Genomic DNA, 56,696 nt, shown 5'->3' on the forward strand with positions numbered 1-56,696 from the left:
CAATGGTCTCATAGCCCGGAAACGCCTGATGCTGGTCCGGCGCGTCGCACAGCACCAGCGTATGTTTGTCCGCCTCGTGGCGGAAGAAGTAGTAAATCCCCTCCAGCTCCATCAGGCGGCTGATAAACTCCAGGCTGCTCTCCTGATACTGCACGCAGTACTCCCACACCCGGTAGCTGCCCGCCAGGCGCGTCTCCACACTGACCCCGTACTCTTTCAGCAGCGTCTGCACAATCTGCGGCACCGTCTGGCTCTGGAAGATGCGCAGGTTGCGGTCGCGCTTCATCGGCCACAGGTCCGGCTCGACCGTCAGCTCATAGACCGCGTAGCGGGTGCCGCTCAGCTCCTGGCTGCGCACCGCCACCCGGGTGATTTTGCCGTTAAGGTAGCGCGGGCTCAGCGCGTTCATCAGCCCGTCGGTCGGCAGCGTAAACGTCACCGGCTTCCCCAGCAGGGCGTGGCGGTCGATGCGCGCGTCGGTGGCCAGCAGTTCAGCGGTGAGCACAAACGGACGGGACAGCGTCTCGGTGCCCTTAAGCGTATGGAACAGCAGGCCGTCCGCCGGCAGCTGTGCAGTAATGCGTGAGAACATAAGTAATCCCTGACTATTAACTGTGTGGATCGAGCAACCAGACACCTTCTTCACTGATGTTCAGCGTTTGTTCTCGGGTGCCACTCTGGCCGCTGATGGCAAAGGTGTAGTTGCCCGGTGCCAGTTGCAGCGTGGCGAAGCCATTCACCGCCGGCACCAGCGCCTGCGGCTGACCGTTCACCTGAACGCGTTCACCCTGCTGCAGACGGATGTAGACCTGGGCGACCGGCGCGGGCGGTGGTGCCGGTTGTGGATCGGGTTCACGTGCGGCGGTCTGCGCGGGCTCAGACGTCTGAGCCGGAGTGCTGGCAACGGTATCCGGCGGGGCCTCAGTCTGAGTCGGAGGCGCGGCAACCGGCTGGTTAACCGGCGCGACAGCGGCGGAAGGTGCGCTGTTCTGCGCCATCTCATCCGGCGGTGACTGCTCGTTGCCGCGTGACATCAGCAGACCGGCGCCCAGGCCGACCAGCACGCCAGCGGCAACCAGGCCCGGCAGTGCAAAGCGGTGTCCCAGCAGCGTTTTCAGTTTCGAGGCGGGTTTGATCACCTCCTCTTCTTCTTCAATCGGCACCAGCATGGTGCCCGGCCCGCTGATTTTTGCGCTAAGCAGCGGTTCCGGTTCACGTTCCGGTAGCGCCATCAGCGCAGCAAAATCATCAATGCTCTGCGGACGATCTTCCGGTTTCAGCGCCAGCGCACGATCGACGGCGCTGAGTAGTGCCGTCGAGTAGCCCGCAATACGACGCTGCACCAGCGGCTGGTAGTTATCTTCGATGCTGCGCACCACGCTGACCGGCGGTGGCGCACCGGTGATCAGGGTATGCAGCACCGCGCCCAGCGCGTAAATATCGGTCCACGCGCCCTGCTCGCTCTCGTCGTTGTCGCTGTACTGCTCAATCGGCGCATAGCCGGGACGCAGCATGGTCTCGCTCTCATCCGACAGATTGCCGATAGTTTTACGCGCCGACCCGAAGTCCAGCAGGATCGGCTCGCCGCTGCTCTGGATCTGAATGTTATCCAGTGAGATATCGCGGTGCAGATAGCCCGCTTCATGGATGGTTTTGATCGCGCCCAGCAGCGGTGGCAACATGCGACGGATCCAGGCCTCATTTACCGACTGCGGATTTCGTTCGCTGAAGTTCGAGAGCGTGGTGCCGCTGTAGAACACCGTACCCATATAGGCGGTGTCGTTCTGCACCCAGAAACGCAGCACGTGCAGCAGGTTCGGATGGTTAAAGCGTGCCAGCAGACGCGCCTCCTGAATAAAGCTGTTCAGTCCGGCGTGAAAGGTTTTGCTGAACCGTTCGCTGCGCAGCACCAGATTCAGATCATCGCTACGGACCGCCAGTGAGGCGGGCATAAACTCTTTGATGGCGATATCACGTTCCAGCTGGTGATCCCAGGCGCGATAGACGATGCCAAAGCCGCCACCGCCGATGACCTCTTTGATTTCAAACTCATTGAAGCGGTAACCCAGCGGCAGGGCGTTGGGGACATTCAGGGGTTGATCATGTTCCGACATATTCGATTACTCTCTGATAGCCAGGCTTTAAACCGCGAACTGGCAGACAAATTCACCCTGCTCACAACGCACATCGACGCGGCGATAGCGTTCATCACGGGCGTGGGCGCTCAGCAGGATCTGGCTCATCTGTGGCAACAGCGTGTTGGTGAGGATGGCATCCACCATGCGACCGCCCGACTCTACCTCGGTGCAGCGCTGAACGATCTGGCTCACCACCGACTCGTCGATCTGCGCTTCAATGCCGTGGTTATCAGCCAGACGACGCACAATGCGCGCCAGCTGCAGCCGCACAATCTCCGCCAGCATCGCGTCGCTGAGCGGGTAATACGGCACCACCAGCAGACGGCCCAGCAGCGCAGGCGGGAACACCTCCAGCAGCGGCTTACGCAGCGCGGTGCTCAGGGCATCGGGATCGGGCATCAGTTCAGGATCGGCACACATCGCGCTGATTAACTGCGTGCCGACATTGGAGGTCAGAATGATGATGGTGTTGCGGAAATCGATGTGCCGGCCTTCGCCATCCTCCATCCAGCCTTTATCAAACACCTGGAAGAAGAGTTCATGCACATCCGGATGGGCTTTCTCAATCTCATCCAGCAGCACCACACTGTAAGGGCGACGGCGAACGGCTTCGGTCAGCACGCCGCCTTCGCCGTAGCCGACGTAGCCCGGCGGTGCGCCTTTCAGCGTCGAGACGGTGTGCGCCTCCTGAAACTCACTCATGTTGATGGTGATGATGTTCTGCTCGCCGCCGTACAGCGACTCGGCCAGCGCCAGCGCGGTCTCGGTTTTACCGACACCGGAAGGCCCGCACAGCATAAACACGCCCACCGGCTTGTTGGGATTATCAAGGCGCGCGCGCGAGGTGCGTACCCGTCTGGCGATCAGATCCAGACCGTGACGCTGGCCGATGACCCGCTGGTTCAGGGTGTCGGCCAGATTCAGCACCGCGTCGATCTCATTCTTCACCATTCTGCCCAGCGGAATGCCGGTCCAGTCCGACACCACGGCAGCCACCACGCCCGCATCGACGGCGGCAAACAGCAGCGGCGTGTCGCCCTGCAGCGCAGTAAGCTGCTGCTGCGTCGCATCACGCTGTTCACGCAGCGCCGCATCCTCTTCTGTCACACAGCGGGCGCGCAATGCAATCAGCGTCTCGACCAGTTCGCGCTCCTGCAACCAGCGCTGTTGCAGCGCATCCCGCTCGGCTTCCAGCGCAGTGCGCTGCGCTGCAATCGCCTGCTGGCGGGTGGCGTCGCCCAGGCCCACCCGGATTTCACGTTCGATGATCTCCGCTTCAATCTCCAGCGCCGCCAGACGGTGAAGACAATCTTCAAGCGCCGCGGGCTGCGCACCCTGGCTGACCGCTACGCGGGCGCAGGCGGTATCCAGCAGCGCCACCGCTTTGTCAGGCAGCTGGCGCGCCGGAATGTAGCGATGCGACAGTTTCACCGCCGCACTGACCGCATCATCCAGCAGCAGCACCCGATGATGTTTCTCCAGCGCGCTGACGGTGCTGCGCAGCATCAGAGTCGCTCTGGCTTCATCCGGCTCCTGCACCTGCACGGTCTGGAAACGACGGGTCAGCGCCGGATCTTTCTCGATGTACTTTTTGTATTCGGCCCAGGTGGTCGCGCCGATAGTGCGCAGCTGTCCACGTGCCAGCGCCGGTTTCAGCAGGTTGGCGGCATCACCGGTGCCCTGCTGACCGCCTGCCCCGATCAGGGTGTGGATCTCATCAACAAACAGCACAATCGGCGTCGGGCTGGACTGCACCTCATTGATCAGCGCCTGCAGTCGCGCTTCAAACTCCCCTTTCATGCCGGCACCCGCCTGCAGCATGCCGATGTCCAGCAGCCAGAGCTGCACATCGCGCAGCGGCGCAGGCACATCGCCCGCCGCGATACGCAGTGCAAGGCCTTCGACCACCGCGGTTTTCCCGACGCCCGCTTCACCGGTCAGCAGCGGGTTGTTCTGGCGGCGACGCATCAGGATATCGATCATCTGGCGGATTTCGTCGTCACGTCCGGTAACCGGATCGATAAGGCCTTCACGGGCGCGCGCCGTCAGGTCCTGCGCATATTGTGCCAGCGTGCTGCCACTGGCGGCGGGCGGTGCGCCGCCAGCATCCGCCGGTGCGCTCAGCGCCTGCTGCGCTTCTTTGCTGTTACTGAGCAGCGTGTCGAATTCCGCCAGCAGCGCATCGGCGTTGACGCGGCTGAACTGACCGGAGATGCCTTTCAGCACGCTGGCCAGGTTGAAGGTTTTCAGCATGCCGATAAGCAGATGGCCGCCGCGAATGCGGGTCGCGCCATATTTCAGCGAGGCGTAAACCCACGCCCGTTCAACGGCGCTGTCGATATGCTCGGAGAGGTCGGAGACCGCACTGGCACCGCGTGGCAGGCGATCCAGCGCGGCAACGATGTCCTGAGTCAGGGCCTTTTCATCCAGTGAAAAATGTGTGATGACCTGCTGTAAGTCGCCATCCTGCTGCTGCATCAGCTGATGCAGCCAGTGCACCAGCTCAACATAGGGATTGCCGCGCAGTTTGCAAAAGGCGGTGGCGCTTTCCAGCGAGGTAAATAACAGCGTATCCAGTTTGCCGAATAGCACGGCACGGCTGATTTCTGACATAGGGGGCTCTCTTCAATGAAAGACGCAGGCTGTGTAACAGGAAAAGCGGCTGGGCTAGCGCGAAGCAGCCTCAACCTCAAACATAAAATCTTCACGATCTTGCGGCTGCGGCGCATGCCCCAGCCAGCTGGTATAGCCGAGTCGGGCAGTGCCACCCAGCGTCACACCCTGTACCTCGTCAGCGGCCAGGATCAGGCTGAGATCCCACTGCATTTCGATGCCGAGGTAGTGACGCACCCAGTCGCGTACTTCACGCGCGCCGGGGGCATCGGGCAGAAAACGGGCATATTGCGCGGCGCTGAGCGGTCCCAGGTGCAGGCGAAAACGGTGCTGCACGTCGCGCACCGCCACGCCGAGAAACGCAGAAGCGCCCAGCCGGGGCATATGGCGTCCCGCGCCCAGTCGGGCCTGATCGCGGCTGTCCAGCGTCAGCCAGTGCGGCAGGTTCTGCGTCAGCCTGACCGGCACACCAAAGTAGTGGCGCAGAATGCGCACCAGCCCTTCGGCATCGTGGCCGTGGCGGCTGAGATGGCCCACCAGCATCAGCCGGGCATGGAGGCTGAGCGAGCTGGCCTGCTGCTGGGCCGGTAAACCGATTCCCGCCAGGCAGGCGAGATAGTTCAGAAAGCGACTGTCGTCGGGGCGATCCAGCGACACGGTCGGCTGCGCATCGGCCCAGGCACGATAAAAAAGCAGCGTGGCGCGATGGTGAAACAGGTCAGCAAACGCCGACAGGCTGTGATCCTGATGATGCACGATACGTTCATGCACATATTCGGTCAGATGGGTCGGCAGCGGGCCGTTGGGGCCAAACAGCCCGAAGCTGTAGATGGAGAGCTCATGACGTCCCGCCTCGTCACGCGGCGTGGCGCTGGCGACGGTGGCGGGCGCAAACGCCAGTGACGGTGTCTGACCGATACGCACCGATTCGAACTTCGGCAGCGGCGCACGGCCCAGCGGATAGCGCTGACCGCCCTGCGCATCCAGCCGCCGCAGCAGCTGGAACAGATCGTAACGCCACGGCGCGGCCATCACCCGCTGCCAGAAATCATCCGGCAGACGGGTGAGCCGGGGCAGCGAAATCACTTTTTCGCCACTCATATCAGCGCTTTCCGGCCCATGCGCGGCGGCCAGTAGCCCACTTCTCCGCGCTGCTGGCTGTTCAGGGTGAACTCCGTGAAACTGTTGAGCGCCACAAGGCGGCCACAGACCCGCTCCAGCACGCTGCCGAACAGCCACGGGCTGGCCCCCGAAAACGCCTGCTCATCCACTTCCAGCGTGATGCTGACGCCGCGCGCAAACACCACCGGACCCGGCTCCGGCACGCGGCGGTTGACCGCGCTGAGCGTACAGTGGCGGATGCCGTCAATCTGACGTGCGACCGGCGCTTCCGCCAGGTTGGCGTAGAGGCTCAGCAGCTGGCGCAGCGCCGCCGCGCCTTCTCCGTCGCTGCTGTCCATCAGGCTGAGGTAGTTCATCTGCAGATGGCTGATCAGCCGCCACGCGGAAAGTCCCTCGGCCAGCGCCGGACGCGGAGGCGTCGGCCCTTTGCACAGCTTCAGCTCCGATACCGGAATGGAGTCCGGCATCACGAAGTTGCCCTGATCCTGCTGCAGCATCAGCGGCAGATCGCGGCTGGTACACATCACGTCAGCGGAGAGATAGCGCACCTCGTCGTGCCACGGCGCGTGATGCTCATCCACCAGCGACAGAAAGACTTCTGAACCGATATAGCCCGTGCGCGTGCCGTAGCGCTGCGCCTGCTCGGACAGCGTGCGCTGTTCGCGGCGCAGTGAAAAATAGGCACCGTAATCGCCCTGGTCACCGCTGAAGGTGCTCCAGAACGGACGGAAAACCTGCTCTTCCCGCTTGCCCTCTACCGTAGCGAACAGTCGCTGTACCGAGTGCACCTCATAATCCAGCGGACGGATGTTATCTACCACCAGGTGATATTCATGCTGGCTGTCGCTGACCTTCAGGCGCTCGGCGGTTTTCGGAAACAGATTGATGACAGGCGTGCAGTGCAGCGCCAGATGGCTGTGATCGACCACGCTTTCCAGCGCGCTGTCCGCTTTATCGAGCAGAATGATGATGTCGAACGCCATGGCGTTGTCGCAGCGGCGCAGAAACGGGGCCAGCTGGCTCAGACTGATAAACTGGAAGCGCGCCGGAAAGGCGAAATACTCCTGCAACAGACGATAGCCGTCGAAGTTGCGCAGATCGTCCGGCAGCAGCGCCTGCTCCGGCGCAAAGCCCTGCTGCTGTAACGCGTCGTCTGTCAGCACCTGACGCTGCGGACGCTTCTCAACCGACTGCAGCACGATGCCCACCCGGTGCTGCATCAGCAGCTCCAGTAGTTTCAGTGCCTGGATATCCGGGCCGCTGAGAAACAGCATCAGATCGTCCACGCTGAGCTGGCTAAGCGAGGAGATCCCTTCGCAGCTGATGCGGATACGCAGCGCACTGACCGCGCCCAGACCGCCGAGTTTCAGCTCGCCAGATGGCAGATCGCCGGGCACGCCGCCGAGACTGGCTTCACTGATGCGCAGCGGATGCAGTACCACATCGTGTGCGGTGGTGTAGCTGCAGGTCACGCCGGTTTTTTTCAGGTTCTGGCTCTCCATCATGGTGCCGCGCGGCACACGAAAGCCCTGGGTGATGTCGCCTTTGCGGCTGTCCGGCGTCAGCTGGGCGATCGCCATTGACGGCGTTGGCGAGAGATAGGATGGCGCAATCATCTCCAGCAGACGCTGCGAGAAACGCGGAAACTCCGCATCCATCTTCAGCTGCACGCGCGACGTCAGGAAGGCAAAACCTTCCATCAGCCGCTCGACATAAGGGTCCGCCACGTCAATGCCGCGCATGCCAAGACGTCCTGCCACTTTAGGGTAGCGCGCAGCGAACTCGGCCCCCATCTCACGCAGGTAGGCCAGTTCACGGTTGTAATAGTCGAGCAGATTGCTGTCCATGATTACCCTGCATCCTGTAGTTCGAAATGGCCGCTCTCCAGATCAACCTGAGTGCGGAACAGAAACGCCAGCGGATAAGGCACGCACCAGAGCCGCCCTTTGATCTCAATCGACAGCACGTTGTGCAGGCTGAGCGAGCCGAGATCGCTGACGCAGCGCACCTGTAAACCCTGCGGCAGGATGCGCGGCTCGAAGTGCAGAATGGCGTTGGTCATTTTGCGCTGCATATCCTGCCATTCGATATCGGAGACGTTCTGCCCGGCCAGCGGTGCCACACCGAAGTTCCAGACAGAGCGCTGCACCTGATCAAAGCCGCTGAGATCCTGCTGCGCTTCATTGTTGATGGTGTTGAACAGCCACTGCAGATCGCGCAGTACGTGGCGGCGCAGCGTGCTGTGAGTGATCAGCATGCTGTTGTCCGCTTCCTGCTGTTTATCCGGCGCGTTGTCGGTCAGGCGATCCAGCAGCGAGGATTGCAGCTTGTCGCGGGCGGTTAACGCATCACGTTTTTTACGCGCGCGAAAGCCGCCATGCAGCTGGGCATAGCCGTCGTTTTGCGCGCCTGAATCATGGCTCATCGGCGGACTCAACGCTGTCAAACGCGACCTGCTGCAGGCTCAGCAGCGAAAATTCCGCGCTGTCGCTGAGCCACATTTTCTGCCCCTGACCGATGAACTGGTCCGGATCGTCGCCCAGTGGCTGCCATTCGGTGACGCTGGCGCGCAGAAAACGTTCGTCAGATGCCGCCAGCAGTGGATAGCGCGCCGGGATCTGGCACACCTGCTCACTGCCATCAACCAGCTGCACACGCGTGTGACGCCACACCAGATCGGTGACGCTGGCGGGTGCCTGAAACTGCATCTCACGAATGGCGGCAAACGGGATCCAGTAATAGCGGCCCTGACTGATAACTTCACACACTGGCCCGAAACGGCTGTCGCCATCCATCAGCCAGCTGAATGCGGTGGGCTGATCCTGCTGCGTCGCGGTGCCGGGGTTGGCCGCCGCGAGCTCAAGCGCTTCAGCCCGCAGCGTGCTGCCGCGCGCGACATCACCCGCCGTTTCGGCCTGTAAGGCGGCCAGCAGCGTGTTGCACCAGTGCCAGGCGCTGCCCGGCAGCACCGGGTCGGCCTGGCCACGCAGCACCGCGTCACGCTGCAGCTCACCGGCGATCGCCTGTTGCAGCAGATTAACTGTCGGTTGCGCCTGCGGGCTTAACGCCAGCCAGGATTGCAGCTGCGTCTGCGCGCGCGCCCAGTTGCCTGAAAGACAGAGCAGCTGCACAAAGGCGGCCCGCAGGTCAGCATTCGCCGGATTTGCCTGAATCTGGCGGGTCACGTCAGCGAGCGTCTCGCCGAGAGTGGCGCTGGCCAGGCGGTGTTGTAAGGATTCCATGCAAACTCCTTTTGCGTCAGTTAAGGGTGCGGTAGACCGCAGCGGCGGGATCTTTCAGTTCAGGATGCAGTTTTTCCACCAGCTGCACGCTCAGCGCGGCATCGCCGCTGATCCACGGCGACCAGACTTTACGGACTTCCTGCAGACGCGCCTGCAGCGCACTCTGATCGGCCGCTTCGCTGACGGGCATCTGCACTACCACCTGACGCGTTGCCTGCCAGCCGTTAAAGCGGTTGCTGAACGGCAGAATCAGCCAGCTATCCGGGGATTTTTCATTGCTCAGCACCATGCGTTCACTGTTGACCGTGGTGATGTGCAGTTCGGCTGTGGGCGACTGATTGCTCAACCCCATCACCGGAAAACCCTGCAGGAAGGTCACGCCGACTGCCGCAGGAGCGCCGTTACCCTGTTGCGTCAGGCGGCTGTGTCCGCTTAGCCAGCCATCCGAACCACAGATCAGCCCCTGATTTGCCGGAACAAACAGCGCGCTGCCCTGTGCCGGGTGCTGCCACCAGGTGCGGAAATGGCAGCCGTCCAGCAGACTGAATTGCAGCCACGGCGACGTGTCGGCCTGAGCGGCGTTGCGTAGTGCGTCTGCGGGGACCGCTGTAGCCGTCGGCTGGACCGGCTGCGGCGCGGGCGGCGTCACCACGGTTTTCCACTGCTGCGCACGGGCGGCGCTGCCAGTAGCGATTTCACTCCCCTGCGCATCGGTCAGTTGCCAGTGCAACTGTTGCAGCGGTTTACACTGCGACGCCATCAGTCCGGCAACGCGCGGCAGAAAATCTTTCAGCACAGCGGCGTTTTTTTCGCCCAGCGTGACGATGCGCAGGTTAATGGTGCTGTTACACCAGCTCGACAGCTGATTGTTTTTTACGTCATCAATCCAGACATCCAGTTTCTGTGCCGGGGACTGTACGATGCGATAGTTTTCAGCATAAGCCTGCGTGCTGAGCAGCAGCGCAGCCAGACCCAGTAATCCATATTTCATGTTGGCGTTCTCAATCTCGCAGAGGGAAGAACTGCGCCGCTTCAGAGAGCGAGTGCAGCAAGGTGGTGTCCTGAGGTGATCCAATCCAGACGGCCAGCGCGCTGAAATTATCCTGCTGCCCCTGATCCGGCTGATCGTTCCTGATGATTTGCTGCATCAGCGTCAGCCACTCTTCCGGCGTATTCACCATGTGCAGCGACTGCTGCATCTGTTCCAGCGTCACGCCGTGCCAGAAACCATCGGTGCAGAGTAAAAAGGCGTCGCCATCTTCAATCCCGACCACCTCGCTGTAGCTGGCGTCGCGCTGCTCATCGCCCATCCCCAGCGCAAAATAGAGCAGATTGCTGTTGATGCCTTCGGTGCGATGTCCGGCATCTTTCATCTGCTGCACCAGGCTGTGGTCGGTGGTCACGAGATAGAGATAGCCGCGACGGAACAGATAGAGGCGGCTGTCGCCTGCATGGGCCCAGCAGGCCAGATGGTAGTCGCGGTCAATGAACAGGCTGACCAGCGTAGTGCCCATCCGGCTGTGTTCGCTGCTGGCTTTCTGCTGCTGACGGATGGCGTGATTCGCCTGATTGACGTAGTTACGAATCGACTGCGCATTGAGATGCGCATCGCCATCAAACGACTGCAGCAGGCTGCTGCGGGCAATCGATGCCGCGATGTCCCCGCCGGGAAACCCGGCCACACCGTCGCAGACCACAAAGCAGGCCGAGCGCTTACCGATGACATCACCGATCTGATCCTGGTTACTGGCGCGATCGCCCTGATTCGACGTCGAGGCAATAGTGATATTCATGCGTCATCCGTGTGGGTTTGTGAGTCTTTGTACTGATTAACTTCCAGGTCATAGGCGTGCAGGAACGCTTCGCCGAACAGGGTGTGGAAATCGTCTTCGATCTCGCCCGCCGTCTCGCCGTAGCGCTCAACAAAATGCTCCCAGAGCGCCGCTTTACGGCTGCCCGGCAGGCCGATACGTGACACCGATCCCGCCTGACGCGCTTCCTCCTCCAGCTGCTCCGGGTTAAAGGATTGCAGCATTGAGGCGATGATGGCGCGGATACCGGCGATCATGCCCAGCTGGTGCGCCTGCAGATCGATCAGCGCATCACGCACAGCCTGACGCGGCGGCATAAAGCCCGGCATCCGGCTGCCAAACATCTGCATTAAGACGGTTTTGCCCGAAGGCAGTAGCTTGAAGGGATTGTTGGCGTCGTCGAGGATCACCGTCATGTCAGCCTTCACACCGCGCTTGAGGATCGAACGCGATGAGAGCAGCGCCACCGTGCCCTGCGAAAACATGCTCAGCATCTGCCCGAATTGCAGCATTTGCTCACGGTCAAATTGCGGCGTCGGCTGCAGGTCGCGCAGACCCATTCCCTCCAGCAACGCATCCAGTAGTTCGCCTTTGAGGGCATCACCGCTGCTTTCGCTGGGTGTCGTCGGGTGCGCAGCGGCGGCATGATGGCGACCGGAAGCAACGGGATCGATGCGCAACCGCCCTTTCGGCGTCGGGGATGGCGTACGCTGTACCGCCTGCGGCGTGGGCAGCGTAATTCCGCCGTAATCGATCTGTGGATTTACCGCGTCAGACTGGCCGGGCAGTTCCTCGTCAATCAGCGGTGTCTGCTGCTGTGCCTCCGGGTGAGGCTGGCTGTGAGTCTCATGCTGTGATTCGTCGAAGCTGAACAGCGGTGAGTGATCGGTGTCGGTCAGGCTGGCGGGATCCTGCTCCGATGGACGTGCGGCCATCGGCTCATTTTTTGCCACCGGTTGAGGTGGCACATGCAACGTGGCCGGTTTCGGCGTCGTCAGCTCCGGCTGCGCCAGCGGCACCGCGTTGCCCATCATCAGACCCAGCGGATCATCATGGTTGCGCGCATCCGTGCTGCTCTCGCCGTCAAACAGGCTCAGCGGATCAAGTTCAGCGGCAGGCGTTTCAGCCTGCGGTGGCGCCGTGTTTTGCTGAGCAGACAGCGTGCTTGGCGTCCGGTCGTCAAAAATACTCTGCTGCCCGAACAGCGCATCGCCTTCATCAAACAGGCTGCTGTTTTTTGGCTGCTGACCATAATCCAGCGGCGCATCGTTAATCAGCTGAGCCAGCGGATCTTCCGGATTTCGATCAGGACGAGCGGGCGCAGTCAGCGGATGGGCCTCAGGCATCTCTGGTGCAGCTTTGCGTTTAGAGAGATCGTCCGAAATCGAAAACTCCTTCGCCAGGCTGTCCCAGATTTCGCTGGGAATGGCGGCGGTGGTGCTGGCTTTTTCCGCTGCCGGTTCGCGAACGGGTGCTACGGGCTGCACCGGCTCAGGACGCGGAACAGCTCTTTCACTCTGCGGTTGCTGCGCACTGTTGAGATCGCTGACCAGCAATTGGTAATCATCGATGCCCAGTATGTCTCCATCCTGCAGCTCAACCTGACGTCCGCGTTCCAGCGGAATATCGTTGAGTAACACGCGCGTCACATTGCCACGGTTGGTCAGGCGACATTCGCCATTTGCCGTGATGTGCACAATCGCCTGCAGGCGGGAGAGTGTGCGATCGTCATCCGGCAGCACCAGATTATTATCCACACCACGACCAATGGTGCCGCCGGGCGGAAAGAAATCACAATGAGTCTGCGGCGGCTGTTGGCCGGGTTTAGTCGTTATTATCGTAAAGCGCATAACTGATTCCTGCGGTTAGCGGTTCGGCATCTATACCGCGCACCTCTCAAGGAAAGGCGCGGGGTATAGAGAGCGGGGGGATTTAATTTTGGGAGTTGTTTTTTAAATACTCTGCCACTGGATTAATTCAATCCTTTAAACAGAGAAAAATTATATTTATTTAAGAAGATGAAGCTGCGTTAACGGCTTATCTTTAATTAACATACAGGGTAAAAATTAAAATAGTTGCAAAGATGATTGCATTACAATCACCAGAAACCACTCTGCTGAAATATCATTTATACAGAATTATTTACCGGTATTGAAAAAACGGGATTACAGCGTAATGCAGAGAGTGATATTCATAGAGAATGTCGTGCCCAGCCTGTAAACCCTAAGCACGACGACATAATCAGTAAGGCAGTTGCTTCAGAATAGCAGTACGTTCTTTGTCGATGCGGATAACACAGAGGTTGGTGGCAACCGCATTCGCATTGCTGCCTTCTTCAGCGGCAAAAGCTTCCAGCTTGCACTGACCATCACGATACTTCAGCCAGTTACGCTGGGTATCCACCAGCGTGGTGACATAGTCATCAGCCAGTTTTTTCTGCGTTCCGTACATCTGTACAATGCGTTTTTTAGCCGTCTGGTATTCTTTGTTGAGGTCATCTTCCGCCAGCTTCTTCTGCTGAACAGTACACTGAAATAGCGCACCGTCTGAAGGCTGTTTTGCACAGGTATCTTCAGCGAGCGCTGAAGCGCTGATGCCAAGAGACACAGTGATTAAAGCCAATTTATGCAGTCTCTTCATATTTTTCTCAGCAGTCTGCACCATCAATGATAAGGAATTAACTTAAGTTTTTTAATTCTTTGCTCGTTAAGTTCAGAAGTACACATATTAATATTAGCGTTACTTAAATCACTTCCCTTATCTGCAGCATAAGAAGCCAGTTTACAATCATTCTCTCTATACTTCAGCCAGGCTCGTTGAGCTTCAGTCAACGCATCCATATACTGGCTTAACTCTTTGTTGTCACCTTTAAAAAGCGTTTCAACTCTGGTCTTAGCCAGCTTATATTCTTTGTTTAAATCAAGCTCAGTTTCGTTCCTGTTTTTCTGGGTGCAGGTATAAACTTCCTGGTCATTATTGCCGTTTGAACAATCACTGATTGCATAGACGGGGGAAACATAAAAAACTGTGACGCACAGCAACAAAGAAAAATAAGTTCTCATTAAAAATCTCACATGTAATAACACACCTATGTCTGAGAACAAGTGCAGACTCAATATGCAGTAATTTTTATAAACGATGTTATTTAATCACCCCAAGATCCCGAGCAATAACTTTACTTTTAAAGGTTACGATATAATCCCAGAGGCCGTTGCCCTTCTGGCTTGGATAAAAAGAATAATCATACTGTCCGTTGGTAAAGCGATAACCCCGGAAGTCGCAGACGTCAGGACAATTTGAATTTATCGTTTCACCTTTAAGAAATATCGATGAATTGTCTTTTACTCTGGTTGACTTAAGCGAAACATCATCACAGGTGACGTTACCTTCATCACAATCATATTCAATATCCGCTTTGAATATTTTTCCTTCAAAGTGTGAAACTGACTTCGCCAAAACAAATGAAGGTGAAACTAAAAGCACTATCATAATCAAATGACTTACTTTCTTCATCATGTGGCAAGTTCCGTATAAGAGTAATTTACATTATACTGCTCAACTTCAGGTTTAATTATCGGCTTCATTTAACTAAACATATTCTCTTTTGAAAATTCGCTGCTGATGTTTAGCGCTGCATCAACTTTTAATTCCCCTAAAAATAAACGCTATTTCTTATACTTATTGTAGAGCGCCTCGGCATCCTGACTTTGGGAAAGCAACGTGCATTTCATCATATTGAAGTTTCCTGTGACCGAGCCAGTCAGGTTCATCTTCAGATAGGCATTGATTAACTTATCGCCTTCGCTGAAAGCTTCAACAGGGAGATGGCTTACCTCTAACCAGGCTGATGCGCTTTTAAAGGCATCATCGGTAAAAGCCTTGTCAGTGGCAGCTTTACCTGCACAACGGTTCAGAAGCCAGTTGCTGAAAATCTGCGGTTGCCTGAATGAGTCAGGCGCCGGTGGCGATATCGCCAGCGCGGCTGGAGATAACGTCAGGGCAAATAACATCAGGAATTTTTTCATTTTAGTATCCACAGGGAGGCAACATCAGGAACAAAACTACCATTTTCTGCGCCACCCAGGAAGTGACAGGTATCAGAACAGATGTTGCCATTCCAGAGTGTCACGTGTCCGCGGGCATTGCTCCAGCCACTGCCCTGAAAAACAATAATTCCCTGTTTACCGTTAAATGAACCGGGTTTTGGTGACGTCACGTTCAGGTCTGGCTGACCGAAGGCGCCGACTAAAAAGTCCATCATATCGTTGACGCGAAACATATAACGCTTTTTGTCTTTTCCCGTCACGGTTGCATAACGACTGTTGGCGGGTATGGGAACACCAGTGTAATTAAGGACATAGCTCATTCTGATGGGACAGGCATTCTCGAAAATTCCGGAGGAGATATTCGCTTCTACTTTACCACCCAATATTTCCCCAACCTTCTCAACGGGAACATTAACTTCTGAGAAGCGGTTCCAGGCGGCCGAAAATTGAGGTCTTAAATGTACCATCGCAAAACTCCTTTATAGCCTCCCCCTGAGGGGAGGCTGCTGACCAGAATTACGCTTCTTTGTTGCCTTTGATGTCCCAGCCGGCGCTGCTCTCTGCGCCTTTGCCGCCGGAAGAGCTCTGCTCCCAGTACTGCTGCTTCACTTTAGAAGCCTGGAAGGAGTAGGTCATTCCCAGGGTATCGCCGTTGTCGGAACCATTGTAATTTACAGCGGTAACCAGAACATCTTCCAGGGTAATGCGTGCATACTCAACCTGAGAGCCACCCGCTTTACAGATAGAGAGTTCGACTTTAGCGAGATGTTTACCGCTTGCGCAGTTCTTCAGCAACGCCGTGGTCGATTTGTCGATCAGTGCATTAACGTGCAGGTCGTTGAAGTTAACCTTACCCGCACCGCCGCCGCCGCCAACAGACATGTTGCCTGGCTGAGAAGCACCCCATGAGAAAGAGGTGATATCAGTCCAGCCAGTGTGGTTTGAGTCTTTAGACTCGCCGGTGACTCCGTCAACCTTCATAAACATATCAATAGCCATTATCTTTCACTCTTTATTGGTTAAGATTATTGCTTTCAAAAAAGCAAGGATATGGCAAAAAGAAAAGCATGGGGCTGAATAAAACAGTCCATATTTTACCTTTGCCTTGCTTCTGAAATATCGTTATAAACCATATTCCAGACGTCGTATTGCCGGTTATTTAACCGGACAAAAATCGGTATGCATTTTCATGGCGAGAACAACAGCAGATAATCTGATGCCCTGCCATAGACCTCATGCCCAGGCGGTCATTTCATAGACAGCATCCTGGCAGATCGTTTATAGTAAGCAGGCGCTTATAAAGTTCACAGAAGGAATGAATATGAAAAAGATCATCTCACTTTTCCTGATAGTCGTGTTGTCGCTGCTTTCTCTTTACGTCATCGCTGATATTATTGGTTCGATATATCTGGTTGCTCGCTATGAAGAATTTACTCTCTCTTCTTCCGGTCTCATTGCCGGTAAAATTCTCTTTACCGCTGTCTGCCTGGCCTTTGTTTTTATTTTAATTAAAATAGCGCGCAGAAAGCCGGTTAATTAATTTGCTTCAACTTTTCTGCTACGGCATAAAGCGATATTGACGCCATCCATAGAAACATTAACCAGAACTGCGTTAACAATCTTTCCTCGCACTACAATACTCCAGTGAGAAAAGCTAAGAACCTGCACAGGTTATTAAAATAAGAGAAGAAATAAATACCAGAAGATAATGCAGCAGGTGCAGAGCTGACTTTTTAAGCATCCTGTCATCCTCTCTGACATTTATCTCAGCAACCTTTCTGTCAGCCATCAGGCGCAAAAACCTTTCGCGCCTCATAAACCTGTAATTCAGAGGATGAATGATGCCCGGTTATCCCAGGCATCACGCCTCCCTTTCAACCCTTACGCATTATCATTTTTCAGCGACGGCAGCTTAGAGACCAGACGCAGAGAAACCGTCAGCCCTTCCAGCTGGTAGTGCGGACGCAGGAAGAATTTCGCGGAGTAATAGCCAGGATTATCCTCCTGCTCTTCCACATTCACCTCGGCAGCCGCCAGCGGCTTGCGAGACTTGGTTTCCTGCGAGGAGTTAGCCGGATCGCCATCGACATAGTTCATCACCCAGTCGTTCAGCCAGCGTTCCATTTCATCACGCTCACGGAAGGAGCCGATCTTGTCGCGCACGATGCATTTCAGGTAGTGCGCGAAACGGCAGCAGGCGAACAGGTACGGAAGACGCGCGGCCAGACGGGCATTGGCGGTGGCATCGGCGTCGTGATACTCCATCGGCTTCTGCAGTGACTGCGCACCAATAAAGGCAGCGAAGTCAGAGTTTTTACGATGCACCAGCGGCATAAAGCCATTTTTCGCCAGTTCGGCTTCACGACGATCGCTGATGGCGATTTCGGTCGGGCACTTCATATCCACGCCGCCGTCATCGCTCGGGAAGGTGTGGCACGGCAGATTTTCCACTGCCCCGCCCGACTCCACGCCACGGATTGCGGTGCACCAGCCATACTCTTTGAAGGAGCGGTTGATGTTGGCGGCCATCGCGTAAGCCGCATTGCTCCACGTATAGTTGCCATGATCGGAACCATCGGTCTGCTCTTCAAAGTCAAAGCTGTCGACCGGGTTGGTACGGATGCCGTAGGGCAGACGCGCCAGGAAGCGCGGCATCACCAGGCCCAGATAGCGTGCATCTTCCGACTCACGCAGGCTGCGCCAGGCAGCATATTCGGTGTTCTGGAAGATTTTGGTGAGATCGCGTGGATTCGCCAGCTCCTGCCAGGACTCCATCTGCATCACTTCGGGCGCGGTGCCGGTGATAAACGGACAGTGCGCGGCTGAGCCGATACGCGCCATCTCACCCAGCAGCTCAACATCCTGCGGGCTGTGGTCGAAGTAGTAGTCGCCCACCAGGCAGCCAAACGGCTCGCCGCCGAACTGACCATACTCCTGCTCATAAATCTTCTTGAACAGCGGACTCTGATCCCAGCCGGCACCCTTGTAACGCTTCAGAGTACGACCCAGCTCCTGCTTGGAGATGCTCATAAAGCGGATTTTGAGCATCTCGTCAGTTTCAGTGTTGTTCACCAGATAGCTCAGGCCGCGCCAGGCGCTCTCCAGCGACTGAAACTCCGGATGGTGAATAATCTGGTTCACCTGCTGCGACAGCTTTTCGTCGATCTCCGCGATCAGCGCCTGAATGGTGCGATAGGCATCGCTGGAGACGGTAACGGTGTTCTCCAGCGCCTGCTGCGCCAGGGTTTTCACCGCGCTTTCGACCGCAGCACGTGCCTGATCGCTTTTTGGCCGGAACTCTTTATTCAGCAGCGCACTGAACTCATCCTGACTAAAACTGGCTGCGCCCTGCGACTGCGGTTGTTGTGAAGTCTGCGTCATGCCTGCGGCTCCTTACCTTCAGTGGCCTCATCCTGCTTTGGCAGATGGGTCAGGGCCTGCAGCAGCGTAGGATCCTGCAGCACCTTACCAATCAGCTCTTCTGCCCCATTTTTGCCATCCATATAGGTCAGCAGGTTAGCCAGCTGGGTACGCGCTTCCAGCAGTTTGCTCAGCGGCTCCACGTTGCGGGCCACCGCGTCCGGCGAAAAGTCATCCATGCTGTCAAAGGTCAGATCGATGTTCAGCTTGCCTTCGCCATTCAAAGTATTGTCTACCTGGAACGCGGCGCGCGGCTTCAGTGCTTTCATGCGCTCATCGAAGTTGTCGATGTCGATTTCCATGAATTTACGGTCATCAATGCCTGGCTGTGGCTCCAGCGGTTTACCCACCAGATCCGCCAGCACGCCCATTACAAACGGGAGCTGGATTTTGCGTTCCGCGCCATAAATTTCCACGTCATATTCAATCTGAACGCGAGGCGCGCGATTGCGGGCAATGAACTTCTGCCCACTGGATTTGCTTGTTGCCATGGTTTTCTCCATACATGATGCGCGGATAAAGTGTCACAGCAGGCGCGCAGGTCCCGCTGAGTGTGTGTGCGTCACGCCTGCTTAATCGCGACGTCCGAAAATGGTTTCCAGCTGATGTACGCCGTCGGGTGCCAGTTCGCGGATGATCTCCAGAAAGTCGCGCTCGATTAAGCGCTGTACACGGTCGATCATCAGCGGGGCCGGATGACTCGGCTCATGCTGGGTGAAGTAGAGCTTCACTTTCTCCAGCATCAGCTGCGCGTCGGCGCGGGAACTGATCTGCACCGTGCGCCAGTCAGCGGCAGCGCGCGGGCTGGCCGGTGCAGGCGATGCCGCGGTTTCTGCGGGCTGTTCCACGGCGGCTGTGGGGATCAGCGCATTCAGATCGGTGGCCTGGCAACGTTCAGCGATCAGCGCAATCTGTCTGCGCAGCTGTGTGAGTTCCGGCACCGCGGCTTCCCCCAGCCGTTCGGTCACGGTTTCGCAGATGGTCTGCAGCCGCTCATGAATTTGCAGCACCGCCTCAATACCAGGCTGGTCGCCGCGCGCCAGTTCGTCGATCAGACGCGGCAGGCCGCCAGGATAGTCCGCGACTTCGGTTTTACTGCCGTCGCACAGGGCGGCCGCATCGCGCAGCGTGATGCCGTCAGAGGGATAGCGCAGCAGCCAGCACTGACGTACCGCGCCGCTCAGATCAGTTTTGTCACCCAGCAACGCCAGCGCATTAATGCGGTAGAAGGGATCCTGCTCGCCGAACTCCTCCAGCCGGGGCCACAGCGGCTCCCAGTAGAGCAACAACGCCTGTTCAATCAGCTTCAGGCCCTGGGCATAGCCCGGCAGCCCTTTCAGTTCGGTCCAGGCGTGGGTCAGCGCCAGCATTACCCGCAAATCTTTGCTGCGCGCCAGCAGCGCTATCGCCAGCTTCTCGACTCTGTTCCAGTCGGCCGGTTCTGCCGGAATGATGGTATTACCGAACTGCTGCTCCGCTTTACCGGCGCTGGCCTGCTCCATCGCCTGAAAATCGGCGTGGTACTCCAGGTTATCGCCGCCGGGATTGTCCTCGCTGACCGGAGCCAGCAGAGCCTCTGTATTCATCGTCATGCGTGTCGCCTCAGGATTCAAACATCGGGGGATAAAGTCCGTTTCGTCCCGGCTTTGCCCCACCGGCCGGATCAAACAGCAATGAAAAGAGCTGGGCGGTAAAATTACCGCTGTGAACCTGGGTATAAAGCGGGAAACCGTCGCTTTGATTGGTCCACCAGAAACTGGTGTAGAACTGCGGGTCGAAGTTCTCGCCCGGCAGTGTCCAGTTCAGTGTCGAAGGGGTATCGCCATGCCCGATGACGTTGAGAATGTCTGACGTCTCGTCCGACTCCTGCGGCGGCTGCGGCTGAGGAATGCTGATCAGCGCCTGATCCAGCTGCTCCGGTGACCCGCCGCCCTGCACCACCCGCAACAGCGTATTGCCGACCTGCTGATACCACTCGCCGGAGCGCGCCAGCAGGGCTGGCGACCACTCGGCGGGCGTGAAGTGGCGCAGTGCGCAGAGTGGGTAGTTACGGCCCACGCTGTCACGCGCGGCAATCAGGCAGCCCATCTGAATCAGCTGACTGCCCAGCATCGGCGGCACCACAAAATTCCAGACCGGCGCGTTGAGGAACGGGCGCGACGGGGCGTTATCACTCTCCTGACTGCTCTGCCAGTGATGCAGGCCCACCTGAAACCAGCTGGACCATTGGCGATAGAGCACGTCCGGGAAGCGGCGCTTCACAAAGTCACCCGCGCTGGGCACTTTGCCGTACCAGCAGGGTGCAGCGTAATGAGTCATTGTCGGGTCCTGTTTCAGGGGCAGCTAAAGCCGGGAAGCTGGAACGGGTTACGAATGCTGCCAGGGGTGAACGACAGCGTGACCTGATGACCGTCCACGCTGAAACTCGCTTCGCGGGTCAGACCGCCTGCCGCTGTCAGCCGGGCGCGGTCAAAGAAGCGATTGAGCGCCCAGGGACCGCTGGTGACCAGCGTGGAGGTGGTGCCGTTGGTCAGACCCAGCTGCATCCGCACCTGGCTGGTGCCGCCGGGGCCGGGCCAGCTGACCATCTGCACCGCCTGCGGTCCGTGGCTGTAGCGTAAAATCTGCCCATCCACATCCAGCGTCAGGTTAAGGATGTCGTTATCCATTTTTACCGTGCGCAGCGTGACGCGGAAGCCGGGCGTGGTCGCACCGTTGGCAAAGAAGGCATCGCGGATTGACTGCGCCTGCTGGAAAGGCCGCAGCAGGGCTTCGCCTCCCGGCAGGGTTTTACCGTCAATGCCCGGCGTAAAGCGCCACGCCGCGTTGGTGGTGTCGACTTTGCTGGCCAGGTTGTCGCGGAAGAAGCTGTCCATCATGCCGCTGCCGGGTGCGAACATCCGCGCCAGATCGTCTGGTGTGACCTCACTGCGCGCAGAGCGAACCAGCGGATAACGACCGGCGATCGCCTGGCGGCAGAAACTGCCCACTTCCATGGTGATGCGCTTGCGGACGTTATCCATATCGCGGCGCTGTGCGTCGCTGCTGGCACCCACCGCCATGCTGGAAACCATGTTCTGCAATGAACCCGGCAGACGGCCGGCACTGGCCTGCAGACGACTGATGGCATCGCTGGCCGGTGGCGGCATCCCGCTGTTCGCCGCATCCTGCACGGCGGTGAGGTAGCGATAGAGATCGTCAATCTGATGCAGGAAGTCATCCACCGCCAGCACCTTACTGCCCTGCTGCAGCGGCTGGGCCAGCTCCAGAACCGGCGCAAAGTGCAGCGCGACGGCCTGCTCCGGGGATGCCTGGGTAGCGGCCTGTCCGCGCGCGGCACTGGCCTCGGGCGAGGTAAACAGCGCTTCAAGGGTGCGGGTGGCGCTGTTATCCGACGGCTTTGCTGCCTGCGCGGTTTTCTCATCTGGTTGCGCCCGGTTCAGCGTCAGCAGACCACCGAGGTTGATCACCAGCTGGCGCAGCGGCGAATGGTTGCCCGACAGCAAACGGGCGGTGTTGATGCGTTGCGACAGATCGGCGCTGCTGTTGAGCTGAATATCGCTGAGGAACTGCTCCCACTGGCGGATGTAGTCCTGCACGTAGAGCTGGCGCACCGCAAGATCCGTCTGCTCACTTTTCTGCTGCGGCGCCGCGCCGCCCAGCACCCAGAGATCGTCCTGATACAACGCCTGGGTCACCGGGGCAATCTGCTTATCCACGTGCTGCCAGTAGCCATCCGGCGTATAGAGACCCGCCACACCGTCATTGACCGATTTACCGCTTTTGCGGGAAAACACCAGCTCGCTCTGGGGACCACCCAGCGCCGCCAGCGTCACCGGCTGCAGGCTGTCATCGCGTTGCAGCAGGCGCTTCAGCCGTCCATAGACGCGCTGTGACAGCGGCATCTGATTAATCAGCGCCTGCTCGCGCTTTACCAGCGCTTCATCCTTCGCATACGGCGACGAGTGAATCTGCGTCTCCAGCAACTGTTGCAGGTGCCACGCCAGCTGTTTCACCTGCTGCTGAGTGACGTTCTGCGGCAGTTCGCGTGACAGGTTGAGCATCAGCCACGCCTGCAGGAATTTGCCATCATAGTGCTTTGGCTGATAGAGCATCTGATACGCCTTCAGCGCTTCATAGCTGTAGTCAGCATCACTGCCGTTGTCATTACGCAGCCAGCGGGTGATGTTCTGCGCCACCTGCGGTAACAGCAGCTGTTTCAGTGCCTTGTCGTAGAGCGCACGGGTGGCATCGCTGACCTCGGTGCCGCGATAAAGCCCCATGCGGCGCGTCAGCGGCGGTGCTTCCAGCGAGAAGTCGGCGCTCTCCGGCAGGTGCAACAGAGTGTTGAGATAAGGCACCAGCGCAAAGAGATCCCCATTGACCTGCTGCTGAAGCTGATCGCCCAGTTGTTCAACCTGCGGCGCTTTAGCGGCCATCTCCTGCAGATAGGCTTTGTTTTTACTGTAGCTGGTGAGCCACAGCGCCCCGGCCACCAGCAATACCAGCAGCAGCGCCAGATAACCCGACCAGAGTCCGGCGCGGTTGCGCAGCTCCCACCACCGGTTGCTGCCCGCCAGACCGGACTCCTGGAAAATCACATTTTCCAGCACCCCTTTCAGGAAGAAGCTCTGCCCTTTGTTCTGCGGGATGGGCGACTCTTTATCGACCTTATCCCAGCTTCCTGACTCGCCAGCCTGCTGCCCCGGCAGATTCAGTGCGCGGTTCAGCTCGCCCATCACCCGGTCAAACGGCAGTCCCTCCTGGGTGCCGCTGGCAAAGTAGATACCGCGCGGCGCGAACTGGGTTTCAAAATCGGAGCGGGCAAACAGCGTATCCAGCGCGTCTGCCAGCAACGGCCGCAGCGCCGCAAACTCCTGCGGGAAGAGATAGCTCTCTGCCCGCGCCTGCGCGTCGCTTTCCGTCAGCAGCCGATCGGCCAGTCCGGCATCCAGACGCTGTTGCAGCAGGGAATACTCCTGCTGGAACTGGTTATTAAGTTCGAAATCGGCGGCGGACGCTTTCGCCCAGGGAAAGGTGAATCCCCAGATTTGTTCACGCTGCGCTTTATCCAGCGAGGCAAAGTAGCTACGGAACCCTTTGAGCAAGTCCGCTTTGGTGACCAGCACATAGACCGGGAAACGGATGCCGAGGCGATCGTGCAACTCCATCAGCCGCTGACGCAGTGCCAGCGCCTGATTACGCAGCGCCTCGGGCGACTGCGACAGCAGGTCGGAAACGCTCAGCGTGACGATCACGCCGTTGATCGGCTGACGTCCGCGATATTTACGCAGCAGGTCGAGAAAATGATGCCATTCGCTGGCATCACGCTCCTGCTGACTCTCCTGGGTACTGTAGCGCCCGGCGGTATCGAGCAGCACCGCGTCATTGGTGAACCACCAGTCGCAGTTGCGGGTGCCGCCAATGCCGCGCAGCGCCGACTTGCCGAATTTATCTGCCAGCGGAAACTGCAGCCCCGAGTTGACCAGCGCGGTAGTTTTACCGGCACCGGGCGCGCCAATGATCATGTACCACGGCAGCTGATAGAGATACTGACGGCCAAAGCGCTGTGCCCAGAACGGCGTGCCCTTGCTGCTGTGGCGCTGGAAGTGCGCCTTTTTCAGCATGTCAGTGGCTTCGGAGAAACGCCCTGCCAGCACCTGCTCTTCACTGGTCAGGCGCTGACGATCGGCTTCCGGCGCATCGCTTTTGCCGGTTTCAAGGCTCGACATCAGCTTGCGATTGAGCCAGATGTTATAGAGCCGCGGAATCGCCTGGCCTAAGCCCCACACCAGATAGAGCAGCGCGATACTGATAATGCGGTTCTGCTCCGGCTCAAGCGGGCGCGAATCGACGATTGAGAACACCGGGCCAATCACCCAGATGATAAAAGAGAGCGCGGTAATGCCGACAAAGCCCCACGCGAGGCGGCTGGTCAGCACCGCAAACAGAATATTCAGCATGGATCAGTTCCCTCTCGCCAGGCCGTTGAGTTCGGCATGCGTCGCATCCGGCGCCACCAGCAGGGTAATTTCAACACGACGGTTACGTGCGCGATTTTCTGCGCTGGTATTAGGCACCAGCGGATTGCTTTCACCGCGCCCTTCCGCTTTCACCCGTGACGGCTGCGCCAGCTGCTGTTGCAACAGGGTCTGTACTGACCGGGCACGCGCCAGCGAAAGCTCAAAGTTGGAGGCGAAGCGGGCACTGCGGATCGGCACGTTATCGCTGTAGCCAATCACCTGAATCTGGCCGCTGACATTGTTCATGGCAGCAGCGATGCGCTGGATTACGTCGGTGTAACGTCCACGTACTTCGGTGGCCGCCGAGGCAAACAGTCCGTCCCCTTTCAGCGTCACCACGCTGCGGTCCGCTTCGTCACGCACCGCTACCAGCCCGGCATCAATTTCCGGTTTCAGGAAAGCGCGCAGATTCAGCGTGGCGGGTGGTGGTGGCGCAGGGTTGCCGATCTTCACTTCCGGCAGCGCCGTCTGATAGATACGGGCCAGTACCGGCGAGGTGTAATCGCCGAGACGCCAGTTGAGCACGATATAGAACAGGCAGGCCGCCAGCCCCGCCACCGCCGCACAGGCCCACAGCGGGATCATTGGCCGCCACAATTTGCGCAGGACCGGCTGATCGGTGGGATGCGGAGACAGCGCTGCTGCATAATTGCCACGCACGCTTTTGATCATCTGCAGCAGGCGCTGTTTGATGGTCTCCAGCTGCGAGCGACCGTTGTCCAGCACCCGGTAGCGTCCTTCGAACCCCAGCAGCAGGCAGAAGTAGATCAACTCCAGCATCAGAATGTGGCGTCTTGGGTTCTGCGACAGCTTAGCCAGCAGCTGAAAAAACTTTTCGCCGCCCCAGGTTTCATTGTGAAAGGTGACCAGCAGACCATTGCTGGTCCAGACGCCGCGGCTGCCCCACGGCGTCAGCGCCGCCGCCTCATCCAGCGCGGTACAGAGACAGTATCGCGCACCGATGATCACTTCATAGCCCAGGCCTGACTGCTGGCAGCTCAGCTCGAAGCGCCGAATCTGATCGATCAGCTGCTGACGCAGCTGCGCCGGGTCTTCATGTGATACAGAGTGACGGATCTGAGGAATGGCGTTAATCAGGGGGTTGGCCGCCGCGACCAGCACATTCTGATGGCTGGCCTCCGGCGCAAGATCGCTGTGTGATTTTTGTTGTTCCTGCATCATGCTGCGTGCTCAGTTTATGATTCTGACTGACTACGAATGGCCCAGAACTCCATGTTCAGACCTGGAAACTCACCGGCAAGATGCAGCGCAAAAGCGCCCGAGCGCTCCATCTCTTTCCATAGCTCGCTGTTCTTATCCAGTTCGAAATAGCTGTATCCGGCATGCCACGGGATCTGCGGCGGCGCGCCGGGCATCGCCCGAAGTGCCAGACCGGGCAATTGCAACTGCACCAGATCGCGAATTTTGCTGACCGGGGCGACTTTCATCTGCGCCGGGAAGTGGGTTTTGAGGGTGTCGGCTGGCACGCTGGCTTTCACCGCCAGCACAAAGCCAAACTCATGCACCATACTGCTCTCCGGCACGGTCGCGACGTTAAGACCGTGCGAACGCTGAATCAGCGGCAGCTGAATCGCGCTCTCTTCCATCACCTGGGACAGCCCCTGACGCAGCAGTAGTGACAGGCGGCTAAAACAGCTGTGCAGATCGTCATGATCATAGAGCGGCAGGCCATCGGGCGCGCGGGCTGGCGTCCAGGTACTGAGCTCCGCCGCCAGTTGCAGCCAGTGGCTGTAGAGCGTTTCAGGATGCAGCAGCGGCAGATGTTGCAGATGAGTGTGCAGGCCAAGCTGACGATTGAGCAGCGCCAGCAGCATAAAATCGACCATATCCGCGCTGTTAAAACGACCGGTGCCCGGCGCGCGCTGACTCAGCTGCTGGCTGCGTTGCTGGATCAGCCCGTGCAGATCGTTGAACATGTTTTGCAGCGGACGGCTGCTGTTAAGCGTCAGCATCGGCGGGATGTAGTCGCTGTCGAGCCGGATGTGGTTGTCGCTGCGTTTTTCAATCACCTGAGCCACGCCCATGGCGGTCCACTCGGCGGTCAGATCCTGTTCCAGCATCAGCCGCAGACGCAGTTTGCCGAACTGCACCGTGGCGCTGCCCACGGCCTGGGCATTGTCATCTTCCACTTCCGCTTCCCAGGCGAGGTAGCGCGCCAGAGAATCCTGCGACTCCTGAAAGGCCACCGCTTCGCGGCCATTGCGGCGTGCCGGAATGGCCAGCACCACTTTGCTGCGGTCAACGGAGGCAGGCAGATCAAGCGGGGCCGGACCGTGCTGTGGCTGGCTGAAGGCAAAAAACGTGCCGTCAGGCAGACAACCGCTGGCGGCGCTCAGCGCCAGTTTCCCCTGGCGCAGCAGCGCTTCATCGAACTCCAGATCGTAAAAACCCCAGGTATAGGCGCGCTGCGACTGGCCCCACTCACGCAGGGTGCTGAGAAGATAATTTTCTGACTGCTGGAAATGGTGAGGACGCAGAAACATCCCCTCGGTCCAGACCACCTTTTCGGCTCTGTTCATAGACATCACTGTTTTTCCACGCGAAGGCCGTTAATCCCCGCCACGATGCGCGCATTCAGCTCACCATCGTCACGCTTCCAGAACGCCCAGAATGAGGGTGATTCGCCTTCGGGAACCGGCAGCGACAGTCGCCAGACCTTGCCATCCAGCGCCTGATATTCCGCCATGATGCCGATGAAGCGCGCCTCGGGCAGACTCTTAATCCGCAGCGTTTTATGGGGCTGAGTGGAAGTCAGGAAGAACTGTTGCGTATTGAGTTGCGCATTACCCAGCGCGGTAGCGGACTGGTTTTGCAGGGAGTAGAAGTCAGCCGACATAAACTCCGCATCGGAGGTCAGTAATACCACCCGGACTTTCAGCGGCGCACCGCCGTTAACCTGGTTTTGCGCCTGAACGTCCAGGTTGTACCAGGCAACGGGCTGTGGAGTACTGCTGCACGCGGTCATCAGCCACGTCAGCAGCACTATCAGCGCCCCACGCCATTGCGTTGTTGTCATCATCCCGCCCTCCCTGCTTAGTGCGATTAGTTAATAATCCAGGTTCCGTTAGTGCTGTTCTGGCAGGCGGTGCTGTCACCGTTTACCGCAACACAGGTTTTCTTCTTGCTGCTGCGCACCCGGCGCTTCGGCTGGTCAGCCTTGATCGTCTGATCGTAAAGCTCGCTTTTCACCACGGCGCGAAATGGCACATAGCCGGTCAGCTGAACGGTTGCCTGCGGCGCTGCGGAGGGCGCTGACTCTTTAACGGCACTGCTGGCTTTACCCGGTTCAGGTTCTGCTGACGGCTGAGCGGGTTCACCCAGCGCCAGCCAGTTGTTCTCTACCTGACCAATCACGGTGTAGCTTTCGCCGGTTTTCAGCGTCTCCACCACCTTGCCGCCAAAACTCGGATGGCTCATCACCGAAGCGGGATAGAGCGCACGGTAGGTTTCATTGACCGGGCTGAACTGCGCAGGCGGTTTAACCGCATAACGGTGACTGATCACCACGCCATCCACGGTGCTGGTGACCAGCGTGTCATCCGTCATTTTTGGCGGCGTTTTACAACCCGCGACAGAAAAAACAAACATCAGGCCTAACGCAATACGGAGCTTCACCATTTTTTTCATGTTGTGTTCCATTCATATCCTGGAGAGTGGCCAGAGGCCGGTTGTCAGTAATGAAAATCGGGGATGTGGTGCTGATAGAGCGCCACTTAGTGCCAGCCTAAAAGAAAAACCTTAAGCAAATAGCGTTAAAGTGCCATGGCGAGGCACGTTAAAAGATCAACTAACGTTAACTATTAAAAAGCAACTATGGCGACCGGGACGGGTGCAGCGAGAAATCTGAGCTGGCAAGAAATGATCATAAACATGATCTATTTTTTTCCGTCAGATTGGATGAGGCAGGCAAAACCCAAGCTTTACTTATGCCATCCCTGGCCGAAAAACTGACATATTGACTCAGATTTACACTTGTGACGCTATTCGCTAACAAAAGAAAAAAGCGCAGCGCATAGACTTATTTTCCTGTTTTTACGATCACATTCAGTAAGTTACAAGATGTGTATAAGCTCATAGCTACCGCACGAGCCAGGTATATCCTGCCCGTAGGTATGAAATCACAATTCCTTTGTAAACATAAGCTGCGAGTTTACAGAAGATTGACAAAATTTCAACGGGCCACTTTCATAAGATTTTACTTAAGTAAAGTTTAAGTAATTTACTTAGTGCAAATATGTGTTACTTTTAATCACTCGCTTAGGATTATTCTTAACAATATGAGCAACTATGAAGTATTCTTACACAGAAACCAGACACCCCTGTAGTCAGCATTAAAAAAACTCATGTAAAAAATGGCGCTGTTTCACCAGGCCGTAATGAAGGTTAACGGCGAGGTGACCGTAATACGTGGCAGTTTTTAGCGTAAAAAACAGTGAGATAATGGTTACAAATCAGCAAGTTGATTCAATATGGGACGGTTCAGAAAGGGCTGAGGATAAGGTGGTCGTGAAGCGAGATAAGCGAAGCGCAAAACGGCCCGGCGTCGCTTTAAGAAAGGACTGATTAATTGTTCTTTATCGGCATTGCAGCCATCGCCATGCTTCTCAGCGCGCCCGGCTACGTGGAGCAAAAAAAACCACGCCATAGCGTGGTTCTGGGAGAAGAGTGCAGAGTTAACCTGGCAGGTTGCGGGCCAGAACTAGAAGAAGCCCAGCGGCTCGATACTGTAGCTGACCAGCAGGTTTTTAGTCTGCTGATAGTGATCCAGCATCATTTTGTGAGTCTCACGCCCGATACCCGACTTCTTATAACCGCCAAAGGCGGCGTGCGCCGGATAGAGGTGATAACAGTTGGTCCAGACGCGCCCGGCTTTAATCGCCCTGCCCACACGGTAAGCACGGTTGATATCGCGGGTCCAGACGCCAGCACCTAACCCATAGATGGAGTCGTTGGCGATACTGATTGCTTCTGCCTCATCTTTAAAGGTGGTGATGCCAATGACCGGGCCAAAGATCTCCTCCTGGAAAACGCGCATGCTGTTGTTGCCTTTCAGCAGTGTCGGCTGAATGTAGTAGCCGCTGTTAAGTGAGTCATCCAGCTTCTCTACGCCACCGCCCACCAGCACTTCAGCGCCCTCCTGTCGGGCAACCTCAAAATAAGAGAGAATTTTATCGAACTGCTGCTGCGACGCCTGCGCGCCCACCATGGTTTCGGTATCCAGCGGATCGCCACGTTTGATGGTTTTTACCCGCTTCATCACGGCCGCCATAAAGGGTTCGTAGATCGACTCCTGTACCAGCGCCCGCGACGGACAGGTACAGACTTCGCCCTGATTCAGGAAGCCCAGCACCACGCCTTCGGCGGCTTTCTCTATAAAGCTCTCCTCCGCCTGCATGATGTCTTCAAAGAAGATGTTAGGTGATTTACCGCCCAGCTCGACGGTCGAGGGGATCAGGCTTTTTGCTGCCAGCTCCAGAATATGACCGCCGGTTGCGGTAGAGCCGGTGAAGGCTACCTTGGCGATGCCGGAATGGGAGGCGAGCGCTTCACCCGCCTCTTTGCCGAACCCATGCACCACGTTCAGCACGCCCGGCGGCAGCAGATCTTTAATCAGATCGACAAAAACGGTGATCGACAGCGGGGTCTGCTCAGCCGGTTTCAGCACCACACAGTTACCCGCGCCCAGTGCCGGAGCCAGTTTCCACGCCGCCATTAATAGCGGAAAGTTCCATGGAATGATCTGCGCTACCACGCCCAGCGGCTCATGGAAATGATAGGCGGCGGTGAACTCATCAATCTCGGCGGCACTGCCCTCCTGCGCCCGGACACAACCGGCAAAGTAACGGAAGTGATCGACGGCCAGCGGCATATCGGCCGCCAGGGTTTCGCGAACCGGTTTACCGTTATCCCAGGTTTCATAGACCGCCATCGTCTCCAGATGCTGTTCCAGCCGATCGGCGATTTTCAGTAACAGCAGCGAGCGTTGTTGCGGCGAGGTCTTGCCCCAGGCTTCCGCCGCCGCTGCCGCAGCAGCCACAGCGTTATCAACATCGGCAACGTCTGAGCGCGGAAACTCACCGGCCGCAGAGCCGTTCACCGGGGAGGTATTGGTGAAGTAGTTGCCGTTCACCGGCGCGACGAATTCACCATTAATGAAGTTGCCATAATTCTTTTGTAGGGTAATCAGAGAACCCTGTTCTCCGGGGGCGGCATAACGCATGATCATTCTCCTGACAGGTGACTGATGTAACAATGATGAAACTTATTATTAACATGAAGCATCATCAAGAGCCTGTCAGTTCTGTTAACCGGAAACTGTGACCGCCCCGAAGGAATGGGTGTTTACGCTTCGTCTTTAGATAATTCCGACTTTTACCCAAAAGGCTGGTCAGAGAGAAACTTGTGCGGCACAAAGGGGTCAACGTGAGGATGAATTCATTCTGGAGATGAGCATGCTGGCTTCAGCTTTTACCCTGATGCGCGCTAAAGCCAATTTCGTGCATCAGTTTATCCGCAACCCGCGCAAGATGGGCAGCATTACGCCCTCGTCAGAGGCGCTGTGCCGCACCATGATTACGTCGGTGGAATGGCCTGAAAAGTTACGTATTGCCGAACTCGGCGCGGGCGACGGTGTACTGACGCGGCAGATACTGGCGCAGATGTCACCCGATGCCACGCTGGATGCCTTTGAGATCAGCAGCACGCTGGCCGATAAGCTTAATGCGCTGAACGATCCGCGCATGACGGTGCGCACCTGTTCAGCGGAATACCTGAGCGGAGAATATGACGTGATCTTCTCTGGCCTGCCGCTGCTCTCATTACCCACTGAATTGCGTGAGGCGATTCTGCGTGCGGTGTATAACGCCCTCGGGCCCAACGGCGTCTTTGTACAGTTCCAGTATACCTCGCTGACTCAGCCAGACCTGTCGCGCTACTTCACCTGGGAGCGCCAGCGGGTGATGAAAAACGTGCCACCCGCCTGGGTCTATCGCTGCACGCGTCACTACGCACCCTGAGCTTGCGCCATTGCAGGGCGCGTTTGTTGCCAGAACGCCACCAGCAACTCACGCGCCCAGTCTTTCCCCTCCATCTCGTTTGCCCCATCTTCTGTACAGCCTTTGGGCATACAAACGTTCATGATGTGCCGTGAAAATTCAGGATGAAACTGCACCGATAGCGCCTGCGGCGAATAACGGACAATCTGACAGCCATCGCGCGCAGAGGCGGCCAGCACCTGCGCCTGTTGTGGCGCGCTGATCACCGACTGGCGATGTGACAGCCAGACGCTGAAGTCCTGTGGCAATTTCTTTAGTAACGGATCGCGCTGCGCCTCCGGCATACAGTTGATTGGTAACAGCCCGCGTTCCCATCCATTGGGATTGTCCGCCACCTCGCCACCCAGCGCATAGGCCATCAGCTGGTGACCGTAGCAGACCCCCAGCAACGGCAAGCCGTGATCCATCGCTGCGCGAATCCATACGGCGCTGCGTTCGCTCCATTCAGCGTGATCGGTGACCATCGCCCAGGAACCGCTGAGGATCGCCCCGGAAATCTGGTCGAAAGCGGGTAGCGCCTCGCCCAGATGGGGCCGTACAATCAGGTATTCATCGGGTTGCAGGTTTAACGCGTCGATGAACCAGCGCGGCTGTTCACCAATCTCTGAGACAACGTTTGCAGGTGGGACTTCAAGCTGAATTAACGCAAGGGGTAAGGCGGACGTGTAGGTCATACCGAATCAGTTCCTTTAAGAAGTCGTTTCAAATCAGTCTGCCAGCAACGCGCCCGAAAGTCTCATCAGGCTGCGCCGCAATCGCAGAAAATTTCTCCCTGCGATTGGCTGCAATGCCGCAGTTCGTGCCATCATTAGCGGGCTAAGCAAAAAAACATCGAAAGGATATTATCGTGGCTGTGCGGCATTTTTTTCTGATTCTGATGGTGGTTTCAATCTGGGCCTTCAACAACGTTGCGGTGAAATGGGGCCTGCTGGAGCTTCCGCCACTTTTCCTGACGTTTATGCGCTTTGTGGTCGTCGCCATCGTACTGGTACCGTTTTGCCGGATTAACCGTCAGCAGCTACCCTGGCTGTTGCTACTGGCTTTCACGTTCGGTTTTATGCACTTCTCGCTGCTGTTTGTCGGCCTGCGCTATACCGATGCCGGCACCGGCGCGATTGTGGTTCAGCTCGGTACACCCATTGCCATGCTGCTGGCGATGGTGGTGCTGAAAGAGAAGCTGAAGCTGGTGCAGCTGATGGGCATTATGATCTCGCTGAGCGGCGTCGTCGTGCTCTCCGGCAGCCCGACGATTCCGTCGTGGTGGGTGCTTTGTCTGTTGTTGTGCAGCGCCACCGGCTGGGCTGTCAGCAACCTGATTGTGAAAAAGTCACCGCCGATTAAACCGCTCACCATGACCGGCTGGATTGCGTTTCTGGCCATTCCTGTCGTCGGCGCATCCAGTCTGTTGATGGAATCACATCAGCTCTACGCCCTGCAAAATGCGGGCTGGCACGGCTGGTTTGCCATTCTTTACAGCGCTATCGCCTCGTCAATTGTCGCCTATACACTGTGGTATATGCTGCTGAAGAAATATAACGTCAACCTGATCATGCCCTACTCACTGCTGACGCCGGTATTATCCGTGCTGATGGGCATTGTGGTGCTGGGCGACAGCCTCAACAGCTTCAAGATTATCGGTGCGTCGCTGGTAATCCTTGGTACCGCTATTGCCGTAATCAACCTGCGTAGCCTGCGGATGCATGCCCGCTTCCCGCGCCTGCGGCGGCGTTAATCCCGCGTGCTATGCTTGAGAAATCACCTCTCTCAGGAAGCACAACATGGACTCACCGCTTGCCGCCTCTCTCTGGCAGCAGATGCAGCAGGGATTGCGAAGTCGCGACGCCGCCTGGCCTCTCCCCGCCTTCGTTGATCGCGCCACCTTCTCTTCTGCCTTTGCCGTCAGTGAACTGGCGGCCACCAGCATCGGTCTGGCAACGCAGGCTGCTGCTGCGCTTATCGCCACATCCCGCCCTGAATTCGCCTCTCCGCCCGTCACCGTTAACGTCCGGCTGGCGTCACGCTGGTTTCAGCAGAGCTTTCATCCGCTGAATCGCGCGGCACCCGCGATGTGGGATGCGTTTGCCGGTGACTATCGCAGCCGGGATGGCTGGATCCGTCTGCACACCAACGCCGTGCATCACCGGCTGGCGATGGAGCGGGTGCTGGGCGCACACGCCGATCGCGCAGCACTGGCGCAGCAGGTGCAACAGTGGCAGGCCAGCGAACTGGAGCAGGCCGTTATTGATGCGGGTGGCTGTGCCGCAGAGATGCGCAGCGCCGCCGCCTGGCAGCAGCATCCGCAGGGCCTGGCCGTGCAGCGCGAACCGCTATTTAGCTGGCAGACCACACAACAGGCAGCGGCGCCGGAATGGCCGCTGGCCGAAGCCCGTCCTTTAATGGGCATTAAAGTACTGGATCTGACGCGGATTATTGCCGGGCCGGTCGCTACCCGTTTTCTTGCCAGCCTGGGAGCCAGCGTGCTGCGCATCGATCCGCCCGGCTGGCAGGAGCCGACGCTGGATGAAGAGATGAGTTGCGGCAAGCGACGAGCGGTGCTGGATCTGACTCAGCCCGCCGATCGCGAGCAGTTTATCCACCTGCTGCGTGAAGCGGACGTGCTGGTGCATGGCTATCGGGCGGATGCGCTGGATTCGCTCGGGTTTGACGCGGAGACCCTTCAGTCACTCTCACCCGGTCTGGTTGATGCCGGCCTGAATGCCTGGGGCTGGCAGGGTCCGTGGCGCAATCGCCGGGGTTTTGACAGTCTGGTGCAGATGGGATGCGGCATTGCTGAAAGAGGCATGCAGTGGCAGCAGAGCGACAAACCGGTTCCGCTGCCGGTGCAGGCGCTGGATCATGCCAGCGGCTATCTGCTGGCGGCGGCGGTGCTGGAGGGATTACGGCGACGCATTACTGAGGGCCACGGCAGCCAGGTCCGGCTGTCGCTGGCGCGCACCGCGTGGCTGTTGCAGCAGCATCCCACCGATCAGCGCACAGGCTCCGGCATTGCGCCGCAGGTTAAGGATAACCTGCCCTGTTACGAATTAACGCCGTGGGGGTTTGGAGTGAGGCTGCGAGCGGCCGCCTGGCTGCCCGGCACCCCACAGCTCTGTGCGACGCCAGGCTGTGCGCCGGGTACGCACCCGGCGACGTGGTGAAGCGAAACATTAGATAATTAGAAAAATAATGTTGATGGCATTAGATTGCTATCTTATTATTTACACATGGCTCAGGGACGAAGTTCATTGAAACGGGGTGCAGAATGGTCAGGGTAGACTGGTCCAGGCGGGCATTGAAGCACCTTATGAAGATCGACAAACGTTACCAGAAAATCATTTACCAGAAGGTGGGTGAGTTAGTCTGTTTCCCGGTCGTCACACTGGACATTAAAAAATTGCAGGGCAGCGATAATCACTACCGGCTGCGGGTTGGCAACTACCGGGTCCTTTTTACGTTAACCGGGGGCGAACCGGTGATTCTGGAAATTACAGAGGTAGCAAGAAGAACATCCGTCACTTACTAAAGCTTTTTGGATACCGGCATAGCCTTACGCACTCACGACCTCTGCTGCGACACACAATTACCCGGATAAACTATGTCAAAACAGTACATCTATGATGAAGCAGGCAAACCCCAGTTTGTGGTCTTGCCGGTGGCGGAATATGAAAGGCTGCTCTCGGCCAGCGATGGCGAATGGGAGACTATTCCTGTGGAGGCTGACGAGCACGACGATGAGACGATCCCGCACGACGTTGCAGGGATCATGATTGAGCAGGAAGTGAGTCTTCAGGCGGCCTGGCGCATCTGGCGGGGGCTCAGCCAGCATGATGTGGCTCAGCAGTTGGGAACCACGCAAAGTGCGATCTCTCAACTGGAGCGTATTGAAAGTAAGCCGCAGAAAAAGACGCGTGAACGTCTCGCAAAACTGTATGGCTGCCGACCCGGGCAGTTAATCCTGTAAGCCGATTAAGAGGGTTCAGGTGCCCGAAAAAAAGCACGCCGTATCCAGAGAATCCCCCCAGAACCCATTGAGAAAGACGATTCAGCACTGTGCGCCGGGTACGCACCCGGCGACGTGGTGAATCAGGCGTCAGGCGTCTCTTCGCTGCTATCCAGCAGTTCGTTGTACATCGCCTGGATCGCTTCGCGGCTCAGCATGGCAAGAGTACGATAAAAAGCGGTGGTCGCGTGCGCTTCCACTTTACCCAGGAAAGCACCGCACCACGGCAGCAGATACTCTTCAAACAGCGCCATCTGCGCCGCGCTCTCATCTTCCGCTGACTGATCTTCCAGCCATGACGCAGCCAGCATCAGCACACCAAAATGATCAGCAGGCGCATCGCTCAGCGGCATTCCGCGTGACGTTAAAAACGCACGCACTTCTGGCTCCGTTTTGCCTTCCGGCCACTGTGAGGCGTACGGCGGCACGTTGCAATCGCTGCCAACAAACAGCGCGTTGTAATCGGCGGCCAGCGCCTGGGGATCGCTGTTCTGTTGCAGACGGGTCAGCAGCTCATCCTGCTCCAGCGGCCACTGCGACTGCAGTTTGCCTTCACGCAGCAGCGTAAACAGCGGCACCAGCAGCGGGTCCTGCGGCTGACGATTAAACAGTGAGCCGATCACGCGGCACAGAATGGAAAACTCATTCATGAGTCAGATTTCCTTGAGGCAAGTAAATTAAAAGTCAGCCAGTTCAGCAATATGTTTGCCGCTGCGATGCTCCAGAAAGTCGAGCAGGCGACGCGGCGTGACATTTAACACCCGATCCTCAGGAAAATCCACCTCGCGGGCGATGCGCAGGCAGTGATCGAAGTGACCCAGCGTAAACGCGGTGTGGGAATCGGAGCCAAATGCCAGCCGTCCACCGGCATCGCGCACCGCGGCAGCGATAGCCCGGCAGTTCGGTTCACTGCCCGGACGCGAATGGGTAAAGGAGGAGTTGTTCAGCTCCAGCGCCACATCGTAGTGCGCGGCTGCCTCGGCGATAGCCGTGATATCGACCGGGAATTTCGGGTTGCCTGGATGACTGATTATATGGACCAGCCCGCCCGCCATCGCGGCGATCATCGCATCCGTGTGATGTTTCCGGTCGCGCGGCGCATAAACCGGCTCGTGAAAACCGGCGACGATCAAATCCAGCGCATCGAGCATCGGGCCGGAACAGTCGATTTCACCCTGCTGATTTTTAATATTGGCTTCGATACCGCGCAGAATACCCACGCCATCGATCACGCGCGGCCAGACGCGCATATTAATGAAGTGCCAGTAGTGCGGCGCGTCGGCCATGTCGGGGCCGTGATCGGTAATGGCAAACAGTTTCATGCCGGTTTGCTTCGCCTGAGTCACGTAGTCGTGCAGCGTGCTATAAGCATGCGTGCTGGCGATGGTGTGCATATGCAGATCTACCGGATACATCCTCTTCTCCTGCTGATTGCCCCTGACGGGGCCGGTTCATTAATAGCCGCGCTGACGATCCACCTTGCCCTGCGGCGGCTCGCCTGCCTGGTCCTGGGTGATGGCGCGGGCGATGTAGTCGATAGCTTCGTCGATCAAGGTTACCGCCGCATTATGGGGCGTGATCGTGACGCGCGGATGTGACCAGAGCGGATGCGCTTCCGGCAGCGGTTCAACCTGAAAGACATCCAGCGCCGCCGCTTTCAGCTGCCCGCTATTGAGCGCGGCCAGCAGATCTTCTTCCACCACCTGCGCGCCACGCGCGATGTTGAGGAAGAAAGCGCCGTGCGGCAGCTGCTGTAAAAAGTGGTGGTCGATAAGATTAATGGTCTCGTGCGTGCTCGGCAGCAGGTTGATCACCACCCGCGTCTCCTGCAGAAAGGCAGGCAATGCATCGCGACCGGCAAAGCTGGTCACGCCATCAATTTCTTTGGGTGAGCGGCTCCAGACGCGTAACGGGAATCCCCAGGGTTTAAGGCTTTCCGCCACACTCTGCCCCAGCACGCCCGCCCCCAGGATGCCGATAGTAAAGTTTTCACGCGTGTAAGCGGGGAGCGGCTGCCAGCACTGTTGCTGCTGCTGGAGACGGTAGTCGTCAAAACGACGGAACCAGCTCAGTACGCTGTGAACCGCATACTCCTGCATCTGCCGCGCCATGCCGGTATCTTCCAGCCGGTACAGTGGCACGCTGTCGGGCAGCATCTCAGGGTTCTGCTGCAGCTGTTTCAGAATCTCGTCCACGCCTGCCCCCAGCGCAAAGACGCCGCGCAGGGTGGCGCGTCCCTGTAGCATTTCTGTGGGGGGCGAACGGACCAGCGCGTAATCAGCCGGACCATTATCGCCTGGCTGCCAGGCACGCACCCGCGCCTGGGGCAGCCGCTGTTGTAAACCGTTAATCCAGGCCGCTGCAGACTGCGACGGGTGATACCAGATGATCTCCATCCTGCTCTCCTTTTTTTCTTTCAGCGTCAGGGAAAAGTAGGGTGAGAGCAAGAAAAAACCAGCGTAATAAAGCGGTTTTTTCCATAAAAATAATTCCCGTGGCTTCACATTTCCGGCTCGCTTCAGGGTGAAGTGGTCAGATAAGGTCTAAAGTTGGTCCTGTGGTCAATGCGTTACGCGCGGCCGCGTTTCGGACAAGGAGAAAAACCGATGACAAAAATTGAGGTAAACGCCGCTCCACGGCGTCAGCGTTATGCGCCCTTTCTGCTCACGTTGCTGCTGAGCGTACCCGCCTTCACTGCCCAGGCCGACGACAACAGTCGCATGCTGAATAATCAGCCGCAGCCGCCTGACGTTCGTTTAGGACCGCTGTTTAATGCCGTGCAACAGGCGAAGTTCTATCCCGATCAAAAGACCTTTGCGGATGCGGTGCCGAAATTCGATCCCGCCTCAATTCTTGCCGACTGGCAGATGCAGAAGAAACAGCGCAATTTCGATCTTAAGCGCTTTGTGGATGCCAACTTTACCCTGCCCGCGGCTGGTGACAAATATGTGCCACCAGCCGGACAAAACCTGCGTGACCACATTGATGGCCTGTGGCCGGTGCTGACGCGTACCACCAGCAGCGCCGGTCAGTATGACTCGCTGCTGCCGTTGCCCAAACCCTATGTGGTGCCAGGCGGGCGCTTCCGTGAAGTCTATTACTGGGACAGCTACTTCACCATGCTGGGGCTGGCCGAGAGCGGACACTGGGATAAAGTGCAGGATATGGTGGATAACTTCGCCTCGCTGCTCGACCGCTATGGCCACATTCCCAACGGCAACCGCAGCTACTATCTGAGCCGGTCACAGCCGCCGTTCTTCAGCCTGATGGTCGATCTGCTGGCGACGCACGATAACGGCAAAGCCTATACCCGTTATCTGCCGCAGCTGCAGAAAGAGTATGACTACTGGATGGCAGACAGCGATAAAGTCGCGGCGGGCGCAGCCAGCAAGCGCGTGATTAAGCTGGCGGACGGCAGCCTGCTCAACCGCTACTGGGATGCGCGCGACGTGCCACGTACAGAATCCTGGATGGATGACATTGCCACCGCCCAGAAAGCGCCGCAGAGGAATAAAGCCGAACTCTACCGTGAGCTGCGTTCCGGTGCGGCGTCGGGCTGGGATTTCAGTTCGCGCTGGTTTACCGATGCGCATAACCTGTCGACAATTCGTACCACGCAGCTGGCCCCGGTTGACCTCAACAGCCTGCTGTTCCATCTGGAGCAGACCCTGTCGAAAGGCTATCAGATGAACAAGCAGAGCGATCTGGCGAAGCAGTTTGCCGATCGCGCGGAGAAGCGCCAGGCGGCGATCAACCGCTATCTGTGGGACAGCAAACAGAACTGGTACGCCGATTATGACTGGCAGAAAAAGCAGGTCCATCCTCAGCTGACTGCTGCCGCGCTGTTCCCGCTCTATCTGCAGGTCGCCAGCGATAAGCAGGCTGAAAGCACCGCCAGCGCAGTGGAAAAACAGCTGCTGAAACCTGGTGGTCTGGTGACCACCACCGTGAACAACGGTCAGCAGTGGGATGCACCCAATGGCTGGGCACCGCTGCAGTGGGTCGCTGTGGAAGGTCTGGAGCACTACAACCAGCCAAAACTGGCGAAAGAGGTGGGATTACGCTTCCTGCAAAACGTCCAGAACACCTATGACCGTGAGCATAAGCTGGTGGAGAAATATGTCGTTGATGGCAAAAATCTCGGCGGCGGCGGTGGCGGTGAATATCCGCTGCAGGATGGCTTCGGCTGGACTAACGGCGTCACGCTGAAACTGCTGGATAAGTACTGCCCGAAAGATAAAACCTGTAACAGCGCCCACGATATTCCGCAGGCGTCTGCCTCACAACCTTAATCCTCTCTGGATACCTCTGGCCTTGCCGGGGGTATCCCCACTTCATTTCCGCGAATTTTACTTGACCTTCTTTCATCAACAGGCAAAATTGCAGCCAATTTACAAAAGGTAATAATTCTCATTATGATAATGAGATTGCCTATCAAAGCTTTTATTCACCTGCCTGAACCTTTGCCAAGAAAGGAATTTTGATGAAACTGTCATTGTCGCTGAAAGGTTATGTTCCCCTATGCACCCTGGCGCTGACCGCGCCTGCTCTGAGTTATGCTGCCGATATGGTGGTAACCGCGCAACCGCAGGAAGATTCGACCTCGCCGACCCAGGGCTATCTGGCGACGACCAGCCAGGGCGCAACCAAAAGCGACCGTCCGCTCATCACCACGCCGCAATCGATTTCCGTGGTTACCCGCCAGCAGATGCAGGATCAGGGCGCGCTGACCCTGAACCAGGCGCTGGGCTATAGTTCCGGCGTCTTCACCAACTTCGGCGGTGCCGCGACCCGTTACGACACCATTGCCCTGCGTGGCTTCCATGGCGGCGATGTCGATAACACCTTCCTCGACGGCATGCGGCTGATGAGCGACGGCGGCAGTTTCAACGGCCTGCAGGTGGATAACGCCTTCCTTGAACGCATCGACGTGATCAAAGGCCCCTCTTCTGCGCTCTATGGTCAGACGGTGCCGGGCGGACTGGTGAACATGGTCACCAAGCGTCCTCAGTTCAGCGAAGAGGGTCACATCCAGTTGCAGGCGGGCAGCAACGCCACTACCGGCACGATGTTTGATTACACCAATGCCATCAACGATCAGTGGGCGTTTCGCCTGACCGGCGTAACCCGCAACAGCGATACCCAGTACGATCACACCCGCGAAGAGAAATATGCGCTGATGCCGCAGCTGATGTGGCAGCCGGATGAAGATACGCATCTGATCCTGAAAGCCTATCTGCAGAAGGATCCGTCGGGCGGCTATCACGGTTCGGTACCGGGTGACGGCAGCCTCACCGAACACAACGGCTACAAGCTGAGCAACGGCTTTTATGAGGGCAACAGCGATCTCGATCAGTTCAAGCGTCGCGAGCAGATCTACAGCTTCGATTTCGCCCATCGCTTTAACGACGTCTGGTCATTCTCCTCGACCGGCAGCTACAGCCACTCGAATGTCGATCTCGATCAGGTCTATCAGATTGGCTGGGACAGCGTGAATCCCGATCTGCTGAACCGATATTACTCTGGCGAGCGCTCTTCGCTCTCGGCCTGGTCCACCGATAACCGCTTACAGGCAGAATTCGGCACCGGAGAACTGGAGCACCGCGTCACCCTGGGTGCTGAGTATCATCGTTATAAAAATGAGATCACTGCCGCTGGCGGCTCGGCCAACCAGCTTAATGCACGGACTGGTGAACAGGTTGGCGACATGCCTGATTACACCTGGGCCGATAAAACCCGTCGCTACTATCAGACTGGCCTCTATCTGCAGGATGAGATGAAGCTGGATCGCTGGCATCTGGATCTCTCCGGTCGTTATGACCGCATTGTCGCCAATAACAGCGGCAGCGACCGCCGTCAGGATGATCACATCAGCGGCCGTGCAGCACTGCTCTATGCCTTCGACAACGGTATCTCGCCTTACGTCAGCTGGAGCCAGGCGATTACCCCGACCGCGCTCACCGATCCCAACAACAACCTGCTGAAGCCGACTACCGCCGAGCAGTATGAAGCCGGGGTGAAATATCAGCCAGTCGGCACCCGCGATCTCTATAGCGTGGCGGTCTATGACCTGACGCAGAAAGATGTGGCGAACCGCGACGTGCTGACGGCGACTTATACGCCATCAGGCAAAGTGCATTCACAGGGCATCGAGCTGGAAGCGCGTAATCAGTTAACCCCGCGTCTGAGCACCGTGGCGAGCTATACGCTGAATCATCTGCGCTTTAAAGAGTCGGTAGATGGCAACGACGGACATACGCCATATGTCACACCCAACAGCATGGCTGCACTCTGGGGTCACTATCAGTTTGATTACGGTCTGAGTGCGGGTGCGGGCGTGCGTTACATCGGCAAACAGTGGGCGGACAATGAAAACACCACGCGCGTGCCGTCGGTGACGCTGTTTGATGCGTCAGTGCGGGCCGATCTCGGCGTCTGGAACAGCAGCCTGAAAGGTGCCTGGGTACAGGTCAATGCCAATAACCTGACCGATCGTACCTATGTAGCGGGCTGTTACGGCACGGGCTATTGCTACTGGGGCGCAGAGCGCAGTGTAATGGCGACAGTCGGTTACGACTTCTGATTGCAAAATAAGAGATAAAAAAAGGGGACGAATCGCTTCGTCCCCTTTTTCGTTTAAACCTTTACGGTCAACTGCGTACTTTGCGGTAGATAAACAGCACCACGATGGCACCGATAACAGCGACCACAAAACTTCCGAAGTTAAACCCATCGACGCGGCCGAAGCCAAACAGCGTACTGATCCAGCCACCCACTACTGCACCGATAATACCCAGAACGATAGTCAGAATGAAACCGCCACCGTCTTTACCCGGCATAATCCACTTCGCCAGAATACCTGCGATTAAGCCAAAGACGACCCAGGAAATAATACCCATCTGTTGCTCCTTCCTTTTTTGATTAAATCGTGAACGCCTGATTAATCAAGCGGTTTACCGCGATAAGTATAACCAGCTTTTCAAAAAATGCCTGCCTGCTCACAGTTATTATTGATGAATAGCATGCTAAAGCTTTTTTTAGCCGCGCCGATAACCGAGACGAGGCAAAAAAACCGCATCAATAAAGTAACCCCCCTTGTGGAGCAGGACGTGAAAGAAGCCGACCAGGAACAATATCTAAAACGTGGCACGCTGGCGGTTCTTGGCGTTATGAAAGATCTGCTGCGATTGCAGACGCCATTACTGGTGCGCTTTCCGCGTGGGCAGTTTATCAGCCGGATGCTGGCTGCCGATGAAGATCGCCTGCTGTTTGACCTCGGCAGTAATAATCTGGATAACGATTATGCCCTGACCAGCGACGATCTCAGTATCACTGCGGAAACCTACGGCGCTAAGGTGGAATTCAGCCTCGCCGCGCTGGAAATCGTGGAGTTTGAAGGGTTACCCGCTTTCAGCGCGCCGCTGCCAGACCTGCTGTGGCAGATCCAGCGACGTGAGTTTTTTCGGGTCTGCGCCCCGCTGGAGCCGCAGTTCTGGTGTCATACCGTGTGGCCCGATGGCAGGAAAACGCGCCTGCGTCTGCAGGATCTGTCGCTGGGCGGTATCGGCGTGCTGGTGGATGAAGCGCTGCCGGACGGGTTGCAGGACGGTGACAGCTTCAACCCGTTCCGGGTCGAGCTGGGCGAGTATGGCCATTTTGACGTGCCGGTAAAGCTGCTGAGCATTGGCGAGCGCAGCGTGGTGACCGGCAAAAATGAAACCCGCATCACACCGCGACTGAGCTTTCGTTTTGCCACGCTGAACCCGGCGCAGGAGCGGCAGCTTCAGCAGATTATTTTTGCCCTTGAGCGCCTGGCGCGCGATAAATCGACCCGATTCCAGTAACCGCTTTACGGATGCGCCACACAGGTGGGCCGCATCCAGGCTATGCTTCTTGCTTGTTTTCTTTTAAACCGGAACCCAGCAAGGAGACCCTCCCCAATGGAAAACTGGCTCTCTTCACGTCGTTTTCATTCCCTCTTTTTTAATCAGGAACTCTGGCTAAACAGCGCCATCGTGGTGGTGTCCACGCTGGTGATTTACTGGATATTACGTACTCTGATTCGCTTTATCTCCAACCGGATTGCCCTTTACAGCGAACATCGTCATGTTCGCGCCACTGCGATTCTGGTGGAGATATTGCGCAGTACCAGCCAGACCCTGCTGCTGATCTTTTCGCTGCTGATTGCCCTGAAGTTTGTCGATCTGCCCGAGTCGTGGAGTGTAACCATCGCGCACGGCTGGTTCCTGGCGCTGATTGTGCAGCTCGCTCTGTGGCTCGACTGTGGCATCCGGCTATGGCTGAAGAGCCTGCTGCGTGACCCGCTGCACGTACGCAACCCGGTCACTACGGTGATCCTGGGGATTCTGCTGCGGGTGGTGGTCTGGATCATGATGTTCCTGGCCATTCTGTCGAACATGGGCATCAACATTACCGCACTGGTCGCCAGCCTTGGGGTTGGTGGTATCGCGATTGCGCTGGCGATTCAGACCGTACTGAGCGATGTGTTTGCTTCGCTGGCGATAGGCTTTGATAAGCCGTTTGAGCATGGCGATTTTATTGTCTTTGGTGACATTGCCGGTTCCATTGAGCATATCGGCCTGAAAACCACCCGACTGCGCAGCCTGAGCGGCGAGCAGATTGTCTGCTCAAATACCATTCTGTTGCAGCAGACGATTCACAACTATAAGCGCATGCAGCAGCGCCGCATCGTCTTTAAGTTTGGTATCAGCTACGCCACGCCGTCAGAGCAGGTTCGGGAGATCAGCCCGCTGGTGAAAGAGATTATCCAGGGCGTTGAGACCACCCGTTTTGACCGCGCCCACTTCCTGGCCTTTGAGGATTCAAAACTGACCTTCGAAGTGGTCTATTTTGTGCTGGATGCGGATTACAACAAGTACATGGATATTCAGCAGGAGATTAACCTGCAACTGATGGCAGCACTGGAAGAGCGAAATATCCGCTTCGCCTTCCCGATTCGTCAGGTGGAGTTCAGCGGCGGCAATCTGCCACCGGTGGATCTGGTTGCGGTACAGAATGACGATGACGAGGTGCGCAGAATGGCGCGCTAAATCAGTGCCCGCCTTCCTTTTCATGAGTGGCGGGCATACAAGCCGGTGCGGGCGGAATCGTGACCGCACCGGCTGCTTCATCCCTTGCATTCAGCCGTTCCGCCTTACCGCTTACTGATGCCGATAGCAGCTCACGCCGAGATACTCACTGAACGCTTCCTGCAGCACACCAGCCGTGGCAGAGTGATTCATTGCCACATGATGCTCAAAGCCGTTACGGCAGATCCACGCCAGCAGTGTCTCCAGCTGCGGCACCTGGATCACCGCACGGCAACCTACCGTGTCCAGCGGATCGGTGACCGACATTCCCTCTCCCACATAGGCTTTGATTTCGCCGCTGAAGTCGTCGGTAGAGAGGCGGAAATAGGTCAGATCGCCCTGCTTCATGCGGCCATGCACTGCGCCACAGGTGTTCTCTTTGCCCACGGTGGTGCCGATGATATCCGCCGTGCCCATGGTCGCTGACTCCAGGCTGGCGCTGGCGAAATTACCGCAGTGAAACAGCACACATTTGTCCCGCTCGTCGCCAAAGTTGTTGTTCCAGTCTGCCAGCGAGGCGGGGTTCAGCGAGCAACTGGCGAGCGCATACATCGACAGCGCCCCCATCACATCCACTTCGCAGGCGCTGGGCATCAGCTGGCCCGACATCACGCTCATGATTGAGCAGACGTTAATGCCCAGGTTCTCCTGCAACGATGTCCAGCACTGAATGGCGGTGGTATCGATATCGTTGTCGCTGATCCACTCGCTGATCACCACAAACAGTTTGGCCATGGTCACCAGTTTTTCACCCGGAATCCCCCGCGCATCGGCGTTGGCCTCCAGGATTTCACGCTTCTCTGCCACGCGGATATCGTCATCGCGCAGACGGTTTGTGCGGGTAAAGATCTCCGATAAATCCAGGGTCTCCACCGCGATGCCCATCTTCTCCAGCAGCTTTTCGCTGTAGCGCACGGTGTTGAATCCGGCGGGCCGGGCACCAATTGCCCCGACGCGTACCCGGCGCATGGCATTCACCACCCGACAGAGCTGGCTGAACCGCTGCAGATCCTGCATAAACACGTCGCCGCTCAGTGCGCAGACGTGCTGGCGGGTCAGCGTAAACGGGATGCCATATTGCCGCAGGTTGTTGCAGAGTGAAATTTTGCCGCAGAAGCTGTCGCGGCGGGTCGCCAGTCCCATTTTATCCAGATTGTCCTCTTCGGCCTGCACCAGCACCGGCACATTCAGCCCGGCGAGACGCAGCGCTTCCGCGATGGCTTTTTCATCACCAAAGTTAGGCAGCAACACCACAATGCCGTGAATCGCTTCGCGGTGCTGACGAAACAGCGCGGCACAGGTTTTCGCCTCCTGACGCGTCTCGACGCCGCCCAGGTTGGTCTGGTTCTCATCCAGCATCACCGTATTAATGTTCATCTTTTCAAACAGCGCGACCGCCTGCTGGCGCGCCTCGCCCACCAGATAGCTGGGAAAAAAACCCCGGTTGCCAATAATGACGCCGAAGGTTAACTGCTGAGGAAGTGTTGACATGGCTCTGCTCCGGATAAGGATTAATGTGGCTGATAACGACAGCGTGCAACGGCGTCAATCCAGCCTTTATAGTTTTCCTGCATACGCTGCGCGTGCTCTTCACGCGGCATGATGACGCTGCCGCCCTGCAGCGCCTGCATATCACTGCCCTGCTGCCACCATCCCAGCACTTTGCCTGCCAGCAGTGCCGCGCCCAGCGCGGAGACCTCGGCGGTAGGCACCCGCTGCAACGGCCGCTGTAACACATCCGCCTGTAACTGCATCAGCCAGCTATTTTCGGTGGCGCTGCCATCCACACAGAGCGCCGGAAGCTGCTGGCCGCTGGCCTGCTCCATGGCAAAAAAGACGTCGGCGATTTGCCAGACGATCGACTCCAGCGCCACCCGCGCCAGCACGGCGGGTGTGGCGGCATCCGTCAGTCCGCACACCATGCCGCGCGCCTGCAGATCCCACCAGGGCGCGCCCAGGCCAGAGAGCGCCGGGACAAAATAGATGCCCTGATTATCGTCGCAGCGCTGCGCCATCGCGGTGAGCTCGCGCGGCTCCTGCACGCCGAGCATTCTGCCCAGCCAGGCGGCACCGGAACCGGTGTGGGTAATGTTGCCTTCAAAGGCATAACGCAGCGTGCCGTCGTGCCAGGCTACGGTGGTGCTGAGGCCATTTTCCGTCAGCAGCGGCGTCGCCATGGACATCATCAGTGAAGATCCGGTGCCGTAGGTGGCTTTCACCACTTCAGACTCGCCGCGCCGCTGCGCCTGTAAGGCGGCATGAGAGTCGCCGATGCGCGCCAGAATCGGCGTGCCTGGCGCTAAGCCGGGAATATCACTCACCGCGACCACGCCCTGTTCACTGGCTGAGGCGGTGATGCGCGGCAGCGCGGCGCGCGGCAGTTGAAACAGCGTCAGCAGCTCGTCGTCCCAGTCATTAAGATGCAGGCTGTAGAGTTGAGTACGTGAGGCGTTAGCATGATCGGTAATAAATACCTCGCCGGCGCTGAGCTGCCAGCTGAGCCAGCTGTCGACCGTGCCGATACAGAGCTCACCCGCCGCCGCCCGCGCCGCGCCGTCAGGAATGGCGGCCAGCATCCCGGTCAGCTTGGCGGCCGGAAACATCGGGTCAACGGCCAGGCCGGTCAAACCGGTGATGCGAGGTGCTTTGCCCGCCTGATGCAGGTCGCGACAGAGTGACTCGGATCGTCGATCCTGCCAGCTCACCAGCGGCGTCAGCGGCTTGCCGTCACGCCGCTGCCAGATCAGCACCGACTCGCGCTGATTACTGATCGCCACTGCCGCGACAGGCGCGCCACCACAGGCTGCCAGGCAATGGGTAATGGCCTCTTTTACCGCCTGCCAGATCGCCACAGGGTCCTGCTCAGCCAGTCCCGGTAGCGGATGTTGCAGGGTTAAGCTCTGGCTGCCGCGTGCCACCACACGGCCATCGCGATCAACCGCAATCGCTTTAGCATTGGTAGTGCCTTCGTCGATCGCCAGAATCAGGGGTCCCACCATGTTTATGCTCCTGCGCAGATGCGCGCTGCACTGTTCACCACGCTACTGGCATCAATGCCATGATGGGCACGGGTAGAGGCGCGATCGCCGGCAATTGCATATTCCCCATCTGCAATGCCGAGCCGCAACAGCGGGATGCCGCAGCCGCCTTCCGCCAGCACTTCGGCCACCAGGCTGCCGACACCGCCATTAACGTTATGCTCCTCTACGGTAATCACCGCTGGGTAGTGATTTAACAGGTTGCGCAGCTGTTGGGTATCACAAGGTCGAATCGATGGAACCGCGATCACACCGGCTGAAATGCCCTGCTCAGCCAGTTGCTCAGCAGCGTGAACCACCTCGTGAACCGTTGAGCCCATCGCCACCAGTGCGATGTCGCTGCCTTCACGCAACAGGTCGATCGCGCCCGGCCTGAACTGGTAGCTTTCTTCGTGCAGCTGCGGCAGATCTTTGCCATCCAGACGGATATAGACCGGCCCGACATGCTCAAGGGCGTAATCGATGATCTGACGGCACTCCAGCGGACAGGAAGGCGCATAGATCTCGATGTTGCCGAAACCGCGCATCACCGCAATGTCATCAATGCTGTGATGGGTACTGGCTAACGGGCCATAGCTGGTCCCGGCATTCAGCCCGAACAGTTTGACGTTGGTGTTGTTGTAGCAGACGTCGACTTTTACCTGCTCATTGGCGCGTGACACCAGAAACGGCGCGGCGTTACAGGTCACTGCGACCTTGCCGCCCAGCGCCAGACCGGCCGCCGTGCCCACCAGCGTCTGCTCAGCGATGCCGACGTTAATCAGCCGGTCGGGAAACGCCTTGATAAAGGGGGCGATTTTGGCCGTCGACGTGGAGTCGGCTACTACCGGCACCAGATCCACACCGCGATTCACTGCGTCGATAAAGGCCGTGACCATGACGCTTGCTAAATGTTGTGCATTACTCATCTTTCAGTTCCTCCAGTGCCAGTGCGATCTCTTCGCCTTTCGGCACCCGGTGATGCCATTCCGCCTTGCTCTGGATAAAGGAGACGCCAAATCCCTTCTCGGTATGCGCCACAATCACCTGCGGTTTGCCGTTCTTCGGCAGGTTTTCAATGGTGTCGACCACCGCCGCCATATCATTGCCGTTGCATTCGGTGACCTCCAGCCCGAAGGCGCGCCATTTTTCCGGCAGCGGATCGGTGTTCATGATGTCGCGGGTCGCGCCCGCCAGTTGCAGCTTGTTTTTGTCATTGATGATGATCAGGTTGTCGAGGCCGTAATGCGCCGCCACCAGCGCCGCCTCCCAGTTGCTGCCTTCAGCTAGCTCACCATCGCCGGTCACCACAAAGATGCGGCGCGGGCTGTTATCTTTTTTCGCCGCGATAGCGATGCCCACCGCCACCGGCAGGCCGTGACCCAGCGCACCAGTATTCAGCTCAACGCCCGGCGTTTTCTGCCGTACCGGATGGCCGGGCAGATGCGAGTCGGCATGCTGATAGGTCGCCAGCCAGTCGGTCGGGAAGTAGCCCGCTTCCGCCAGCACGCAGTAATAACCCCCCACCGCATGCCCTTTGGACTGGATATAGATGTCACGCTGATCGTCGTCTGTACGATCCGGTGCGCAGTTCAGAATGCGGAAGTAGAGCGCGGTGAGGATCTCTACCTGTGACAGGTCAGCGCCGGTATGACCGCCTGCCGGGCTGCCCGCGTTAAGCTGGATGATGCGGCGGCGGATTGCCCGCGCCCGGCGCTCAAGGTCATCGACCGGAAGATTGAAAGGATTCATACACTACCTCTGAATTTTAAATCGGTTATGAATATATATTCACGTCGGTTAAAAAATTTTGTGCCTGAAAAAAGGGGCTAATAAACTGAACCGCCCTTTGTTCGCTATTCTGCCCGTTAAACCGGGCAGGCCGTCCGCTGCCAGGAATCACTCAGCGGCACCTCCTTTCAGGTTTCACGCACTTCCCCGTCAGGGTTTTGCCGGTGTCCCCTCCTCGATTAACGCTTTCTGAGCCACCACGGCCGCCTTCTGCTGCATCCGGCTCTGGGTCTGGTCGATGATCACCGCGATGATAATCACGATGCCTTTGATCACCATCTGCCAGAATTCACTGACACCCATCATGATCAGGCCATCCGCCAGAAAGCCGATGACGAAGGCACCAATCAGCGTGCCGAGGATGGTGCCGCGTCCGCCCGCCAGCGACGTGCCACCCAGCACCACGGCGGCAATGGCATTCATCTCAAACGCGGTGCCGTTAGCCGGATGGCTGGCGACCAGTTGCGATGAGACCACGATGCCAGCAATCGCCGCGCAGAATCCTGACAGGGTGTAGACCAGAATTTTTACCTGCCGGGTTTTCACACCCGACAGTTCAGCGGCACGTTCATTGTCTCCGATGGCATAGACCTGACGGCCAAACGGCAGGCGACGGGCGATGTAGGCGATCACCAGCGCCAGCAGCACCATCATCCAGATGGCGTAAGGCAGCCCCAGAAAGGTTCCGGCACCAATCCGATCGAAACCGGTATTGCCCAGCAGCGGATTCCCCTGCAGACCAGGAAAGGTCTCGCCGCCGGAGGTGAGCATCGCCGCGCCGCGCAGGATATACATGGTGCCGAGGGTGCAGATAAAGGGTGCCACGTTGTAGCGGGTAATGATCCAGCCGTTGCCCGCGCCAATCAGCGCGCCGATCAGCAGCACCACCGGCACAATCACCCAGACGCTGGGAAAAATAGCGATGCCAAACATCGGCAGCACAATGCCTTTGGTAATCAGCCAGCCGGCGATCATGCCGCACAGTCCCAGCGTCGCCCCAATCGACAGGTCAATTCCCGCGGTGATAATGACAAAGGTGATGCCCAGCGCCAGAAAGGCGTTGATGGCGATATGTTTCACCATGATCACCAGGCTGCCGGTGGCGAGAAAGTCCGGCACGGTGATGGCGAAGAAGCCGACGATCAGAATCAGCGCAATAAAAGTGCGCAGCTTCAGAAGCAGCAGCAGAATGCTTTCACGTGAACTGAACGCCTTAGCCGGAAGTGTGGTCAGCGCGACGCTGTCATTGCTTTTCATGCTCAGAACCCCTGCGCACTTGCTTTCACCAGCGCTGCCTCTTCCGCCTGGTCGCGGGGAAGATCAGCCGTAAGTTTGCCGCCCGACATCACCAGGATGCGATCGGCTACCGCCATAATCTCTTTCAGGTCCGAAGTGGAGAACAGCACCGCAATGCCCTGCTGCGACAGCGCCACCATCATGCGAAACACCTCTGCTTTTGCACCGACATCAATGCCGCGACTCGGCTCATCCAGCAGCAGCAGGCGCGGATTGGTCAGCAGCGCGCGGCCAATCACCACTTTCTGCTGGTTGCCACCACTCAGCGCGCTAATGGCCACGTCCGGCGAGGAGATTTTGATCGCCAGGTTGCCCACCGTCTGGCTTACCGCCTGCTGCTCCGCCTGATGGGCAATGGCAAAGCGATGTGACAGACGCCGCCACAGGCTGGCGATGGTGAGATTACTGGCGACCGATGAGACCGGGAAAATCCCGGCGCGTTTGCGATCTTCCGGCACCAGACTCATGCCCATGCGGATACGGTCGGCGGTGGGCAGACGGGTCGGCAGCGGTTTGCTGTCGAGCCACAGCTTGCCCAGATAGTGACGCTGACTGCCAAGCAGACACTCAAACAGCTCGGTGCGGCCTGCGCCCATCAGCCCGTAAATCCCGACAATTTCCCCGGCCCGCACCTGAAAACTGACATCATCCACCAGGGTATTGCCGTTGGGGCTGACGCAGGTAATGTGCTGCGCCTCCAGCACCGGCACGCCAAACTCACGCGCTTCCGGCAGGAAGGTGGTGACCGGTTCACTGCCCAGCATCTCACGCACGATCCACGGTACATCGATGCTGCTGACCAGCGCTTCGGCCTGAAAGCGCCCGTCGCGCAGAATGGTGATCACGTCGCCAATTGCCATCAGCTCTTCCAGCCGGTGGGAGATGTAAATCACGGTAACGCCCTGCTGTGTCAGGTCGCGGATCACCCGGAACAGGATCTCCACTTCGGTTTTGCTCAGCGCCGAGGTCGGCTCGTCGAGGATCAGGATGTCCGCATCTTCCGCCAGCGCTTTGGCAATCTCGACCAGCTGCTGCTGACCCACTTTGAGATTACCGACCCGCTCATGGGGTGAAATCGGCTGATCCAGGCGCGCCATCAGCGCGGCGGTGCGGCGAGCCTGCTCTGCCTCGTTGATCGGGGCCAGGCCGCGCTGGATCTCCCGGCCCAGAAACAGGTTTTCAGCCACCGTCAGGTTCTCAAACAGATTCAGCTCCTGGTGCACCATGCCGATGCCGTGCCGGGCGGCGTCACGGGTGCTGCTCAGCGTCAGCGGCTCGCCATTCAGGAACAGCGAACCGGCCGTGGGCTGCTGTACCCCGGCCAGAATTTTCATCAGGGTCGATTTTCCCGCCCCATTCTCACCGATGATGACGTTAACTTTGCCGCGCCAGACCCGATAGTCGACGCGATCCAGCGCCAGCGTGCCGGGAAACAGCATCGATATCTGTTCGGCCCGCAGAATGATCTCATCGTCCATCAGGGCGTCCCCCGCTTCAGCTCAACCGCTACCACATCTTCAACGCTGTTCTGCCCGATGGTTACGGCCAGCAGCGCCTGCACCGGCTGGTTGACCCAGCTGGCATCCAGCGGTGGCAGTTGCTTCACCGCGTGACGGTTCAGCGCCCGCGTCAGCTGGGCGTACTGCACCTGATTGGTAAACTCTTCGAAACGGAAACCGGCGGCATCCCGGATAGCGTTACTGCGCAGCACCGGCCCGACACTGACCGCCACCGGCTTGCCGTTAATCATCAGCGTCAGCGTGCGTTCACGCGGGTTACTCTCATCAAAGGCGCTGGCTGTCCCCCCGGCTCGCACGAAGACGCTTTCGCGCCCGCCGGGTTTGACCGTCTGACTTTTCGCCTCCATGTCGGCCCAGCTCAGCGCATGGCTGTTCGCGGTGGTCATCACGCGCGGCTGCCAGGTCTCTTCCGCAATCTGCTGCGGTGTCTGGGTGGTATAGCTGGGTTTCGCGTGCGGATCCTTCGGCAGGATCGGCTTACCGTCCGCATCCAGATCCACCACGGTGCAGGCGCTGAGTAGCGCCATACCGGTCAATACCGCCAGCATCCGTTTCATGGTTATTTCGCCAGGTTGAAGTTTTTCAACTTAGCGGCGTTGCTGTCGTCAATCAGCACGCAGTCCATCAGCTGCTTCTCCTGTTTCTGCGCTTTGCCGTTCTTCAGGTAGTAATCCGCCTGCGTGACCGCCATCTGCGCCTGATCCCAGCCCGGCTGCAGCACCGTCGCTTTAATATTGCCTTTGTTGAGGATCGAATCCCGGGTGTAGTCGCTGCCATCAAAGCCCACCACGATCACCGATGTTTTCCCGGCGGCTTTCAGCGCGGCTTCGGCACCCAGCGCCATGGTGTCGTTACCGGAGATGACGCCCACGATGTTGGGGTGTTTCTGCAGCAGGGTTTCCATGCGGCTGAAGGCTTCGGTCTGGCTCCAGTTGGCGCTCTGCTGAGCCACCATTTTCATGTCGCTGTAGTCATCCAGCACATCGTGATAGCCCTGCGACCGCACGCCCGCGTTGGTGTCAGACTCTTTGCCCAGCAGTTCAACATAGTCCCCTTTGCCGCCCAGCAATTTCGCAAATTTCTCCGCGCCCAGCTGCGCCCCCTGATAGTTGTTAGAGACGATCTGCGCTACCGCGATGCCGGTTTTGTTGATCTCCCGGTCAATCAGGAAGGTCGGGATCCCGGCATCTTTGGCTTTCTGCACCGGCCCGACGGTGGCGTCGGCACCAGCGTTATCAAGAATGATCGCTTTGGCTTTGCGCGCAATCGCGGTCTCAATCAGCTGGTTTTGCTTGTTTACGTCATCATCGTGCGACGCCACCAGCGTGGCGTAACCCAGCTCTTTGGCTTTCGCTAAGGCCCCTTCCGCCTCGGCTTTAAAGAACGGGTTGTCATGGGATGGGGTGATAATCGCCAGCAGGCCTTGCTCTGCCGCCAGCGCGGTCGCTGAAAAGGCGAGCATCGATGCGAGCAGGGTCAATTTGATCAGAGGACGAGTCATTATTTTTCTCCGCTTGAATATATATTCACACGCGATTTTATATGCATAATGACTATGCGCCCGCGCTGACGTGCCGTCCAATGCGCGATCGTCAAAAAGCGAAAACGATCACAAATTAGCCTGCGTTGTGATTTTGATCATCCTGGTTAACAATACCGGGCAGAATCAGAGAGGGAAAAACCGATGGCAAAACAGGATGAACAGCGACTGATGGTGAAGATTGCCACCCTTTACTATGTCGAAGGGTTGAAGCAGTCAGAGATTGCGCAGTCGCTGACCTTATCGCAGTCGTTTGTCTCACGCATTCTTAATCGCAGCGTGAAAGAAGGTGTGGTCAAGATCAGCGTGGTGCCACCAGCCAACATCTACCCTGAGCTGGAAAAGGCCATTGAGCAGACCTATAACCTGCCGCAGGCGATTGTGGTGGATGTGCCGGACCAGGCGTCGTCGCTGCAGATTAAGCAGGCGATTGGATCGGCGGCCGCTCACTATCTGGAGACCCGACTGCGAAACGATGAGCTGATTGGTATTTCGTCATGGAGCGGCACGATCCGGGCGATGGTTGATGCGCTGCATCCGCTCAACAGCGCCTGCAAAGGGGTGATCCAGCTGCTGGGTGGCGTCGGGGCTAACGGCAATGTGCAGGCCACGATTCTGACGCAAAATCTGGCGGCGCTGCTGAACTGCCCCGCCTGGCTGCTGCCGTCGCAGTCGATTGAGCATTCGGTCAGCGATCGCCAGCGGCTCTCTGCCAACGCGGAGGTCGCTGAGGTGCTGAGTAAATTTGAGCAGGTCGACCTGGCGATTGTCGGCATTGGCGATCTGGAGCCGTCGGCGCTGTTACGTAATTCGGGCAACTACTACGATGGCAGGATGCTGCAAACGCTGGCGGCGCGCGGTGCGGTAGGCGATATCTGTCTGCACTATTTCGACGCCTGCGGACAGCCGGTGCTGAAAGCAGAAGAAGATCCGGTGATTGGTATGGAGCTGGCACAGGTAAAACAGTGTCCACAGGTGGTCGGGCTGGCAGGCGGAAGAGAGAAAGCCCAGGCGATTCGCGGTGCGCTGCTGGGCGGCTACATCAAGGTGCTGATCATCGACTATCCCACGGCGCGGCTACTGCTCACGCCGCAGGATTCATCACAACCGGTCAGATAGTGCGGTAAGCCGTGGTGACTTTCCACAGATAGCGCGGGGCCTGCGCCGCCGGATGCTTGTTCTGCACATGCTGATAGAACTCATCCGGTGACATCGCATTGATCATCGCAATGGCCCGATCGCGATCGCTGGAGAAAGTCCGCAGTAACGCCCCTGCGCCGTTGGCATAAGAGACGATGGTGGCATAGCGCAGGGTCAGCGGATCGCGGATGCCCGACAGCGCGGAGTTCTGCAGAATGCGGATATAGGCGGTGCCGATATCAATATTTTTGGCCGGATCGCGCAACTCGGCATTCGACGGCTGACCACGACGGCCCAGCGTGCGATAGACTTCGCGCCCGGCGGTCGAAGCTTTAATCTGCATCAGCCCCACCGCATTTGAACGGCTCACCACGCCCGGATTTCCACCCGACTCGACACTGATAATGGCGCTGATCAACTTCTCATCAACGCCATAATGACTGGCGGCATCTTCGGTAAACATCGCCCAGGTGCCATTGACGCTGGACGGCGGTGCCTGAGTTAATGGCGTGTTGCGCTGCTTAACGGCATGGTGCGGTGGCTCGCTGGCACAGCCGGTCAGGAGTAACGCTGAGAGTATAAGGTGTCGGATTTTCAGCAATTTTTCATCTCGTAGCTGTTGTGGCGAATGCTATCATACCCAGGCAGCCTGAGAGCAAAATTACCGTTTATCCTAAATGCATGAAAATGCGGCGCGTACCGTGACTTCAGCGGCGCTTTTCGCCATCATCGCCGTCAGTCAGGCGCTAACAGCAGGAAAGTATGATGATTTCACGTTCAGTTCGTCTTATCTCCCCCTCCGGTTACTGTCACAATCAGTCTGCGGCGCTGCAGGGCATTGCACGACTGCGTGCGGCCGGCCATCAGGTAGAGAACGAGCAGGTGATCACCCGCCGTTTTCAGCGCTTCGCCGGTACGGACGCGGAGCGCCTGGCGGATATCAACCAGCTTGCCAGTCTCAGCACGCTGCCCGATGTGGTGCTGGCGGTGCGAGGCGGTTATGGTGCCAGCCGGTTACTGGATTCCATCGACTACATCGGCCTGCAACGCCGTCTGCTGAATCAGCCGCTGGCGCTGTGCGGCCACAGCGACTTCACCGCGATTCAGCTGGCGCTGCTGTCGCAGGTCGGCCTGATTACCTTCAGCGCACCGATGCTGGCCGGTAACTTCGGCGCCGCGACCTTATCTGAATTTACCCTTCACCACTTCTGGCAGGCACTGACTTCACCTACAGTAGAGGTGACATGGCAAAGCGAAACGCCTGACGAGGGTGAATGGCAGGGTACGCTGTGGGGCGGGAATCTGGCGATGATCTGCTCACTGATTGGCACGCCGTGGATGCCGCAGTTTGAGAACGGCATTCTGGTGATTGAGGATGTGAATGAGCATCCGTTCCGCATTGAACGCATGCTGATTCAGCTGCAGCAGAGCGGCATTCTGGCGCGACAGCGGGCGATCGTTACCGGCAGCTTCACCAGTACAGCCCTGACAGAATATGACAACGGGTTTGACTTCAGTACCGTCTGGCAGCGACTGCGTGACACCACCGGTCTGCCGCTGATTTGTGGATTAGATTTTGGTCATGCCGCTGACACCGTAACACTGCCTTTGGGTGCCAGCGCACGATTAGCGGTCAGCCAGGGCCACGCCCGTTTGCAGGCGACCGGGCATCCCGTCCTGCGGGAATAGCGTTTGTTTCAGGAGATCGACATTGAAGCCGTTGTATGACGATTTGTGGATCTCAACCCCGGAATTTCCGGTGGAAGATGCCGTTAATGACCTGATGATGCA

Annotated in this window: 53 protein-coding genes (1 of these 53 running past the window's edge); 13 read left to right on the plus strand and 40 right to left on the minus strand. The window is 57.8% G+C overall.

Annotation, left to right across the window (positions count from 1 at the left end):
- The 16 genes from ACO6VX_RS06655 to ACO6VX_RS06730 form a co-directional block, all read right to left on the minus strand.
- Positions 1-592 (minus strand): type VI secretion system Vgr family protein (locus ACO6VX_RS06655; protein WP_422457980.1); only part of this gene is annotated, 592 nt, incomplete at its 3' end.
- A gap of 16 nt (positions 593-608) precedes the next feature.
- A complete protein-coding gene (locus tag ACO6VX_RS06660) occupies positions 609-2,114 on the minus strand; it encodes a serine/threonine protein kinase (RefSeq protein WP_060680004.1) in 1,506 nt (501 codons plus the stop codon).
- A gap of 27 nt (positions 2,115-2,141) precedes the next feature.
- Positions 2,142-4,751: a type VI secretion system ATPase TssH gene (tssH, locus tag ACO6VX_RS06665; RefSeq protein ID WP_236351801.1), complete on the minus strand. Its 2,610-nt coding sequence runs from the start codon at positions 4,749-4,751 to the stop codon at positions 2,142-2,144.
- Between the two features lie 54 nt (positions 4,752-4,805).
- A complete protein-coding gene (gene tssG, locus ACO6VX_RS06670; protein WP_033757372.1) occupies positions 4,806-5,852 on the minus strand; it encodes a type VI secretion system baseplate subunit TssG in 1,047 nt (348 codons plus the stop codon).
- Positions 5,849-7,720, minus strand: coding sequence for a type VI secretion system baseplate subunit TssF (gene tssF / locus ACO6VX_RS06675; protein WP_010669908.1), 1,872 nt, complete (start codon positions 7,718-7,720; stop codon positions 5,849-5,851). The genes tssG and tssF overlap by 4 nt, the downstream gene beginning before the upstream one ends.
- Before the next feature lie 2 nt (positions 7,721-7,722).
- On the minus strand, positions 7,723-8,298 hold the full coding sequence (gene tssE, locus ACO6VX_RS06680; RefSeq protein WP_010246069.1) for a type VI secretion system baseplate subunit TssE: 576 nt from the start codon (positions 8,296-8,298) through the stop codon (positions 7,723-7,725).
- Positions 8,288-9,115, minus strand: a complete 828-nt coding sequence (locus ACO6VX_RS06685; RefSeq protein WP_033767006.1) for a type VI secretion system accessory protein TagJ — start codon at positions 9,113-9,115, stop codon at positions 8,288-8,290. Before ACO6VX_RS06685 ends, tssE begins: the two co-directional genes overlap by 11 nt.
- A gap of 16 nt (positions 9,116-9,131) precedes the next feature.
- Complete coding sequence (locus ACO6VX_RS06690; protein ID WP_192072609.1) at positions 9,132-10,106, minus strand: hypothetical protein; 975 nt, start codon at positions 10,104-10,106, stop codon at positions 9,132-9,134.
- A gap of 10 nt (positions 10,107-10,116) precedes the next feature.
- Positions 10,117-10,908, minus strand: a complete 792-nt coding sequence (locus tag ACO6VX_RS06695) for a PP2C family protein-serine/threonine phosphatase (protein ID WP_010246078.1) — start codon at positions 10,906-10,908, stop codon at positions 10,117-10,119.
- Complete coding sequence (gene tagH, locus ACO6VX_RS06700; protein WP_236351802.1) at positions 10,905-12,776, minus strand: type VI secretion system-associated FHA domain protein TagH; 1,872 nt, start codon at positions 12,774-12,776, stop codon at positions 10,905-10,907. The genes ACO6VX_RS06695 and tagH overlap by 4 nt, the downstream gene beginning before the upstream one ends.
- Before the next feature lie 391 nt (positions 12,777-13,167).
- Positions 13,168-13,548, minus strand: a complete 381-nt coding sequence (locus ACO6VX_RS06705; protein WP_236351803.1) for a lysozyme inhibitor LprI family protein — start codon at positions 13,546-13,548, stop codon at positions 13,168-13,170.
- Between the two features lie 41 nt (positions 13,549-13,589).
- Positions 13,590-13,988 (minus strand): lysozyme inhibitor LprI family protein, encoded by a 399-nt coding sequence (locus ACO6VX_RS06710; protein WP_236351804.1) that lies wholly within the window; start codon positions 13,986-13,988, stop codon positions 13,590-13,592.
- 79 nt (positions 13,989-14,067) lie between these two features.
- Positions 14,068-14,442, minus strand: coding sequence for a hypothetical protein (locus tag ACO6VX_RS06715; protein ID WP_022625815.1), 375 nt, complete (start codon positions 14,440-14,442; stop codon positions 14,068-14,070).
- A 149-nt stretch (positions 14,443-14,591) separates the two neighbouring features.
- The gene (locus tag ACO6VX_RS06720; protein ID WP_010246094.1) at positions 14,592-14,951 is read right to left on the minus strand and encodes a T6SS amidase immunity protein Tai4 family protein; all 360 of its coding nucleotides are present in this window, start codon (positions 14,949-14,951) and stop codon (positions 14,592-14,594) included.
- Positions 14,948-15,439, minus strand: coding sequence for a type VI secretion system amidase effector protein Tae4 (locus ACO6VX_RS06725; protein WP_010246097.1), 492 nt, complete (start codon positions 15,437-15,439; stop codon positions 14,948-14,950). Before ACO6VX_RS06725 ends, ACO6VX_RS06720 begins: the two co-directional genes overlap by 4 nt.
- A 49-nt stretch (positions 15,440-15,488) precedes the next feature.
- On the minus strand, positions 15,489-15,971 hold the full coding sequence (locus ACO6VX_RS06730) for an Hcp family type VI secretion system effector (protein ID WP_010246100.1): 483 nt from the start codon (positions 15,969-15,971) through the stop codon (positions 15,489-15,491).
- Positions 15,972-16,293: 322 nt separating this feature from the next.
- On the opposite strand from ACO6VX_RS06730, the gene ACO6VX_RS06735 reads away from it, so the two are divergent.
- Positions 16,294-16,512, plus strand: a complete 219-nt coding sequence (locus tag ACO6VX_RS06735; RefSeq protein WP_033786069.1) for a hypothetical protein — start codon at positions 16,294-16,296, stop codon at positions 16,510-16,512.
- Positions 16,513-16,853: 341 nt separating this feature from the next.
- Here ACO6VX_RS06735 and tssC read toward each other — a convergent pair whose 3' ends face one another.
- From tssC to ACO6VX_RS06785, 10 genes are all read right to left on the minus strand, one after another.
- Complete coding sequence (tssC, locus tag ACO6VX_RS06740; protein ID WP_010246111.1) at positions 16,854-18,353, minus strand: type VI secretion system contractile sheath large subunit; 1,500 nt, start codon at positions 18,351-18,353, stop codon at positions 16,854-16,856.
- Positions 18,350-18,883 carry a type VI secretion system contractile sheath small subunit gene (gene tssB / locus ACO6VX_RS06745; protein WP_010246114.1) on the minus strand — a complete coding sequence of 178 codons (534 nt, stop codon included), beginning with the start codon at positions 18,881-18,883 and terminating at the stop codon, positions 18,350-18,352. Before tssB ends, tssC begins: the two co-directional genes overlap by 4 nt.
- Positions 18,884-18,964: 81 nt before the next feature.
- Positions 18,965-19,978 carry a type VI secretion system protein TssA gene (tssA, locus tag ACO6VX_RS06750; RefSeq protein WP_031292999.1) on the minus strand — a complete coding sequence of 338 codons (1,014 nt, stop codon included), beginning with the start codon at positions 19,976-19,978 and terminating at the stop codon, positions 18,965-18,967.
- A 16-nt stretch (positions 19,979-19,994) separates the two neighbouring features.
- Positions 19,995-20,711 (minus strand): type VI secretion system-associated protein TagF, encoded by a 717-nt coding sequence (gene tagF, locus ACO6VX_RS06755; RefSeq protein ID WP_010246121.1) that lies wholly within the window; start codon positions 20,709-20,711, stop codon positions 19,995-19,997.
- 14 nt (positions 20,712-20,725) lie between these two features.
- The gene (gene tssM, locus ACO6VX_RS06760) at positions 20,726-24,355 is read right to left on the minus strand and encodes a type VI secretion system membrane subunit TssM (protein ID WP_187507264.1); all 3,630 of its coding nucleotides are present in this window, start codon (positions 24,353-24,355) and stop codon (positions 20,726-20,728) included.
- A 3-nt stretch (positions 24,356-24,358) separates the two neighbouring features.
- A complete protein-coding gene (locus tag ACO6VX_RS06765; protein ID WP_422457987.1) occupies positions 24,359-25,597 on the minus strand; it encodes a DotU family type VI secretion system protein in 1,239 nt (412 codons plus the stop codon).
- 14 nt (positions 25,598-25,611) lie between these two features.
- Positions 25,612-26,955: a type VI secretion system baseplate subunit TssK gene (gene tssK / locus ACO6VX_RS06770; RefSeq protein WP_010246132.1), complete on the minus strand. Its 1,344-nt coding sequence runs from the start codon at positions 26,953-26,955 to the stop codon at positions 25,612-25,614.
- A gap of 5 nt (positions 26,956-26,960) precedes the next feature.
- Positions 26,961-27,455: a type VI secretion system lipoprotein TssJ gene (gene tssJ, locus ACO6VX_RS06775; RefSeq protein ID WP_033779377.1), complete on the minus strand. Its 495-nt coding sequence runs from the start codon at positions 27,453-27,455 to the stop codon at positions 26,961-26,963.
- Between the two features lie 23 nt (positions 27,456-27,478).
- The gene (locus ACO6VX_RS06780) at positions 27,479-28,075 is read right to left on the minus strand and encodes a hypothetical protein (protein WP_061704060.1); all 597 of its coding nucleotides are present in this window, start codon (positions 28,073-28,075) and stop codon (positions 27,479-27,481) included.
- 1,060 nt (positions 28,076-29,135) lie between these two features.
- Positions 29,136-30,656 (minus strand): aldehyde dehydrogenase family protein, encoded by a 1,521-nt coding sequence (locus tag ACO6VX_RS06785; protein WP_422457989.1) that lies wholly within the window; start codon positions 30,654-30,656, stop codon positions 29,136-29,138.
- Between the two features lie 232 nt (positions 30,657-30,888).
- Here ACO6VX_RS06785 and ACO6VX_RS06790 point away from each other — a divergent pair, with 232 nt between their 5' ends.
- On the plus strand, positions 30,889-31,452 hold the full coding sequence (locus ACO6VX_RS06790; RefSeq protein ID WP_033766984.1) for a class I SAM-dependent methyltransferase: 564 nt from the start codon (positions 30,889-30,891) through the stop codon (positions 31,450-31,452).
- On the opposite strand, the gene ACO6VX_RS06795 is transcribed toward ACO6VX_RS06790, so the two are convergent.
- The gene (locus tag ACO6VX_RS06795; RefSeq protein ID WP_033757357.1) at positions 31,440-32,165 is read right to left on the minus strand and encodes a glutamine amidotransferase; all 726 of its coding nucleotides are present in this window, start codon (positions 32,163-32,165) and stop codon (positions 31,440-31,442) included. The two genes, ACO6VX_RS06790 and ACO6VX_RS06795, sit on opposite strands and share 13 nt — an antisense overlap.
- Before the next feature lie 173 nt (positions 32,166-32,338).
- Here ACO6VX_RS06795 and ACO6VX_RS06800 point away from each other — a divergent pair, with 173 nt between their 5' ends.
- The 4 genes from ACO6VX_RS06800 to ACO6VX_RS06815 all read left to right on the plus strand — a co-directional run bounded on the left by ACO6VX_RS06800 (position 32,339) and on the right by ACO6VX_RS06815 (position 35,452).
- A complete protein-coding gene (locus ACO6VX_RS06800) occupies positions 32,339-33,223 on the plus strand; it encodes a DMT family transporter (protein WP_010669895.1) in 885 nt (294 codons plus the stop codon).
- A gap of 46 nt (positions 33,224-33,269) precedes the next feature.
- Positions 33,270-34,649, plus strand: coding sequence for a CoA transferase (locus ACO6VX_RS06805; protein ID WP_422457990.1), 1,380 nt, complete (start codon positions 33,270-33,272; stop codon positions 34,647-34,649).
- A 104-nt stretch (positions 34,650-34,753) separates the two neighbouring features.
- On the plus strand, positions 34,754-35,014 hold the full coding sequence (locus ACO6VX_RS06810; protein WP_010246155.1) for a type II toxin-antitoxin system RelE family toxin: 261 nt from the start codon (positions 34,754-34,756) through the stop codon (positions 35,012-35,014).
- Between the two features lie 72 nt (positions 35,015-35,086).
- Positions 35,087-35,452 carry a helix-turn-helix domain-containing protein gene (locus tag ACO6VX_RS06815; protein ID WP_010246157.1) on the plus strand — a complete coding sequence of 122 codons (366 nt, stop codon included), beginning with the start codon at positions 35,087-35,089 and terminating at the stop codon, positions 35,450-35,452.
- Positions 35,453-35,574: 122 nt separating this feature from the next.
- Here ACO6VX_RS06815 and ACO6VX_RS06820 read toward each other — a convergent pair whose 3' ends face one another.
- From ACO6VX_RS06820 to ghrA, 3 genes are read right to left on the minus strand one after another with little or no spacing between them, the layout of a single operon-like run.
- Positions 35,575-36,141, minus strand: a complete 567-nt coding sequence (locus tag ACO6VX_RS06820) for a TorD/DmsD family molecular chaperone (protein WP_010246159.1) — start codon at positions 36,139-36,141, stop codon at positions 35,575-35,577.
- A 27-nt stretch (positions 36,142-36,168) separates the two neighbouring features.
- On the minus strand, positions 36,169-36,906 hold the full coding sequence (locus ACO6VX_RS06825) for a phosphatase (RefSeq protein WP_422457991.1): 738 nt from the start codon (positions 36,904-36,906) through the stop codon (positions 36,169-36,171).
- A 39-nt stretch (positions 36,907-36,945) separates the two neighbouring features.
- Positions 36,946-37,887 (minus strand): glyoxylate/hydroxypyruvate reductase GhrA, encoded by a 942-nt coding sequence (gene ghrA / locus ACO6VX_RS06830; protein ID WP_187515604.1) that lies wholly within the window; start codon positions 37,885-37,887, stop codon positions 36,946-36,948.
- 210 nt (positions 37,888-38,097) lie between these two features.
- Here ghrA and treA point away from each other — a divergent pair, with 210 nt between their 5' ends.
- Together treA and ACO6VX_RS06840 are read left to right on the plus strand one after the other, a co-directional pair.
- Positions 38,098-39,783 carry an alpha,alpha-trehalase TreA gene (gene treA, locus ACO6VX_RS06835; RefSeq protein WP_010669886.1) on the plus strand — a complete coding sequence of 562 codons (1,686 nt, stop codon included), beginning with the start codon at positions 38,098-38,100 and terminating at the stop codon, positions 39,781-39,783.
- Between the two features lie 191 nt (positions 39,784-39,974).
- On the plus strand, positions 39,975-42,074 hold the full coding sequence (locus ACO6VX_RS06840) for a TonB-dependent siderophore receptor (RefSeq protein ID WP_010669885.1): 2,100 nt from the start codon (positions 39,975-39,977) through the stop codon (positions 42,072-42,074).
- A 67-nt stretch (positions 42,075-42,141) separates the two neighbouring features.
- Here ACO6VX_RS06840 and ACO6VX_RS06845 read toward each other — a convergent pair whose 3' ends face one another.
- Positions 42,142-42,390, minus strand: coding sequence for a GlsB/YeaQ/YmgE family stress response membrane protein (locus ACO6VX_RS06845; RefSeq protein WP_010246168.1), 249 nt, complete (start codon positions 42,388-42,390; stop codon positions 42,142-42,144).
- 210 nt (positions 42,391-42,600) lie between these two features.
- On the opposite strand from ACO6VX_RS06845, the gene ACO6VX_RS06850 reads away from it, so the two are divergent.
- Both ACO6VX_RS06850 and ACO6VX_RS06855 read left to right on the plus strand, forming a co-directional pair.
- Positions 42,601-43,335 carry a flagellar brake protein gene (locus tag ACO6VX_RS06850; protein WP_031592913.1) on the plus strand — a complete coding sequence of 245 codons (735 nt, stop codon included), beginning with the start codon at positions 42,601-42,603 and terminating at the stop codon, positions 43,333-43,335.
- Positions 43,336-43,431: 96 nt separating this feature from the next.
- Positions 43,432-44,562, plus strand: a complete 1,131-nt coding sequence (locus ACO6VX_RS06855) for a mechanosensitive ion channel family protein (RefSeq protein WP_236351816.1) — start codon at positions 43,432-43,434, stop codon at positions 44,560-44,562.
- Between the two features lie 111 nt (positions 44,563-44,673).
- On the opposite strand, the gene ACO6VX_RS06860 is transcribed toward ACO6VX_RS06855, so the two are convergent.
- From ACO6VX_RS06860 to ACO6VX_RS06895, 8 genes are all read right to left on the minus strand, one after another.
- The gene (locus ACO6VX_RS06860) at positions 44,674-46,092 is read right to left on the minus strand and encodes an L-fucose/L-arabinose isomerase family protein (RefSeq protein ID WP_061901553.1); all 1,419 of its coding nucleotides are present in this window, start codon (positions 46,090-46,092) and stop codon (positions 44,674-44,676) included.
- A 20-nt stretch (positions 46,093-46,112) separates the two neighbouring features.
- The gene (locus tag ACO6VX_RS06865) at positions 46,113-47,600 is read right to left on the minus strand and encodes an FGGY family carbohydrate kinase (protein ID WP_187513584.1); all 1,488 of its coding nucleotides are present in this window, start codon (positions 47,598-47,600) and stop codon (positions 46,113-46,115) included.
- 2 nt (positions 47,601-47,602) lie between these two features.
- Positions 47,603-48,547 carry a transketolase family protein gene (locus ACO6VX_RS06870; protein WP_010669881.1) on the minus strand — a complete coding sequence of 315 codons (945 nt, stop codon included), beginning with the start codon at positions 48,545-48,547 and terminating at the stop codon, positions 47,603-47,605.
- Positions 48,540-49,370 (minus strand): transketolase, encoded by an 831-nt coding sequence (locus ACO6VX_RS06875; protein ID WP_010246187.1) that lies wholly within the window; start codon positions 49,368-49,370, stop codon positions 48,540-48,542. Before ACO6VX_RS06875 ends, ACO6VX_RS06870 begins: the two co-directional genes overlap by 8 nt.
- Positions 49,371-49,559: 189 nt before the next feature.
- A complete protein-coding gene (locus ACO6VX_RS06880) occupies positions 49,560-50,666 on the minus strand; it encodes an ABC transporter permease (RefSeq protein ID WP_010669880.1) in 1,107 nt (368 codons plus the stop codon).
- A 2-nt stretch (positions 50,667-50,668) separates the two neighbouring features.
- Complete coding sequence (locus ACO6VX_RS06885) at positions 50,669-52,183, minus strand: sugar ABC transporter ATP-binding protein (RefSeq protein ID WP_236351817.1); 1,515 nt, start codon at positions 52,181-52,183, stop codon at positions 50,669-50,671.
- The gene (locus ACO6VX_RS06890; protein ID WP_033771476.1) at positions 52,183-52,782 is read right to left on the minus strand and encodes a DUF2291 family protein; all 600 of its coding nucleotides are present in this window, start codon (positions 52,780-52,782) and stop codon (positions 52,183-52,185) included. Before ACO6VX_RS06890 ends, ACO6VX_RS06885 begins: the two co-directional genes overlap by 1 nt.
- Before the next feature lie 2 nt (positions 52,783-52,784).
- Entirely contained in the window at positions 52,785-53,726 is a 942-nt protein-coding gene (locus ACO6VX_RS06895; protein WP_010246199.1) for a D-ribose ABC transporter substrate-binding protein, read from the minus strand.
- A 183-nt stretch (positions 53,727-53,909) separates the two neighbouring features.
- Here ACO6VX_RS06895 and ACO6VX_RS06900 point away from each other — a divergent pair, with 183 nt between their 5' ends.
- On the plus strand, positions 53,910-54,884 hold the full coding sequence (locus tag ACO6VX_RS06900) for a sugar-binding transcriptional regulator (RefSeq protein WP_236351818.1): 975 nt from the start codon (positions 53,910-53,912) through the stop codon (positions 54,882-54,884).
- On the opposite strand, the gene emtA is transcribed toward ACO6VX_RS06900, so the two are convergent.
- Entirely contained in the window at positions 54,877-55,506 is a 630-nt protein-coding gene (gene emtA / locus ACO6VX_RS06905) for a membrane-bound lytic murein transglycosylase EmtA (RefSeq protein WP_010246204.1), read from the minus strand. The genes ACO6VX_RS06900 and emtA overlap by 8 nt on opposite strands.
- A 164-nt stretch (positions 55,507-55,670) precedes the next feature.
- On the opposite strand from emtA, the gene ldcA reads away from it, so the two are divergent.
- On the plus strand, positions 55,671-56,594 hold the full coding sequence (gene ldcA, locus ACO6VX_RS06910; RefSeq protein ID WP_236352277.1) for a muramoyltetrapeptide carboxypeptidase: 924 nt from the start codon (positions 55,671-55,673) through the stop codon (positions 56,592-56,594).
- Positions 56,595-56,616: 22 nt separating this feature from the next.
- Positions 56,617-56,696: the beginning of an MBL fold metallo-hydrolase gene (locus ACO6VX_RS06915; RefSeq protein WP_010246210.1), read on the plus strand. It continues 583 nt past the right edge of the window; 80 of the gene's 663 nt are visible here — the first part of the coding sequence; its start codon is at positions 56,617-56,619; its stop codon lies off the right edge, out of view.

Source organism: Pantoea sp. BJFS-204, from assembly GCF_049310725.1.
GTDB classification, from domain to species: Bacteria; Pseudomonadota; Gammaproteobacteria; order Enterobacterales; family Enterobacteriaceae; genus Pantoea; species Pantoea agglomerans.

Excerpts from the sequence above, each read along its gene's own strand:
- ACO6VX_RS06820 (WP_010246159.1), bottom strand. The coding sequence starts at position 36,141 with ATGAATGAGTTTTCCATTCTGTGCCGCGTGATCGGCTCACTGTTTAAT.
- tssA (WP_031292999.1), bottom strand. The coding sequence starts at position 19,978 with ATGAATACAGAGGCTCTGCTGGCTCCGGTCAGCGAGGACAATCCCGGC.
- treA (WP_010669886.1), top strand. The coding sequence starts at position 38,098 with ATGACAAAAATTGAGGTAAACGCCGCTCCACGGCGTCAGCGTTATGCG.
- ACO6VX_RS06685 (WP_033767006.1), bottom strand. The coding sequence starts at position 9,115 with ATGGAATCCTTACAACACCGCCTGGCCAGCGCCACTCTCGGCGAGACG.
- ACO6VX_RS06715 (WP_022625815.1), bottom strand. The coding sequence starts at position 14,442 with ATGATGAAGAAAGTAAGTCATTTGATTATGATAGTGCTTTTAGTTTCA.
- ACO6VX_RS06815 (WP_010246157.1), top strand. The coding sequence starts at position 35,087 with ATGTCAAAACAGTACATCTATGATGAAGCAGGCAAACCCCAGTTTGTG.
- ACO6VX_RS06895 (WP_010246199.1), bottom strand. The coding sequence starts at position 53,726 with ATGACTCGTCCTCTGATCAAATTGACCCTGCTCGCATCGATGCTCGCC.
- tssB (WP_010246114.1), bottom strand. The coding sequence starts at position 18,883 with ATGGCAACAAGCAAATCCAGTGGGCAGAAGTTCATTGCCCGCAATCGC.
- ACO6VX_RS06710 (WP_236351804.1), bottom strand. The coding sequence starts at position 13,988 with ATGAGAACTTATTTTTCTTTGTTGCTGTGCGTCACAGTTTTTTATGTT.
- tssM (WP_187507264.1), bottom strand. The coding sequence starts at position 24,355 with ATGCTGAATATTCTGTTTGCGGTGCTGACCAGCCGCCTCGCGTGGGGC.
- tssG (WP_033757372.1), bottom strand. The coding sequence starts at position 5,852 with ATGAGTGGCGAAAAAGTGATTTCGCTGCCCCGGCTCACCCGTCTGCCG.
- tagH (WP_236351802.1), bottom strand. The coding sequence starts at position 12,776 with ATGCGCTTTACGATAATAACGACTAAACCCGGCCAACAGCCGCCGCAG.
- tssJ (WP_033779377.1), bottom strand. The coding sequence starts at position 27,455 with ATGATGACAACAACGCAATGGCGTGGGGCGCTGATAGTGCTGCTGACG.
- ACO6VX_RS06900 (WP_236351818.1), top strand. The coding sequence starts at position 53,910 with ATGGCAAAACAGGATGAACAGCGACTGATGGTGAAGATTGCCACCCTT.
- ACO6VX_RS06695 (WP_010246078.1), bottom strand. The coding sequence starts at position 10,908 with ATGAATATCACTATTGCCTCGACGTCGAATCAGGGCGATCGCGCCAGT.
- ACO6VX_RS06805 (WP_422457990.1), top strand. The coding sequence starts at position 33,270 with ATGGACTCACCGCTTGCCGCCTCTCTCTGGCAGCAGATGCAGCAGGGA.
- ACO6VX_RS06765 (WP_422457987.1), bottom strand. The coding sequence starts at position 25,597 with ATGATGCAGGAACAACAAAAATCACACAGCGATCTTGCGCCGGAGGCC.
- ghrA (WP_187515604.1), bottom strand. The coding sequence starts at position 37,887 with ATGGAGATCATCTGGTATCACCCGTCGCAGTCTGCAGCGGCCTGGATT.
- ACO6VX_RS06890 (WP_033771476.1), bottom strand. The coding sequence starts at position 52,782 with ATGAAACGGATGCTGGCGGTATTGACCGGTATGGCGCTACTCAGCGCC.
- ldcA (WP_236352277.1), top strand. The coding sequence starts at position 55,671 with ATGATTTCACGTTCAGTTCGTCTTATCTCCCCCTCCGGTTACTGTCAC.
- ACO6VX_RS06860 (WP_061901553.1), bottom strand. The coding sequence starts at position 46,092 with ATGTCAACACTTCCTCAGCAGTTAACCTTCGGCGTCATTATTGGCAAC.
- ACO6VX_RS06720 (WP_010246094.1), bottom strand. The coding sequence starts at position 14,951 with ATGAAAAAATTCCTGATGTTATTTGCCCTGACGTTATCTCCAGCCGCG.
- ACO6VX_RS06840 (WP_010669885.1), top strand. The coding sequence starts at position 39,975 with ATGAAACTGTCATTGTCGCTGAAAGGTTATGTTCCCCTATGCACCCTG.
- ACO6VX_RS06880 (WP_010669880.1), bottom strand. The coding sequence starts at position 50,666 with ATGAAAAGCAATGACAGCGTCGCGCTGACCACACTTCCGGCTAAGGCG.
- ACO6VX_RS06870 (WP_010669881.1), bottom strand. The coding sequence starts at position 48,547 with ATGAGTAATGCACAACATTTAGCAAGCGTCATGGTCACGGCCTTTATC.
- ACO6VX_RS06790 (WP_033766984.1), top strand. The coding sequence starts at position 30,889 with ATGCTGGCTTCAGCTTTTACCCTGATGCGCGCTAAAGCCAATTTCGTG.
- ACO6VX_RS06735 (WP_033786069.1), top strand. The coding sequence starts at position 16,294 with ATGAAAAAGATCATCTCACTTTTCCTGATAGTCGTGTTGTCGCTGCTT.
- ACO6VX_RS06825 (WP_422457991.1), bottom strand. The coding sequence starts at position 36,906 with ATGTATCCGGTAGATCTGCATATGCACACCATCGCCAGCACGCATGCT.
- ACO6VX_RS06885 (WP_236351817.1), bottom strand. The coding sequence starts at position 52,183 with ATGGACGATGAGATCATTCTGCGGGCCGAACAGATATCGATGCTGTTT.
- ACO6VX_RS06865 (WP_187513584.1), bottom strand. The coding sequence starts at position 47,600 with ATGGTGGGACCCCTGATTCTGGCGATCGACGAAGGCACTACCAATGCT.
- ACO6VX_RS06660 (WP_060680004.1), bottom strand. The coding sequence starts at position 2,114 with ATGTCGGAACATGATCAACCCCTGAATGTCCCCAACGCCCTGCCGCTG.
- tssC (WP_010246111.1), bottom strand. The coding sequence starts at position 18,353 with ATGACGCAGACTTCACAACAACCGCAGTCGCAGGGCGCAGCCAGTTTT.
- ACO6VX_RS06780 (WP_061704060.1), bottom strand. The coding sequence starts at position 28,075 with ATGGAACACAACATGAAAAAAATGGTGAAGCTCCGTATTGCGTTAGGC.
- tssH (WP_236351801.1), bottom strand. The coding sequence starts at position 4,751 with ATGTCAGAAATCAGCCGTGCCGTGCTATTCGGCAAACTGGATACGCTG.
- tagF (WP_010246121.1), bottom strand. The coding sequence starts at position 20,711 with ATGACTCATTACGCTGCACCCTGCTGGTACGGCAAAGTGCCCAGCGCG.
- ACO6VX_RS06845 (WP_010246168.1), bottom strand. The coding sequence starts at position 42,390 with ATGGGTATTATTTCCTGGGTCGTCTTTGGCTTAATCGCAGGTATTCTG.
- ACO6VX_RS06810 (WP_010246155.1), top strand. The coding sequence starts at position 34,754 with ATGGTCAGGGTAGACTGGTCCAGGCGGGCATTGAAGCACCTTATGAAG.
- tssF (WP_010669908.1), bottom strand. The coding sequence starts at position 7,720 with ATGGACAGCAATCTGCTCGACTATTACAACCGTGAACTGGCCTACCTG.
- ACO6VX_RS06795 (WP_033757357.1), bottom strand. The coding sequence starts at position 32,165 with ATGACCTACACGTCCGCCTTACCCCTTGCGTTAATTCAGCTTGAAGTC.
- ACO6VX_RS06875 (WP_010246187.1), bottom strand. The coding sequence starts at position 49,370 with ATGAATCCTTTCAATCTTCCGGTCGATGACCTTGAGCGCCGGGCGCGG.
- ACO6VX_RS06725 (WP_010246097.1), bottom strand. The coding sequence starts at position 15,439 with ATGGTACATTTAAGACCTCAATTTTCGGCCGCCTGGAACCGCTTCTCA.
- ACO6VX_RS06785 (WP_422457989.1), bottom strand. The coding sequence starts at position 30,656 with ATGCGTTATGCCGCCCCCGGAGAACAGGGTTCTCTGATTACCCTACAA.
- ACO6VX_RS06730 (WP_010246100.1), bottom strand. The coding sequence starts at position 15,971 with ATGGCTATTGATATGTTTATGAAGGTTGACGGAGTCACCGGCGAGTCT.
- tssE (WP_010246069.1), bottom strand. The coding sequence starts at position 8,298 with ATGAGCCATGATTCAGGCGCGCAAAACGACGGCTATGCCCAGCTGCAT.
- ACO6VX_RS06690 (WP_192072609.1), bottom strand. The coding sequence starts at position 10,106 with ATGAAATATGGATTACTGGGTCTGGCTGCGCTGCTGCTCAGCACGCAG.
- tssK (WP_010246132.1), bottom strand. The coding sequence starts at position 26,955 with ATGAACAGAGCCGAAAAGGTGGTCTGGACCGAGGGGATGTTTCTGCGT.
- ACO6VX_RS06855 (WP_236351816.1), top strand. The coding sequence starts at position 43,432 with ATGGAAAACTGGCTCTCTTCACGTCGTTTTCATTCCCTCTTTTTTAAT.